The sequence below is a fragment of the uncultured Paenibacillus sp. genome, assembly GCF_963515335.1.
Taxonomy (GTDB): Bacteria; Bacillota; Bacilli; order Paenibacillales; family Paenibacillaceae; genus Paenibacillus_I.
The window spans coordinates 1-42848 of the sequence record NZ_CAUPYC010000034.1; the positions used below are offsets into that span (position 1 = coordinate 1).

General features: G+C 59.7%; 46 protein-coding genes. 45 read left to right on the top strand and 1 reads right to left on the bottom strand.

Annotated features, from left to right (window positions below; translation table 11 throughout):
- From RWM61_RS12085 to RWM61_RS12205, 25 genes are all read left to right on the top strand, one after another.
- Positions 1 to 691, top strand: a 691-nt coding sequence (locus RWM61_RS12085; protein ID WP_314001034.1) for a protein-glutamate O-methyltransferase CheR, incomplete at its 5' end; no start/stop codon positions are given.
- Positions 692 to 750: 59 nt separating this feature from the next.
- Positions 751 to 918 carry a hypothetical protein gene (locus RWM61_RS12090; RefSeq protein ID WP_314001036.1) on the top strand — a complete coding sequence of 56 codons (168 nt, stop codon included), beginning with the start codon at positions 751 to 753 and terminating at the stop codon, positions 916 to 918.
- A gap of 203 nt (positions 919 to 1121) precedes the next feature.
- Entirely contained in the window at positions 1122 to 2291 is a 1170-nt protein-coding gene (gene aroC / locus RWM61_RS12095) for a chorismate synthase (RefSeq protein WP_314001038.1), read from the top strand.
- The gene (aroB, locus tag RWM61_RS12100) at positions 2291 to 3391 is read left to right on the top strand and encodes a 3-dehydroquinate synthase (protein ID WP_314001040.1); all 1101 of its coding nucleotides are present in this window, start codon (positions 2291 to 2293) and stop codon (positions 3389 to 3391) included. Before aroC ends, aroB begins: the two co-directional genes overlap by 1 nt.
- Positions 3391 to 3759: a chorismate mutase gene (aroH, locus tag RWM61_RS12105; protein ID WP_314001042.1), complete on the top strand. Its 369-nt coding sequence runs from the start codon at positions 3391 to 3393 to the stop codon at positions 3757 to 3759. Before aroB ends, aroH begins: the two co-directional genes overlap by 1 nt.
- A 418-nt stretch (positions 3760 to 4177) precedes the next feature.
- Positions 4178 to 5731, top strand: a complete 1554-nt coding sequence (gene trpE / locus RWM61_RS12110; RefSeq protein ID WP_314001044.1) for an anthranilate synthase component I — start codon at positions 4178 to 4180, stop codon at positions 5729 to 5731.
- A 19-nt stretch (positions 5732 to 5750) separates the two neighbouring features.
- Positions 5751 to 6794 (top strand): anthranilate phosphoribosyltransferase, encoded by a 1044-nt coding sequence (trpD, locus tag RWM61_RS12115; RefSeq protein ID WP_314001046.1) that lies wholly within the window; start codon positions 5751 to 5753, stop codon positions 6792 to 6794.
- Positions 6784 to 7590: an indole-3-glycerol phosphate synthase TrpC gene (gene trpC / locus RWM61_RS12120; protein ID WP_314001048.1), complete on the top strand. Its 807-nt coding sequence runs from the start codon at positions 6784 to 6786 to the stop codon at positions 7588 to 7590. Before trpD ends, trpC begins: the two co-directional genes overlap by 11 nt.
- The gene (locus RWM61_RS12125; protein WP_314001050.1) at positions 7587 to 8246 is read left to right on the top strand and encodes a phosphoribosylanthranilate isomerase; all 660 of its coding nucleotides are present in this window, start codon (positions 7587 to 7589) and stop codon (positions 8244 to 8246) included. The genes trpC and RWM61_RS12125 overlap by 4 nt, the downstream gene beginning before the upstream one ends.
- Positions 8243 to 9448 carry a tryptophan synthase subunit beta gene (gene trpB / locus RWM61_RS12130; RefSeq protein WP_314001052.1) on the top strand — a complete coding sequence of 402 codons (1206 nt, stop codon included), beginning with the start codon at positions 8243 to 8245 and terminating at the stop codon, positions 9446 to 9448. The genes RWM61_RS12125 and trpB overlap by 4 nt, the downstream gene beginning before the upstream one ends.
- Positions 9435 to 10241, top strand: coding sequence for a tryptophan synthase subunit alpha (gene trpA / locus RWM61_RS12135; RefSeq protein WP_314001054.1), 807 nt, complete (start codon positions 9435 to 9437; stop codon positions 10239 to 10241). The genes trpB and trpA overlap by 14 nt, the downstream gene beginning before the upstream one ends.
- Before the next feature lie 165 nt (positions 10242 to 10406).
- Positions 10407 to 11504 carry a histidinol-phosphate transaminase gene (hisC, locus tag RWM61_RS12140; RefSeq protein ID WP_314001056.1) on the top strand — a complete coding sequence of 366 codons (1098 nt, stop codon included), beginning with the start codon at positions 10407 to 10409 and terminating at the stop codon, positions 11502 to 11504.
- 5 nt (positions 11505 to 11509) lie between these two features.
- Positions 11510 to 12601 carry a prephenate dehydrogenase gene (locus RWM61_RS12145; protein WP_314001058.1) on the top strand — a complete coding sequence of 364 codons (1092 nt, stop codon included), beginning with the start codon at positions 11510 to 11512 and terminating at the stop codon, positions 12599 to 12601.
- A 517-nt stretch (positions 12602 to 13118) separates the two neighbouring features.
- Complete coding sequence (locus RWM61_RS12150; RefSeq protein WP_314001060.1) at positions 13119 to 13715, top strand: sigma-70 family RNA polymerase sigma factor; 597 nt, start codon at positions 13119 to 13121, stop codon at positions 13713 to 13715.
- Positions 13712 to 14317 (top strand): zf-HC2 domain-containing protein, encoded by a 606-nt coding sequence (locus RWM61_RS12155; protein WP_314001062.1) that lies wholly within the window; start codon positions 13712 to 13714, stop codon positions 14315 to 14317. The genes RWM61_RS12150 and RWM61_RS12155 overlap by 4 nt, the downstream gene beginning before the upstream one ends.
- A 26-nt stretch (positions 14318 to 14343) precedes the next feature.
- Complete coding sequence (locus RWM61_RS12160; protein WP_314001064.1) at positions 14344 to 14943, top strand: histidine phosphatase family protein; 600 nt, start codon at positions 14344 to 14346, stop codon at positions 14941 to 14943.
- 292 nt (positions 14944 to 15235) lie between these two features.
- Positions 15236 to 16480, top strand: a complete 1245-nt coding sequence (locus RWM61_RS12165; RefSeq protein ID WP_314001066.1) for a hypothetical protein — start codon at positions 15236 to 15238, stop codon at positions 16478 to 16480.
- A 55-nt stretch (positions 16481 to 16535) separates the two neighbouring features.
- Complete coding sequence (locus RWM61_RS12170) at positions 16536 to 17042, top strand: gamma carbonic anhydrase family protein (RefSeq protein WP_314001068.1); 507 nt, start codon at positions 16536 to 16538, stop codon at positions 17040 to 17042.
- Between the two features lie 23 nt (positions 17043 to 17065).
- A complete protein-coding gene (locus RWM61_RS12175; protein WP_314001070.1) occupies positions 17066 to 17248 on the top strand; it encodes an IDEAL domain-containing protein in 183 nt (60 codons plus the stop codon).
- A 194-nt stretch (positions 17249 to 17442) separates the two neighbouring features.
- Complete coding sequence (locus RWM61_RS12180) at positions 17443 to 17874, top strand: DUF2487 family protein (protein WP_314001072.1); 432 nt, start codon at positions 17443 to 17445, stop codon at positions 17872 to 17874.
- Between the two features lie 215 nt (positions 17875 to 18089).
- On the top strand, positions 18090 to 18629 hold the full coding sequence (locus RWM61_RS12185) for a ubiquinol-cytochrome c reductase iron-sulfur subunit (protein WP_314001074.1): 540 nt from the start codon (positions 18090 to 18092) through the stop codon (positions 18627 to 18629).
- Positions 18630 to 18635: 6 nt separating this feature from the next.
- Positions 18636 to 19307, top strand: a complete 672-nt coding sequence (gene qcrB, locus RWM61_RS12190) for a menaquinol-cytochrome c reductase cytochrome b subunit (RefSeq protein WP_314001076.1) — start codon at positions 18636 to 18638, stop codon at positions 19305 to 19307.
- Between the two features lie 19 nt (positions 19308 to 19326).
- Positions 19327 to 20196: a c-type cytochrome gene (locus RWM61_RS12195; RefSeq protein WP_314001078.1), complete on the top strand. Its 870-nt coding sequence runs from the start codon at positions 19327 to 19329 to the stop codon at positions 20194 to 20196.
- Between the two features lie 77 nt (positions 20197 to 20273).
- Positions 20274 to 20942, top strand: a complete 669-nt coding sequence (locus tag RWM61_RS12200; protein ID WP_314001080.1) for a DUF1405 domain-containing protein — start codon at positions 20274 to 20276, stop codon at positions 20940 to 20942.
- 41 nt (positions 20943 to 20983) lie between these two features.
- A complete protein-coding gene (locus RWM61_RS12205) occupies positions 20984 to 21844 on the top strand; it encodes a sporulation protein YpjB (protein WP_314001082.1) in 861 nt (286 codons plus the stop codon).
- 8 nt (positions 21845 to 21852) lie between these two features.
- Here RWM61_RS12205 and RWM61_RS12210 read toward each other — a convergent pair whose 3' ends face one another.
- On the bottom strand, positions 21853 to 22743 hold the full coding sequence (locus RWM61_RS12210; RefSeq protein WP_314001084.1) for a YitT family protein: 891 nt from the start codon (positions 22741 to 22743) through the stop codon (positions 21853 to 21855).
- Positions 22744 to 22914: 171 nt separating this feature from the next.
- On the opposite strand from RWM61_RS12210, the gene RWM61_RS12215 reads away from it, so the two are divergent.
- The 20 genes from RWM61_RS12215 (at position 22915) to RWM61_RS12310 (ending at position 42689) form a co-directional block, all read left to right on the top strand.
- A complete protein-coding gene (locus RWM61_RS12215; protein ID WP_314001086.1) occupies positions 22915 to 23247 on the top strand; it encodes a nucleotide pyrophosphohydrolase in 333 nt (110 codons plus the stop codon).
- Positions 23248 to 23316: 69 nt separating this feature from the next.
- On the top strand, positions 23317 to 23853 hold the full coding sequence (locus RWM61_RS12220; protein WP_314001088.1) for a tetratricopeptide repeat protein: 537 nt from the start codon (positions 23317 to 23319) through the stop codon (positions 23851 to 23853).
- Between the two features lie 38 nt (positions 23854 to 23891).
- Positions 23892 to 24695 carry a 4-hydroxy-tetrahydrodipicolinate reductase gene (gene dapB / locus RWM61_RS12225; RefSeq protein WP_314001090.1) on the top strand — a complete coding sequence of 268 codons (804 nt, stop codon included), beginning with the start codon at positions 23892 to 23894 and terminating at the stop codon, positions 24693 to 24695.
- Between the two features lie 75 nt (positions 24696 to 24770).
- Positions 24771 to 25193: a methylglyoxal synthase gene (gene mgsA, locus RWM61_RS12230; protein WP_314001122.1), complete on the top strand. Its 423-nt coding sequence runs from the start codon at positions 24771 to 24773 to the stop codon at positions 25191 to 25193.
- A complete protein-coding gene (gene bshB1, locus RWM61_RS12235) occupies positions 25190 to 25885 on the top strand; it encodes a bacillithiol biosynthesis deacetylase BshB1 (RefSeq protein WP_314001092.1) in 696 nt (231 codons plus the stop codon). Before mgsA ends, bshB1 begins: the two co-directional genes overlap by 4 nt.
- Before the next feature lie 54 nt (positions 25886 to 25939).
- On the top strand, positions 25940 to 27100 hold the full coding sequence (gene bshA, locus RWM61_RS12240) for an N-acetyl-alpha-D-glucosaminyl L-malate synthase BshA (protein WP_314001094.1): 1161 nt from the start codon (positions 25940 to 25942) through the stop codon (positions 27098 to 27100).
- Positions 27101 to 27137: 37 nt separating this feature from the next.
- Positions 27138 to 28397, top strand: a complete 1260-nt coding sequence (locus RWM61_RS12245; protein ID WP_314001124.1) for a CCA tRNA nucleotidyltransferase — start codon at positions 27138 to 27140, stop codon at positions 28395 to 28397.
- Positions 28394 to 29398 (top strand): biotin--[acetyl-CoA-carboxylase] ligase, encoded by a 1005-nt coding sequence (locus RWM61_RS12250; protein ID WP_314001096.1) that lies wholly within the window; start codon positions 28394 to 28396, stop codon positions 29396 to 29398. Before RWM61_RS12245 ends, RWM61_RS12250 begins: the two co-directional genes overlap by 4 nt.
- A 398-nt stretch (positions 29399 to 29796) precedes the next feature.
- Positions 29797 to 30702 (top strand): 3-methyl-2-oxobutanoate hydroxymethyltransferase, encoded by a 906-nt coding sequence (panB, locus tag RWM61_RS12255; RefSeq protein WP_314001098.1) that lies wholly within the window; start codon positions 29797 to 29799, stop codon positions 30700 to 30702.
- Positions 30677 to 31546: a pantoate--beta-alanine ligase gene (gene panC / locus RWM61_RS12260; RefSeq protein ID WP_314001100.1), complete on the top strand. Its 870-nt coding sequence runs from the start codon at positions 30677 to 30679 to the stop codon at positions 31544 to 31546. The genes panB and panC overlap by 26 nt, the downstream gene beginning before the upstream one ends.
- Positions 31547 to 31565: 19 nt before the next feature.
- Positions 31566 to 31949 (top strand): aspartate 1-decarboxylase, encoded by a 384-nt coding sequence (gene panD, locus RWM61_RS12265; protein ID WP_314001102.1) that lies wholly within the window; start codon positions 31566 to 31568, stop codon positions 31947 to 31949.
- Positions 31950 to 32109: 160 nt separating this feature from the next.
- Positions 32110 to 32820, top strand: coding sequence for a hypothetical protein (locus tag RWM61_RS12270; RefSeq protein ID WP_314001104.1), 711 nt, complete (start codon positions 32110 to 32112; stop codon positions 32818 to 32820).
- Between the two features lie 14 nt (positions 32821 to 32834).
- Positions 32835 to 35717 carry an ATP-dependent DNA helicase DinG gene (dinG, locus tag RWM61_RS12275; RefSeq protein ID WP_314001106.1) on the top strand — a complete coding sequence of 961 codons (2883 nt, stop codon included), beginning with the start codon at positions 32835 to 32837 and terminating at the stop codon, positions 35715 to 35717.
- Positions 35714 to 36367, top strand: a complete 654-nt coding sequence (locus RWM61_RS12280; protein ID WP_314001108.1) for a redox-sensing transcriptional repressor Rex — start codon at positions 35714 to 35716, stop codon at positions 36365 to 36367. Before dinG ends, RWM61_RS12280 begins: the two co-directional genes overlap by 4 nt.
- On the top strand, positions 36342 to 37652 hold the full coding sequence (locus tag RWM61_RS12285; protein WP_314001110.1) for an amidohydrolase: 1311 nt from the start codon (positions 36342 to 36344) through the stop codon (positions 37650 to 37652). The genes RWM61_RS12280 and RWM61_RS12285 overlap by 26 nt, the downstream gene beginning before the upstream one ends.
- On the top strand, positions 37649 to 38173 hold the full coding sequence (locus tag RWM61_RS12290; RefSeq protein ID WP_314001112.1) for a DUF5590 domain-containing protein: 525 nt from the start codon (positions 37649 to 37651) through the stop codon (positions 38171 to 38173). The genes RWM61_RS12285 and RWM61_RS12290 overlap by 4 nt, the downstream gene beginning before the upstream one ends.
- Before the next feature lie 214 nt (positions 38174 to 38387).
- Positions 38388 to 38924 carry a hypothetical protein gene (locus RWM61_RS12295; RefSeq protein WP_314001114.1) on the top strand — a complete coding sequence of 179 codons (537 nt, stop codon included), beginning with the start codon at positions 38388 to 38390 and terminating at the stop codon, positions 38922 to 38924.
- Positions 38917 to 40422 (top strand): AAA family ATPase, encoded by a 1506-nt coding sequence (locus RWM61_RS12300; RefSeq protein ID WP_314001116.1) that lies wholly within the window; start codon positions 38917 to 38919, stop codon positions 40420 to 40422. Before RWM61_RS12295 ends, RWM61_RS12300 begins: the two co-directional genes overlap by 8 nt.
- A gap of 165 nt (positions 40423 to 40587) precedes the next feature.
- On the top strand, positions 40588 to 41460 hold the full coding sequence (locus tag RWM61_RS12305) for a 3-hydroxyacyl-CoA dehydrogenase NAD-binding domain-containing protein (RefSeq protein WP_314001118.1): 873 nt from the start codon (positions 40588 to 40590) through the stop codon (positions 41458 to 41460).
- A complete protein-coding gene (locus RWM61_RS12310; protein ID WP_314001120.1) occupies positions 41457 to 42689 on the top strand; it encodes an acetate kinase in 1233 nt (410 codons plus the stop codon). The genes RWM61_RS12305 and RWM61_RS12310 overlap by 4 nt, the downstream gene beginning before the upstream one ends.
- Positions 42690 to 42848: the final 159 nt, after the last annotated feature.

Genomic DNA, 42848 nt, shown 5'->3' on the forward strand with positions numbered 1-42848 from the left:
CCGGCTGACCACGCTGCGCAACAAATACGGTTATATGACGTTCGCCGCCTACCTGGATGCGCTGGTCAAGGACGGCAAGCTGATGAATGAGTTTCTCGACCGCATGACGATCAACGTTTCGGAGTTTTGGCGCAATCCTGCCCGTTGGGCTGCGCTGGAGCAGCGCTTTTTTCCCGAAATGCTGAAAACGAACGCCCGCCTGAAAGCATGGAGCGCCGCTTGCTCCACCGGCGAGGAACCGTATACGATCGCGATGATTCTGGACAAGCTCGGCGTGCTCGACCGCTCCGGCGTACTCGCCACGGACCTTGACGCCAAGGTGATCGAGAAGGCGATGCAGGGCGTCTATCCGGAGCGCGCGCTGAAGGACGTCCCGCCGGAGTACCGCAACGCTTATTTCCGGAAGCACGGCGACGATTATGCCGTTTCGGACAAGCTGATCCGTTCGGTCCGCTTTCAGCAGCACAATCTGCTTCACAGCCCGTTCGACAAAGGCTTCGACCTGATCGTGTGCCGCAACGTCATGATCTATTTTACCGAGGAAGCGAAGCATGAGCTGTATCATAAATTTTCGGACGCGCTGCGTCCCGGAGGCCTGCTGTTCGTCGGCAGCACCGAGCAGATTTTCTCGCCCGCCCAGTACGGGCTGGAAACCGCGGAGACTTTTTTCTACCGCCGCAAGCAGGTCTGATGTATAGCCGTTCCCGATCTCTCCAATACTATCAATAACCATTAAGTTGGAGGTATGGGATGGATAAGCGAAAAGTGATCGCGGCCTACCGGCGCGGGATCATCACGATTCAGGAATGCGCGCAAATACTCGGCATGGACGTCGTGCAAATCGCCGGATTGCTCGACGATCCCCAGATGGCCGTCGAACCGAAAGCGATCCGGACCAAACAGCCGGTGGGCGGCTGACGGCGGCATCCGGCACAAAGGCAATCCTCCAAGCGTTTTTCCACGCTTGACGGGATTGCCTTTTTGCGGCATGGCAGCACTTTTTCGGAGCCGGGGGCCGATCGTTTCGGGCCTTCCCGTTTCCTTGTCAAACCGTGTGCGCTATACTATAATGAGCAAAGAATGCGAGCGGATTTTACATAGCCGTTTAGGAGGACAACAGATTGAGTTTGCGTTATTTGACGGCCGGCGAGACCCACGGTCCCCAGCTGACTGCCATTATTGAGGGACTTCCCAGCAATCTTACCCTCGACTTCGAGGAATTGAACTTTCAGCTTCACCGCCGCCAGAAGGGTCACGGGCGCGGAAGAAGAATGCAGATCGAGAAGGATGCCGCGCAAATCGTCGGCGGCGTCCGGCACGGCCGCACGACCGGCGCGCCGGTCGCGCTCGTCGTGGAGAACAATGACTGGAAGCACTGGACGACCGTCATGAATATAGAGCCGATCGAAGGCGGCGACGAGGAGAAACGGCGCGTTCACCGTCCGCGGCCGGGTCATGCCGACCTGAACGGCGGCCTGAAATATAACCTGAAGGATTTGCGCAACGTGCTTGAGCGCTCCAGCGCCCGTGAAACGGCTGCGCGCGTTGCCGTCGGCGCGGTAGCCCGGCAATTGCTGGCCGAATTCGGCATTCGGGTCGGCGGCCAGGTGATCCGAATCGGGGAAGTCGAAGCGCCGCCGAACGACCTGCCGCTCGAGGAGCTCGTCCGCTTGACGGAGGAATCTCCCGTTAGGGTAGTCGATAAAGAGACGGAAGCCAGGATGATGGCCCATATCGACCAGATCAAGGCCGAAGGCGATTCGATCGGCGGCATTGTCGAATGCATCGTGGAAGGCGTGCCGGTCGGTCTCGGCAGCCATGTGCAGTACGACCGCAAGCTTGACGGCCGCATTGCGGGCGCGGTCGTCTCGATCAACGCGTTCAAGGGCTGCGAGATCGGGATCGGCTTCGAGGCGGCCAAGCTGCGCGGCTCGCTGGTGCACGACGAGATCATGTACAGCGAGGAGCGCGGCTATCACCGGGCGTCCAACCGTCTGGGCGGTTTCGAGGGCGGGATGACGAACGGGGAGCCGATCGTCGTGCGAGGCGTCATGAAGCCGATTCCGACGCTTTACAAGCCGCTGCGCAGCGTCGACATCGACACGAAGGAGCCGTTCACCGCGCAGGTGGAGCGGTCCGACAGCTGCGCCGTCCCCGCGGCGAGCGTCGTTATGGAGCATGTCGTGGCATGGGAAGTGGCGCGGGCGTTCCTGGAGAAGTTCGGCGGCGATTCGATCGAAGAAATCCGCGCGAACCTGAACAACTACTTGCAGCAAGTGGGGCAATATTGATGCGCGAGCTGACGGTCGATCTGGGCGAGCGTTCGTATCCCATCTATATCGGGGAAGGCCTCCTGCGCGAGGCCGCCTCTTATTTCGAGAAGCATGGCCTGAGCAAAAAGTCGCCGATGCTGATCGTGACCGACGAGCACGTGGGGCCTCGTTATTTGCCGGCGCTCGAAGCGGCGCTGCGGGAGGCGGGCTTTCAGCCGGCCGCACTCACGCTGCCGTCCGGCGAAGGCTCCAAGTCGCTTGCCGTCTTCGAGTCGGTCATCACGACGGCCCTGCAGGCGGGGCTTGACCGGGATTCGGCGGTCGTCGCGCTCGGCGGCGGCGTTGTGGGCGATTTGGCGGGCTACGTCGCCGCGGCATATATGCGCGGCATTCGTTTTGTGCAAATCCCGACGACCATCCTCGCGCACGACAGCAGCGTCGGCGGCAAAGTGGCGATCAACCATCCGCTGGCCAAAAATATGATCGGCGCTTTCCATCAGCCCGAGATGGTGCTATACGACCTGGAGACGCTGCAGACGCTGCCGCCGCGCGACGTGAGCGCAGGCTTGGCCGAGGTTGTGAAGCACGGCCTCATTTGGGATGCGTCTTTCGTCGATTGGATCGACGGGAACGCCGATAAGCTGAGGGCGCTCGATCCGGAAGCGCTCGGTTATGCGCTGCATAAGGGCTGCTCCGTGAAAGCGGCGGTGGTCTCGCAGGACGAGCGGGAGAACGGCCTGCGCGCGATCCTGAATCTCGGGCATACGATCGGCCATGCCTTGGAAGCGGTCGCCGGCTATGGAGAGCTGCTGCACGGCGAAGCGATTTCCATCGGCATGGTGGGCGCGGCCCGAATCGGCGTGGAGCTCGGAGCTCCGCAGGAGGTATACGAGGTCACGAAGCGGGTGCTGGCCAAATGCGGATTGCCCGTCCGCCTGCCGTCCCATTTCGATACGGACGCGGTGATGGACGCCATGATGCATGACAAGAAGTTCAGGGAAGGCCGCATGGTCTACATTGTTCCTACGGCGATCGGCCGGGTGGAAATCGACAAGCATATGTCCGTCGAACGGGTGGGCCGGACGTTAGAGCAGCTGAAGGAGGAGACCGAGGTCTGATGAGTGTAAGGGGAATTCGCGGGGCCATTACGGTCGATGTGAACGAGGAGCAGCCGATTCTGCAGGCGACGGTCGAGCTTTTGAACGGGATCGTGGCCGATAACGGCATCGTGCCGGAAGACATTTGCAGCGTGATGGTGACGGTCACGGGCGATCTTGACGCCACCTTCCCGGCCCGGGCCATCCGTCAGATGCCCGAATGGGAGCTTGTGCCGCTGATGTGCGCGCTGGAGGTACCGGTCAAAGGCAGCCTGGAGCGGTGCATCCGGCTGATGGTGCTTGTCAATACGGAGAAGAAGCAGCATGAAATCCGCCATGTATACCTGGAAGGGGCGCAGGTGCTGCGTCCGGATTTGACGAAGGCGTAAGCCCGGCGGCGTACAACGGGTTGACGGCGGTCGCCGGCCTGCGGTATAGTGGATACAGGATTTTGTTGAGACCGGGCCGGTAAGAGACGGCCGGTAAGCCGAGAGCAGCGTTAGATGCGTTCTAGATGAGATGAGCCGAGCTGAGCTTAGTAGGAAATTAGACCGCCGAGGTCGCCGCAGCGGCATTCGGGTCGCCGGGACGGAATGAACCGTGCCTTGCGCCATGTGCCGTCCTATACGGGGTCAGTCCGTAGGAAGCGGTCACACGGGCGTTCGATTATCCTGCAATCATCCAACGCATTTATCGCTCCTGCGGCAGCAGGAGCTTTTTTAATGCTTATATCGGGGTCCCGAAGCAGCCGGAGTATGCCGCAAAGCATCCCGCCGCTTATCAGGGAGAAGAAAAAGGGGTGCGCGCATGTCCAACGAATTGAAGGAAGTCGTCCGTTTGGCCTCGCAGTATAATTTGATTCCGATCGTCCGGCACGTCATGGCGGATACCGAGACGCCGATCCGGCTGTTCCAGCACGTATGCCGCGAGGATCGCGCATTTTTGCTCGAAAGCGTGGAGGGCGGCGTCAAATGGGCCCGCTATTCCTTTATCGGAACCGATCCGTTTATGATCGTCCGAGGAAAGAACGGCAGGATGACGGTCGAACGCGGCGGAGAGGTAACGGAGCTGGGCGAAAAGCCTCTGGATCTGCTCAAGGCGCATCTGCGCGCCTACCGCAGCCCTGCGATCCCCGGGCTTCCGCCGTTTACGGGCGGGGCGATCGGCTTTTTCGGCTACGATCTGCTGCAATATTACGAGAAGCTGCCGGCTCACCGGATCGACGACCTGCAGATGGACGACCTCCATTTCATGTTCTGCGATCAGGTCGTCGTGTTCGACCATTTCAAACAGCAGATTCAGGTGATCGGCAACGTGCACGTGCCCGAAGGGGCGACGGATGCGGTCATCGAAGCGGCTTACGAACGGACGTGCCGTAAAATCGAAGCGATGATCGAACGGCTTCAACAGCCGCTCCCGTATCCGCTGATGGCCGGCGGGGCGCCGCCGGCCGATCCGGAGCTCGGCGAGGTGCGCTCGAACGTAACGAAGGCGCAGTTCATTTCCAATGTGGAGAAGGCCAAGGAATACATCCGCGCCGGCGACATTTTCCAGGTGGTGCTGTCCCAACGGTTCAGCATCGACACGGACGTCGATCCGCTCCATGTATACCGGGTGCTGCGGACGATGAACCCGTCGCCTTATATGTATTATCTGAAGCTGGACGACGAGATCATCGTCGGCGCCTCGCCGGAGGCGCTCGTGAAGGTGGACGGCGGCCGCGTGGAGACGCGCCCGATCGCCGGCACGCGGCCGAGAGGCGAGACGCCGGAGGAGGATCTGGCGCTGGAACGCGAGCTGCTGGCCGACGAGAAGGAACGCGCCGAGCACTTGATGCTGGTCGATCTCGGGCGCAACGACATCGGACGCGTCGCGGAGTACGGCACCGTCAAATGCGATGCGTATATGGAGATCGAACGATATTCGCACGTCATGCATATCGTCTCCAACGTTTCGGGCAAGCTCCGGGAAGATAAGGATTTCTTCGATGCTTTCGTCTCCTGCATGCCGGCCGGCACCGTGTCGGGAGCGCCGAAGCTGAGGGCGATGGAGATCATCGCCGAGCTGGAGAACGAGGCGCGGGGCGCGTACGCGGGCGCGATCGGCTATCTCGGATTTTCCGGCAGCCTGAATACCTGCATCACGATCCGCACGATCGTCTTCAAGAACGGCAAAGCCTATGTGCAGTCCGGCGCGGGCATCGTCTGGGATTCGGTGCCGGAGAGCGAATATCGGGAAACCGTCAATAAAGCGAAGGCGTCGCTCAAGGCGATCCGGGCGGCGGAAGCGATGTTTCCGGCACGCGAGCCGCGCGCCTCGGCCGGCAACGTAACGAATATGGATTATTACCATCGCGTATAGGAAGAGGGGGAACGGAGATATGGCGGAGTTAAGCACGATGCAGATGGCTTTGAACCGGCTGATCGGCGGCGGCGATCTGTCGCGGGAGCAGGCCAGGAACGTTATGGAGACGATTATGAGCGGGGAAGCGACGCCCGCCCAGATCGCGGGTGTCATAACGGCGCTGAGGATGAAGGGTGAAACGATGGACGAAATCGCCGGCTTCGCCGAGGTGATGCGCGCTTTTTCAAACCGGGTCGTGACCGAACAGAATGGGCTGCTCGATACGTGCGGCACGGGCGGCTCCGGCATTCATAAATTCAACATCTCGACCGCTTCGGCGATCATCGCGGCATCGGCGGGCGTTCGCGTGGCGAAGCACGGCAACCGCGCCATGTCGGGCAAGGCCGGCAGCGCGGATGTGCTCGAAGCGCTCGGCGTCAACATCAATTTGACCGCGGCGCAGGCGGGAGACTGCCTGAATTCGATCGGCATCTGCTTCATGTTTGCGCAGCTGTTCCATCCGTCGATGAAATATGCCGCGGGGCCGCGCCGCGAGCTGGGCGTGCGGACGATTTTCAACATGCTCGGCCCGCTGACCAATCCGGCCGGCGCCGACCGCCAGCTGCTCGGGCTGTACGACCGTTCCAGGACATCGACGGTTGCGGCGGTGCTCGGAGAGCTGGGCCTGAAGCGGGCGCTTGTCGTAAGCAGCCATGACGGCCTCGACGAGATCAGCATTTCAGATGCGACGCAAATCTCGGAGCTGAAGGACGGAGAGGTGCATACGTTCGATATCGCGCCGGAGGATTTGGGGCTTGCGCGGCGGTCTTTGGGCGAGGTGGCAGGCGGCGACGCGGCGGAGAATGCCGCCATTATCCGGCGCGTTTTCCGCGGCGAGGAGAAGGGCGCCTACCGTGATATCGTACTGGCCAATGCCGGCGCCTGCATCTATGTCGGCGGCCTGGCGGATTCCCTTCCGGAGGGCGTTCGCGCAGCGGCGGAGACGATCGATTCCGGCGCGGCGGGCGGCAAGCTCGAGGCGCTTATTCGCAGAACGGGAGAGTTGAGTCATGTTTCTTGATAAAATCGTGGCGGTAAAACGCAAGGAAGCGGACGCGCTTGCGGCGGCGTTCTCGCTGGCCGAGGCTGAAAAGCAAATCGCGCGGATGCCCGCGACGAAAGGATTCGAGCGCGCCCTGACGGCAGGACGGAAGCGCGAGCTCGGGCTGATTGCCGAGGTGAAAAAAGCGTCGCCTTCCAAAGGGCTCATCCGGCCGGATTTCCATCCGGTCGAGCTTGCCTTGGCCTACGAGCGGGCGGGCGCGGATTGCATATCCGTGCTGACGGACCGGGATTTTTTCCAGGGCTCGAACGATTATTTGACGGAAGTTCGCGCGAATGTCGGCGTGCCGCTGCTGCGCAAGGACTTTACGATCGATTACCGTCAGGTTTACGAAGCGAGGCTGATCGGAGCGGACGCGATTCTGCTGATCGCCGCCATTCTGACCTCCCGGCAAATGGCCGAGTATCACGACCTGGCGAAGTCGCTCGGTATGGACGTGCTGGTGGAAGTGCATGACCGCGAGGAACTGGAGACCGTGCTGGAGTTGGACAAGGCCACGTTGATCGGCATCAACAACCGCAACCTGAAGACGTTCGTGACCGATCTGCGAACGACGGAGGAGCTTATCGGTCTCGTGCCGGAGAACGCTACGCTGATCAGCGAAAGCGGCATCGCCGGACCCGGCGATATTGAGCGCCTGCGCGGGTTGCGCGCAGACGGCGTGCTGATCGGCGAGCACTTCATGCGCAAGCCGGATGTCGGAGAGGCGGTTCTGGAGCTGATGGGACCGGAAGCGCCGGCGGCCGAGCGATGAGCGCGCGCGTCAAAATATGCGGGCTGCGCGACGCGGCGACGCTTCGGCAAATGGACGGCTTGCCGGTCCATGAGATCGGCTTCGTCTTTGCGAAAAGCCGCCGCCAGGTAACGCCCGGGCAGGCGGCGGAGCTGATTGCCGAAGCTGCCCGTCTGCGCTGCGCGGACGGGCGGCCGCCCCGCACCGTCGGGGTGTTCGTCGACCACGGGCCGGAGGAGCTGCGTGCGCTGCTCCGGACCGCTCCGCTCGACATGCTGCAGCTGCACGGCTCGGAATCGCCCGAAGCATGCCGCGCCATTCGCGAGGCGACGGGCAAGGACGTCTGGAAGGTGTTCCCGATCCGCGGGGACGAGAAGGAATCGGCCGCGGGCCGGATCGCGCCGTATGCCGGCGCGGTCGACGGGATCATGATCGATACGGCCGGCGGCGGAACGGGGACGGCGTTCGATTGGTCCGTCATCGGCGACTACAAAAAGGCGGCCGAAGCGATCGGCGTACCGCTCTATGTGGCGGGCGGCCTGCACGCCGATAATGTGGCCGGGCTGACGTCGCTTTACGCGCCGGACGGCGTGGACGTATCGAGCGGCGTGGAGACGGACGGCGTCAAGGATATAACGAAAATCAGAACGTTTGTGGAAAGGGTGAGAGCGAGATGAACCAAGTGCCAGACCGGCACGGCCGGTTCGGCAAGTTCGGCGGGCGCTACGTTCCCGAGACGTTGATGAACGCGCTGATCGAGCTGGAGGAAGCTTATGACCATTACTCGAAGGATCCGGAATTTGTCGCCGAGGTTCGGCAGCTTTTGAAGCAATATTCCGGACGACCGACATCGCTCTATTATGCGGACAGACTAACAAAGCATTTGGGCGGCGCCAAAATTTATTTGAAGCGGGAAGACCTTAACCACACGGGAGCGCATAAAATCAACAACACGATCGGCCAAGGCGTGCTCGCGAAGCGGATGGGCAAGACGAAAATCATCGCCGAAACCGGCGCGGGCCAGCACGGCGTGGCGTCGGCTACCGTGGCCGCGCTGCTCGGGCTCGAATGCAAGGTGTTTATGGGCGAGGAGGATACGAAGCGGCAGCAGCTCAACGTGTTCCGGATGAAGCTGCTGGGCGCCGAGGTCGTTCCCGTCCTGTCCGGCACGCGGACGCTGAAGGATGCCTGCAACGAGACGCTCCGCTATTGGGTAAGCCATGTGGACGATACGTATTACATCCTCGGCTCGGTTACGGGGCCGCATCCGTATCCGATGATCGTGCGCGATTTTCAGCGCATCATCGGCGATGAGACGAAGGAGCAGATCGTTGCGGCCGAAGGAAGGCTGCCGGATTATATCGTCGCGGCCGTCGGCGGCGGCAGCAACGCGATGGGCATTTTCTATCCGTTCGTCGGGGACGAATCCGTTCGGCTGCTTGGCGTCGAAGCGGCGGGCAGAGGCGTGGACACGCTGGAGCACGCGGCTACGATGACGAAGGGCAAGCACGGCGTTTTCCAGGGCTCGCTCAGCTATGTGCTGCAGGACGAGTTCGGCCAGGTGCAGCCGGCGCACTCGATTTCCGCGGGACTGGATTATCCGGGCATCGGGCCGGAGCATTCCTATCTGAAGGACAGCGGCCGCGCGGAATATGTGCCGATTACCGACGCGGAGGCGCTGGAGGCGCTGCAGCTGCTGTCGCGCACGGAGGGCATCATCCCGGCGCTGGAATCGGCGCATGCGGTGGCGCACACGATGAAGCTCGCGCCGACGCTCGGCAAGGACAAGGTGATCGTCATCAGCTTGTCCGGACGCGGCGACAAGGACGTCGAGTCGATCATGCATTATTTGGGAGGTAACGGACTTGAATCGCATTGACGCCGCATTTGCACGTCTTCAGGCGGAGGGCCGCACAGCGCTCATTCCATTCATCACGGTCGGCGACCCGGATGTCGGCACGTCGGTCGACATTATCCGCAAGCTCGCGGAGGCCGGCGCGGACATGATCGAGCTCGGCGTGCCTTATTCGGATCCGCTGGCGGACGGACCGGTCATCCAGCGGGCCTCGGAGCGGGCGCTTATGCACCGGATCACGATTCTCGACTGCATCCAGGTCGCCGAGGATGCCCGCAAGGCCGGCGCGGATGTGCCGTTTATCCTTTTTACCTACTACAATCCTGTGCTGCAGCTCGGTTTGGAGCCGTTTTTCTCCCTGATCGAGAATAAAGGCATCAGCGGGCTCATCATTCCCGACCTCCCGATCGAGGAGGACGGGGAGGTGCGCAGCCTGGCGGAGGCGGCGAACATTCATCTGATCCCGCTGGTCGCGCCGACTTCCCATGACAGGGTGGCGCGCATCGCCGCCAAAGCGCGCGGCTTCGTGTATTGCGTATCGTCGCTCGGCGTCACCGGCGTACGTTCCGATTTTCACGCCGGCATCGACGAGTTTCTGCGCTCCGTGCGGGATGCCGCGACCGTTCCGATCGCCGTCGGGTTCGGCATTTCCCGCCGGGAACAGGTCGAACGCTTTGCGGGGCAGGCGGACGGCGTCATCGTGGGCAGCGCCATCGTCCGCCGCATCGAGGAATCGCTCCCGTTGTTGAACGATCCGGCTGCGAGGGAAGAGGGCTTGAACCGGATCCGCGACTACGTCGCGACTTTGAAAGTGTAACGTCCGGGCGATTCCGCCGGCGCAATCGTACGCGAAAGCAGCCTCTGCGGTGTTAACCGCAGGGGTTCTTTTGCTTGATGAATAGATACGGATATGAGACAATGGGTTCCATCGACATTGAATTTTGGCATTGAAATTTGGAATAATCCGATGAGGTGATCCGCAGTGCAGCCTAAAAGCAACATCGTTCATTTACCGGTTTATCAGCCCGGCAAGCCGATCGAAGACGTGAAGCGCGAGCTCGGCCTGACCGAGGTGATCAAGCTGGCCTCCAACGAGAACCCGTTCGGGTGCTCCGAACGGGCCAAGCAGGCGATTATGAATGAAATCGGCCATACGAGCCTGTATCCCGACGGCGCCGCCGTCGCCTTGACGGATGCGCTGGCCTCAGAGCTCGGCGTAGGGAAGGACCAGATCATTTTCGGAGCCGGTTCCGACGAAGTCATTCTGATGATCGCCCGCGCTTTTCTGGTAAAGGGCGACGAGACGATTATGGCGGACGAGACGTTCCCTCAATACAAGCACAATGCGGAAATCGAGAATGCGACGGTCATCGAGGTGCCGCTCAAGGACGGCAAGCACGATCTGCCCGCGATGTTGGCCAGTATCGGCGACCGCACCAAAATCGTCTGGATCTGCAATCCGAACAATCCGACGGGCACGATCGTGAAGAAGGATGAGCTCGATGCGTTCATGGCGAAAGTTCCGGCATCCGTGATGGTTGTGCTCGACGAGGCTTATTGCGAGTATATCGACGATCCTTCCTATCCGAACGGCGTCGATTACGTGAAAGCTTATCCGAACGTCATCGCTCTCCGCACTTTTTCGAAAATTTTCGGCCTTGCGTCGCTGCGCATCGGCTACGGCATCGGGCGCCCCGACATTATGCGGTTCGTCAATCAGGTGCGCGAGCCGTTCAATACGACCCGGTACGCGCAGGCGGCGGCCAAGGCGGCGCTCGCGGACCGGGCGTTTGTTCAGTCCTGCCGAGAGCGGAACGCGGAAGGCCTTCGCTACCTTCAGGAGCAGTTCGACCGGCTGGGACTGTCCTATTTTCCGGCATACGGCAACTTTGTGATGTTCGACGCTCGGCGTCCGTCGCAAACCGTCTTTGAAGAGCTGCTCAAGAAGGGCATCATCGCGCGGGCGCGGTGGACCTATTATCCGACGCATATCCGGGTAACGGTCGGAAGCCGGGAGCAGAACGAGAAGTTCGTGCAGGCGCTGGAGCAGGTGCTGCAGGAAGTGGCGGTGCAAGTATAACCCCCATGACGACAATCGCGATATTCGGCGTCGGCCTGATCGGCGGATCGCTGGCGCTCTGCTTCAAAGACAAGCCGGACCTGCGGGTGATCGGCCATTCGGTCCGGCAGTCCTCCGTGGATAAATATGTGAAACGCGGCGTCGTGGATGCCGCCACCACCTCGATGGAGGAGGCGGCGGAGAACGCGGATTTTATCTTTTTATGCGTGCCCGTCGGCAATCTGGACGAGTATGTGCGCAGGCTGAGCGGGATGAAGCTCAAGCCGGGCTGCATTATCACGGATGTCGGCAGTACGAAGGCATCGGTAGCCGCGTGCGCTTTATCGCTGACGCTGAACGGGGCGGTGTTCATCGGCGGCCATCCGATGGCCGGCTCCGAACGTTCGGGCGTGGAAGCGGCCAGCTCGCACCTGTTCGAGAACGCATACTATGTGCTGACGCCGGGCAAAGACACGCCGCGGGAAGCGCTTGAGCGGCTGACCGACCTGCTCCAGCATACGAAGGCCCATATCATGTCCGTCGACGCGGAGGAGCATGACGAGATCGTCGGCGCGATCAGCCATCTGCCGCATATCATTGCGGTGGCCCTTGTCAACCAGATCCGCGGCTATAATGAGACGAACGGTTTGTATGAAGCGCTGGCCGCCGGCGGCTTCCGCGACATTACCCGAATCGCGTCAGGCGATCCCGTCATCTGGCGGGATATTCTGCTGCACAACAAGTCCGTGCTGCTTCGGCTGCTGCGCGACTGGCGGGAGGGGACGGACCGGTTCGCCGAGCTGATCCGGACGGACGATGCCGAGGGGATCGAAGAAGCTTTCCGTGCGGCGGGCCGGTTCCGCAGCCGGCTGCCCGAACGCCGCAAAGGCATGATACAGGCTTTGTACGAGTGCTATATCGATGTGCCCGACCATCCGGGCATCATCGGCCGGATCGCAACCGAGCTCGGCGACAACCGGATCAATTTGAGCAACCTGCAGATCATCGAGAGCAGGGAAGACGTACCGGGCGTACTCCGGCTTTCGTTCCGCAAGCAGGAGGAGCTTGACCGGGCGGTCCGGCTTCTCGAATCGCTCGGCTTTCGGGTCCATTATTAAGCCGCCGTTTCGGCGAACCGCATAGGCAGTGCCGAAAACGCGCCGAGCAGGCGCGTTTTCGGTTTTACGGCAGCACTGAAAAATAATAATCAATAAAATGTAAACGGATACTTGACAGAATGAAAACGGATACATATAATAAAGGTACAGTATGGTTTCTCTCCACTCCTATCCAAATCATTCGCACTTTGTGCAGCCACCTTTCGGGGTGGTCTTTTTTTTTGGAAATTTTAATCTCCAACCGTCCTACTCATGTGATACAATACACCTAGCTTGTAAAAATATGGAGTCTTCCCGTTTTGTCGAAACGAGCAGGATTTTCGCCACAGGGCTCGAATTTTTTACAGATCGGTTATTTTGATGCACGGCGCCGTACCGCTTTCCCGCGCCTGAATCCGGTGTACATAGCCTTATAAACATTTATTCACGATTTCGCGAAACTTTTTCCTCCCTTTTCGGTACAATGAATATAACCGGACTGGGAGCCGACTCCGAAGGCCAAGGAGGGTCGAGTTGGATGACCGACTCCCAGTTGATAAGAGAAATAAAAGACGGCAACGTACAGCTTTATTCGGAATTGATGCGACGCTACCAACGCAAAATTTTAGCCTTCGTTTTTCATATGCTGAAGGGAGCGCAGCTCGAGCTTATGGCCGAGGACCTGTGCTCGGAATCGTTCTATAAAGCGTATCGCAGCTTGCATTCATTCCGTGAAGGAGATGCCTCCTTTTCCACTTGGCTGTACACGATTGCCCGCAATACGGTGCTAAGCGAGCTGCGTAAGCAGAGGGCCGGCAATGTATCGCTTGATGAGTCGGGCTTCACGCCGGTCGCTCCGCCGGAGTCCGTTCCGGAGCAGCGGCTTCTCCGACGTGAGCGCATGAGCCTTGTTCGCGACGCAATCAACAACTTGCCGGAGAAACAGCGATCCGCCCTTATTCTGAGGGAATACGACCAGATGGATTACCAGGAGATCGCCTCGATCCTCGGCCAGACGGTCAGTTCGGTAAAGTCGCTGTTGTTCCGGGCGAGAGCCAGCGTCAAGACGCAGCTGGAGCCGTATTTCGGAGAATCGCCGTTCATGGAAGAATATGAAGGGATGAATGTGCGATGAAATGCGAAGAAGCGCAGGAACTGCTCGGCGTTTATTGGGATCTGCCCGAGGACGACCGGGAACGGGCGGCTTTGGAGGAACATTTGCTTCACTGCGAACCCTGCGCGGAACAATTCCGTATATGGGAAAAAAGCGAATCGATGATCCGGAATCTGACGAAGGAACTGCCGTCCGACGGGCCGGTAGATCACGTCAATCGCGGAGTCATGGACCGGATTTATGCGGAGGACACCTGGTTTATGCCGGTGAAGGAGCGGACCTACCACTTTACGGCGGCGTTCCGGCGGAAAGTGGCGGCCATCGTCGCATGCTGCCTTGCCATGTTCACGAGCGCATTTTTTTATCTCGTCTTCGGCAGGCCGAGCGATCCTTCAGCGATTCAGGTCGAGAAGCTGACGGGATTGCTGGACACGGCCAACGCCTCCAACCAGACGGCCGCGATCAGCCTGGATTTCTATCAGGACGTTCCCGTGGCCAGCATCAGCGACCCGATTGTGCTGCAGGTCGTTCCGACCGTGCCCCAGTATTGGGTGGCTTTATCCTTGCTCGGCATGATTATGACATTACTGACGATCAACTGGATTTCCCGGACACGCGCATAACATTGAACCGAAGGAGCGGGTGCATTTTGATCATCGGCTTGATCCGCCACGGCAAGACGGAATGGAACGCCCTCGGAAGGATTCAAGGGCAGACGGACATCCCGCTGAATGAAGAAGGCAAACGCCAGGCGGAAGCGCTGGCGCTCAGGCTTTCGGGGGAAGAGCGGCGATGGGATGCGATCGTCTCCAGCGATTTGCGGCGCGCGGCGGATACGGCCTCCATTATCGCGGCCAGGCTGGGCATCCCCCATTTGCCGTCCGACACGCGGTTGAGAGAACGGTTTTTCGGCGAAGTCGAAGGCACGACGGAAGAAGAGCGTCTTCATCGCTGGGGGCCGGACTGGCGCATGGCGGATGCGGGACAGGAAAGCGACGAGTCCGTTCAGGCCAGAGGTCTCGCTTTCGTGGAGGAATGGAGGGCCAAAGGCGCCGGCACCCGGCTGCTCGTCGTATCGCACGGCAGCTTTCTTGCGCAGCTTCTGCGGGTGATGTGCGACTGTCTGGACGACGGCCATCTGGTGAATATGTCGTTCTCGGTGCTGCAATACGAGGCGGAAGCGAAACGGTGGAATCCCGTTCTGCATAATTGCACGAACCATTTGAAACAACTCGCTCTGAAGAGCTGAGAACCGGGTGATCCGGTTCCCGGCTCTTTTTCTATTATAAGGATTTATTTTCTACGGGGTCCCCGAAAAGTAATATCGAAAGTTACATTGATGCAAGTCGAAGATGAGCGACCACGATTAGCGGTAACTTTCGATGCGAGCGGACTTGACAGTCCGGTCGTCGGCATACGCACTAGAGCTTCGCTTCATTTTTTAGGGATTATTTTCTATTGCACCGCACATCGTATGAACGGGTTTAAAATCTTCCAATCGTCCCATAATGGTAGTAAACCGACGGAACGGAGGAGATTTCATGAACCTGGCCGATATGCTCGGCTATGCGGATATCGCGCAGCTGACGCGGATCGCGGCCGCGTACGGTTGCGACTGCAACGGACACTCGAAGCACGAGCTGATCCAATCGATCCTGACCGCCGCCGGGCGCAAGGAGCTTGTCGATGCGCAAATCGACGCCATGCCGATCGAGGATCTGCGGTTTCTGAACTCTCTGCTGTTCGATGCGCGCGAGGCGTTCAGCCTGGAGGAGCTGCTTGCCCGCGTTCGCCTCAGCCGTTTCGACCGGACCGATTCCGTCGAAGCCAAGGCAGCGGAGCCCAAGCAGGCGGCAGCCGCGAAAGCCGGGCGGTCCCCGGCGCAGGGGAAGCCGAAGCGCGGGAAGGAAGGCGCGAAAGGCACGAAGAAAGAGGCTGCGCAGGCCGCCTCGCCGGAAGCCGGCTTGCGGGAGACAATCGCGCGTTTCAAGCAGTCGGGCTGGCTGTTTAACGGTTATTCCGGAACGAACCGCTATCTGTTTCATGTGCCGAACGATTTGAAGGAGCGTTTTCGCGAAGCGCTCGGTCGCCGGTTTGAGGCGAGGCTGCGCTACGGGGAGGAGCCGGCCGCGTACCGCGACGAGCAGACGCTGATGGCGGAAGATGCGCTGCTGCTGCTCGGGCATATCGACAAGCACGATATTCCGCTCACGGCCGATGGAGCGATGTACAAGCGGAATGCGACCCAGCTTCTGGAGCTGCTCTCCGTGCGCGAGGAGCTTCCGCCCAAAGGTCCCTGGCGGTTCGGATACGGCCGGCGCTTCAAGGATTTTCCCGACCGGCTGGCATTGCTGTACGACTATTGCCATTACCGGAGATGGATCTCGGAGGCCGATATGCGATTAACGCTGACGGCTTCGGGTAAAGAAAAACTAGAAGGACGGATCAGGGACGAACCCGAGGAGCTGTACCGGTTCTGGCTTCGTCTGTACAAGGGAGCCGTACCCAACATTCTGTCTCTGGTCAACTGGATCGACAGGCTTGCCGCTCGATGGGTATCGGCCGATTCGCTTCAAGCCGTTTTGCTCCCTTACGTCCGGCCGTTTTATTATGACGATGCCGCTTCCGTACTCAACAAACGCGTGCTGGGCATGATGGTTCATCTCGGCTTGCTGCGGCTGGGCCGGGACGATGCGCTCGAAGTCGTGTACAAAATGACGAACGCGGGCCGCGCGGCGGTAAAAGGAAACCGGATAGACGACAGGGAGGGCATTACGCTTCATTGACAAGGGGCAAGTCGCCCTGCTAGAATCTCTCCTATTATAAAGGAGGGTACGGACGATGTTATTACCTTACGCGGGCAAGCTGCCCAATGTGCACGGCACCGTCTTTACGGCTGAGGGGGCAAAGCTGGTCGGAGACGTCACGGTCGGCGAGGAAAGCACGATCTGGTACAATGCGGTGCTTAGGGGAGATTTGGCGCCGATCGTCATCGGCAGCCGCTGCAATCTTCAGGACGGCGTAATCGGACATGTCAACACGGATCAGCCGCTTGTCGTCGAAGATGAAGTGTCGGTCGGTCACGGCGCCATCATCCACGGATGCCGGATGGGCAAAGGCACATTAATCGGCATGGGGGCCATCGTACTTAACGGGGCCGAAATCGGTGAATATGCTTTAGTAGGGGCCGGTTCGATCGTTACGGAAAACAAAACGATCCCACCTTATACGCTTTCCTTGGGTTCGCCTGCCAGAGTCGTCAGAGAATTGAACGAGCACGATCTTCAGCGGATGAAAAGGACAATGGAGAGTTACGTGGCGAAAGGAATCGAATATAGGATGGGATAAACACCGGTACGGAGGTGGATCCTATGGATAAAATGAAAGTAACGTACGAAGCAATGCTGGGGCTTGCGGCCGAAATGGTGCTGGATGAAGCGGTAAATGCCTTCCGTAGGAAAAAAATTTATGACGAGATCGACAGAGCGTTGGCGGACGGCGATGAGGACGGCTTCAGGCGGTTGACCGACGAGTTGAAGACGTTGTGCAAATAGGACGCGGCGGAAACGCAAGCCGTCGCAGTCCAGAAGCGGCTCCGGCCGCCCGCGGGAGATGTCCGTTCGGGCGGTAGAGCCGTTTTTTCCTGTCGGCGCTTCGCTCCGCGCTGCAAATGACGCTTCTTTTTCCAAGCTTATATGATAAGATTAGGGACGAAAGGTTACGATAGGATCGGAGGCATCGGGTACCTATGAAGTTCAGTGATTTCGACGCGCAAAAATGGGGGGAGCTGCAGCTTTATTTCGATACGTGCCTGCTGCCGGTCACGGGTCTTGCGGGCGGAGAGAGCCCCGACGAGGCGACGGACCGGCTGGAGCGGCTGCGCGATTTGCTCGCGCTGGTCGAAGGGCCGTATACGGGAAGGGTCGTCACCTACCCGGCGCTGCATTACCTGCCTGAAGGGGAGGCCGCTGCAAATATGCTGTCCGGCGTCATTGCCGGGCTCAGGTCGGTCGGCTTCAAATACGTCATCGTCGCTTCGCTGTCGGATCGGTTGAACCGTTCGGCGGAAGGGAGAATTGCCGATATGTGGCTCGTTCCCAAGGAAGGCGATGCGCTGCCGGAAGCGCGGGAAGCGTCGGCAGCCGTTCAGTCGATGTGGAAGCGGCAGCCCGCGGTGTAAGTCCTCTACGTTGCGCCGCTGTGATCGGACTCACATAAATGTGACAAAACGGCAACAAATTTTCGAACCTCAAAAGATGGAACTTTCAATTTGATTCAACCCTTCTTGACGCTCCAAACCGCCTAGGCTATTATAAATTATGTCTTGGTTTCGATAACGTTTCCGTCTTGTGGACAAGACCGGCAATACGATTGGCAAAGGGGGTAGAACAGTAGATGAGCAACCACGATCAGCATGATTCCTCGCATAAATCCGTGCAACGCAAAGAGATGTCCCGGCGTCAATTTTTGTCGTATACACTTGGAGGTGCGGGCGCTTTCATGGGTGCCGGCATGATTTTGCCGATGGTTCGATTTGCGGTCGATCCGTTACTCGTCAAGAAAACGGAAAGCGCGTTCGTGAAGGTCGTTGCGGAAAGCGAAATCGGAAGCGAGCCCAAAGAATTTAAATTTCAGATCAGCCAGGTGGACGGCTGGTACGAAAGCGAACCGCAGCTCGCGGCATGGATTACGAAGGGGCAGGATGGAGAGATTTATGCGCTGTCTCCGATATGCAAGCATCTCGGATGCACGGTAAATTGGAACACCCAGCAAGATAATCACTATTTTTGCCCTTGTCATGGAGCGGAGTATACCATTGACGGCAAACAGCTGAAAGTCGCGCCGTTGCCGCTCGACGAATATGATCTGAAGATTCAGGAAGGCTACATTTATCTCGGGCCGATCAAACCGAATACACGCGTAAAGGAGGCGTAAAGACAGATGTTAAAGACGGTTTACAACTGGATCGACGAGCGTCTCGACATTACGCCGATGTGGAGGGACGTGGCGGACCATGAGGTGCCGGAGCACGTCAACCCCGCCCACCATTTCTCCGCATTCGTGTATTGCTTCGGCGGTCTGACATTCTTCATCACGGTCATCCAGATCCTTTCCGGTATGTTCCTGACGATGTACTACGTGCCGGATATCATCAATGCTTACGCAAGCGTCGATTACCTCCAGAGCAAGGTGGCTTTCGGCGGCATCGTGCGCGGTATGCACCATTGGGGCGCAAGCCTCGTTATCGTTATGATGTTTCTACATACGCTCCGCGTCTTTTTTACCGGCTCTTACAAGGCGCCGCGCGAAATGAACTGGGTCGTCGGGATGCTGATTTTCTTCATCATGCTGGGACTCGGATTCACCGGCTACCTTCTGCCTTGGGATAACAAAGCGTATTATGCAACGAAAGTAGGCATTCAAATCGCTCAGTCCGTGCCGGTTGCCGGTCCGTACATCAAACAATTACTGCAGGGCGGCGACATCGTAGGGGCTCAAACGCTGACCCGCTTCTTCGCGATTCACGTGTTCTTCCTGCCCGGCGCGCTGCTCTCTCTGCTTGCCGCCCACTTTATTATGATCCGCAAACAAGGCATTTCCGGACCACTCTAATCGAAGGGAGGCCTGACCCATGGCCGCAAGCTCCAACGGCAAGGAAAAAGTCGTGTACGTGGGCGACTCCCGGATTCGCAAAGGGACCTCGCCCAACATACCGGCCGACTATACCGCCTTTCCCGGCAAATCGGAAGCGTTTATTCCGAATTTCCTGCTCAAGGAATGGATGGTAGGCGTCGTCGTGCTCGTCGGCTTTCTGGTGTTGACGATTACTGAACCGGCCCCGCTCGGCTATCCGGCGGATCCGACGAATACCGCGTTCATACCGATGCCCGACTGGTATTTCTTGTTTTTGTACCAGTTATTGAAATATCCTTACGTATCCCAGGATTATCTCGTGCTCGGCACGGTCGGCGTGCCGGGCATCGCGTTCGGTGCGCTGATGCTGGCTCCGTTTCTCGACACCGGCAAGGAAAGGCGGTTCTACCGCCGTCCGATCGCTTCGTCGCTGATGATTCTGTCTTTGATCGCTATCGTATATTTAACGAAGACATCGTGGGATTTTTACACCCACGAGCTGGAGATTACGAATACGGTTCCAGAGCATATCGAACGGGAAGAGAAAGCGCGGGAGGCCGCGTTGAAGGGGCAGGAGCGGCCTAATCCTGCCAAGAAGGAGGAGCCGGCGGCGCTTGTGTCTCCCGATGATCCGGCATTCGAGATGGTGAGGCAAGCGCAATGTATTGCATGCCATGCCGGCAACCTTCAAGGTCAAGGCAGCTTCCCGGCGTTGACGGGCGTCGGCGACCGTCGTACGAAAGAGGAAATCGCGGACATCATCACGAACGGCACCGATGGCGGTATGCCCGCTTTCAAGGACCAATTGACCGCCGAACAGATTGACCAAGTGGCGACATGGCTCGCCAAGCAGAAGAAAGCCGAATGACAATTAAGACAATGCATGCAAAAAACCTGACCGTTCCGGAACGGTCAGGTTTTTTGCAAGGAAAGGGGCACCCTGGAATGCCGGTTTCATGGTTGTGGAGCGAGTCGGTTCTGATGAACCGTTCGTTTCTGTGGTTATTGTTTATCAGCAACTTGGCGGGCACGATCTACGGCTATATCTGGTACGGCGATCAACTTGCCTATACGCTGGACAATCATCCTTTATGGAGAATCGTTTTCGTGCCGGACAGTCCGACGGCAAGCCTGTTTTTTACGTTTGTTCTGTTATTTTTTCTGTTTCCGCCGAAGGTGGAGACAAGGGGCTATTTGCTGCTGCGATCGATCGTCGAAGCGCTTGCCGTGGTGACGCTTGTGAAATACGGCGTCTGGGCCGTGACGATGAATGCCGCGCAAGGCGCGCAGGGAGATCCGCTTAACTGGCAGAACTGGATGCTTATCGCCTCGCATACGGCTATGGCCGTCGAGGGACTGCTGTACGTTCGCTTCATGCGTTTCGGGCGGACGGCCGCGGCGTTGGCTTTCGGCTGGATTCTGCTCAACGATACGATCGATTATACGTTTGAGGTGTATCCTTGGCTGCCCCGCGTGCTTAGCGATAACATTGAGGCTGTCCGCAACTTCACGGTCGGCCTGTCGGCGGCAAGCTTTCTGGTGACCCTGCTCGCGCTCGTGCACAAGAGAAGCCTGCCGCTCGGTACGTACCGACACCCGAACGCCAAGGTATAAGCGGGACACCCTTCTCATAGGATGAAGGAGGAGGGATGTCCGTGAAACATCGAAAACGGCTGTTGGTCGTACTGACGGCTTTGCTGATCGCCTCCGGGTTGGGAACGGCATGGCGGACGGAAGCGTCGGAGGACGCCGGCGCCGGTCCGCAATCGAAATGGGATGCGCTGGCGTCCTGGACGGAGGGCTTCTATCAAGCCTCTGTGGAGGAGAACCGCCAATTGGCATATGGGTATGTATTGAAAATGAAAGCGGCGGCCGCGGATCGCGAGCTCCGATCCTACGGCACGCCGGAAGGATGGGCGGTGCTCGATGAACGGCTGAATGCGGCCCAAGCCCTTATCGAGCGGGGAGCGTTCGCGTACACCTGGCGCGAGGAAGCCGCAAGGCTCAAGCTGGCCGTCGACGCGCTCTCCCGGGAACGGAAGGCGTTGTGGCGGCAATATGAACGGCTGCTGCGCGAGGATATGAGCCGCCTGCACAAAGCCTGGCTGCAGGGCGGGGAAAAGGGGAACGAGGCCGCCGCTGCGGCGCTGCGTCAGCTGGAGGGCCATGTGCTGCGGCTGGAGGCCGCCGCGGCTTTCGGGAAGGAGCCGGCGCACGTCTCGGTGCTGAAGGAAAGGATTCGCTATACGGAGAAGCTGCTTGAAGCGGCGCCCGGCGGGCGCACGGAGGCGAACCGCACGTTGACGGAGGGCTCGCTCGTGCTGCTCGGGGACGCCGTCGACCGTTTGTTCGCCTCGGGCGCGCAACCGGCGGCGGTGAAGCCGGCAGGCGGCCCCTCTTGGCAATGGACGGCGATGCTCGCGGTTATCGTGCTGGCGGGCCTTTTTTACACGGGCTGGCACAAGTTCCGCATCGACCGGGACGAAATCACGGTGCCGAAACGGCCGCTCCGCTGAAGCCTTAATCAGGATTCGCGGAAGCCTTCTCCGATGACGTCATGCGCTTCGCTGATGACGATGAATGCCTTGGGGTCGTGTCTTCGGACGATTTGCTTGAGCAGCCGCACCTCCTGGCGCCCGACGACACAATAGACGACCTGCTTCTCTGTGCCGGAATAACCGCCGACGGCCGGCATGATCGTGACGCCGCGTTCGAGTTCGCGCATGACGCCATCGGCGACCGCCTGTCCGTTCGTCGTAATAATGGAGAAGGCTTTGCCGGAATAGACGCCCTCCTGTATGAAATCGATCAGCTTGGTGGCGATGAAGACGACGACCAGCGTGTACAGCACCCGCTCCACGGGAATGAACAGCAGCGAAAGGCCGATCACGACCGCGTCCAGCGTCAGAATGATCTGGCCCATGCTCCAGCCGCGCCCTTTGGACACGATTCTGGCGATGATATCCACGCCGCCGGTCGTAGCCCCGAAGCGGAAGACGATGCCGAGACCGGCGCCCAGGGTGACGCCGGCGTAGAGCGCGGACAGCAGCAGGTCGCGGTCCGTCGAGAACGGGACGATCTGACCGCCCTCGATCAGCCGCTCCATGACCCACAAGAAAAAGGATAGCGAGACGGTGCCGTAGCCGGCCATTACCATCTGGTTCAAGCCGAGCAGCCGCCAGCCGAGTATAAATATCGGGATGTTCAGCAGCAGCGTCGTAAGCGAGAGCTTGAAGCCGAACGCGTAGTTCAGCAAAATGCCGATGCCCGTAACGCCGCCTTCCATGAACTGGTTGGGAAGCACAAAGTAATGCAGCCCGAACGCGTAGACCGCCGTACCGGCGGCCACCGATACGGCTGGGCGCCATTTTCCGGCGAGGCTTGTCCGAAATTTGCCCCTATGTGCGATTTGCATGATCCGTCCTCCTTGCTCCGCGATGAACTCCACGCATGCTGTGCGTTCTAGTATGCGTTTTTTTGTCGTTTCGCACTAAGAATAACAGCGTTTGCAGCGGAGGGCAAAGGATTGTTTTCATTTTCGCTTTGCGATAACATAGGATGAGATAACCGGAAAGGATGTCGGACATTGGCAGATAAAACGTTAGCCGACGTTCAGCGCGAGGTGGACGCTTACATATCGCAGTACAAGGAAGGCTATTTCAGTCCGCTTGCGATGCTTGCCCGGCTTAGTGAAGAGGTAGGAGAGCTCGCGCGGGAGATTAACCACAACTTCGGCCCGAAGCCGAAAAAACCGGACGAAGCCGACAATTCGATCGAATTGGAGCTCGGCGACATTCTTTTTATTATAACGTGCTTCGCCAATTCGCTCGGAATCGATCTGGCCGAAGCGCACGACAAGGTCATGCACAAATTCAATACGCGCGATTCGGGCCGTTGGACCAAAAAAGACGGACCGTGAAGCCCGCCCTTAACACTCGCTGTACCCCGGACATATGCTGTAGCATTAGGGTACAAGGAGGTTAGGCGGATGAACGGGGATGAGCATGTCAAACAGGCGTACGAATCGATTCTGCAGGGAGATTACGAGCAGGCGATCCGCTGCTTTGAGCAGGCGATCGACGCGCATCCGGATAATCCGGCGTACCATTACAAGTGCTCGATCACCTGCGCGCGCAGCGCGAAATGGGCGAAGGCCATGGTCCACGCAGAGGAGGCGGAACGCCTCGATCCGGACAACGCCGTCTACGGATACCATCTGCGAACGGTGAAGGCCCGTATGCTCATTGCGGAGGCCGAAGCGACGCTTGCGTCGGACTCGCCCGATTTTCTCGCCGCGATTGAAGCGCTTCGCGAGGCGACGGGGCTCGATCCGCTGTCGGAAGCGGCCTTCCTGATGCTTTCCGCCGCATACGGCGCGCTCGGCCGCTACGGCGAAGCGGCGGCCAGCGCGGAGGAAGCGCTCAAGCTGAATCCGCAGCATGCGGAAGCCGCCCGGCTGCTGGCGGGCGTGCGCCGCAAATGGCGCAAGGAACGGCGGCACAGCGGCGGCAAATCGCGCGGTTGACGCGGTTCATTATTGAAATCGGAACAGGAGATGCGAACATGTCGGAGAAAATACGCGTAGCCGTAGCGGGAGCAACCGGCCGGATGGGCCGTGAAGTGGTGAAAATGGTGCTGCAGGACGAGACGCTGTCCTTATCGGCCGCCGTTGCCCGGTCCGCCGAGCCGGTGGATGCGGGGGCGATGGTCGGCCTTCCCGCCAGCGGCGTCACGGTCGGCCGCAATCTGGAGGAGGCGCTGCGGGGAGGCGGCACGGACGTGCTCGTCGACTTCACTGTTCCCCAAACGGTCTATGACAATACCAGGACCGCTATCATGCACGGCGTCAGGCCGGTCGTCGGCGCGACGGGCTTCACATCCGGGCAGATCGACGAATTGGACAAGCTGTGCGTCAGCCGGGGCATCGGCGGGCTGATCGCGCCGAACTTCTCGATCGGCGCCATTCTGATGATGAGGTTCGCGGCGGAGGCGTCGAAATATTTTCCGGATCTTGAAATTATCGAATATCACGGCGACCAGAAACTGGACGCGCCGTCCGGCACGTCGATCAAGACGGCGGAGCTGATTTCCAAGGCTCGCAAGGAGCACAGACAGGGGAATCCGCTGGAAGAGGAGACGATCGAAGGCGCGCGCGGCGGCTATTACGACGGCTTCCGCATTCACAGCGTCAGGCTGCCCGGCGTCTTCGCGCAGCAGGAGGTTATTTTCGGCGCTTTCGGGCAATCGCTCAAGATCCGCCACGATTCCTATGACCGTGCCGGTTATATGCCGGGCGTCAATACGGCGGTGAAGAAGGTAATGGGCTATACCGGACTTATTTACGGTTTCGAGCATTTGATGGACTAACCTCGCGGGCTTCGGCCGCGCAAGCCGTTCTGGCAGGCAACAGCAGCGACAGGGGGAGTACGGATGAGCAAACAAATGAAAATCGCGTTTATCGCGCATGACCGCAAAAAGGATGAGATGGTGAATTTCGTCATCGCGTACGAGCATGTGTTCAAGGACCACAAGCTGTATTCGACCGGCACGACCGGTCAGCGGATCATGGACCAGACCGGGCTCAAGATTCACCGGTTCATGTCCGGCCCGCTCGGCGGCGACCAGCAGATCGGCGCGCTCGTCGCGCAGAACGAGCTGGATCTGATTATTTTCCTCCGCGACCCGCTTATGGCGCAGCCCCATGAGCCGGATATCATCGCTTTGCTCCGGCTTTGCGACGTGCAGGGAATTCCGGTCGCGACGAACGTCGCCACGGCGGAGCTGCTGACGAACTCGCTCGGGCGCGGGGAATTCGCATGGCGCGAGCTGGTACATAAATACAAGCCCGAGGATTGGCAGCCATGAACGGCTTGGATATGCTCTGCTTCGGCGCCCACCCCGACGATGTCGAAATCGGCATGGGAGGCACGGTCGCCAAGCATGCCTCGGCCGGATTGCGGGTCGGCATATGCGACCTTACCCGTGCGGAGATGTCCTCGAACGGGACGGTGGAGGAGAGGCAAGCCGAGGCGGCGGAGGCATCGGCCGCCCTCGGGCTCGCGTCCCGCTCCTGTCTTGGGCTGCCCGACCGCGGGCTGAGCGGAACGGCCGGGCAGATCGAAGCGGTCGTCCGCGAAATCCGGGCGCACCGGCCGCGCATCGTCTTTGCGCCTTATTGGGACGATCGGCACCCGGACCATAACAGCTGCAGCCGAATCGTCGAGGAGGCGGTGTTCAATGCCAAGCTTCGCCGGTATTTGCCAGATGCTCCGCCGGTACAGGTGGAGCAGCTTGTCTTTTATTACATCAACGACGTGAAGGACGTGGGCCTGGTGGTGGACGTCACCGGCTGCTACGAGCGCAAGCGCAGGGCCCTAGCGGCGTACCGGTCGCAATTCGAGCCGGTTGCGCAAGGCTCGGACCGGGTGGCGACGCCGCTTAACCGGCGGTATGTCGAGAACGTCGAAGCGCGCGACCGTCTGCTCGGCGCTTCGCGGCAGTGGACCTATGCCGAAGGATTCATCCTGAAGCGGCCCTTCGCCGTGGAGCGGTTCTGACAAACAGGCTTCATTCCGGCATGATCAATCACTTGGACCTTTGGGGGTGCGGGCATGGCAAGACCGCTGAAAATCGGCATCACCTGCTATCCGACGCTGGGCGGTTCCGGCGTCGTGGCGACGGAGCTTGGCAAGCTGCTCGCGGAGAAAGGGCACGAAATTCATTTTATTACGCATAGCATCCCTTTCCGCCTCGGCAAATTCCAGCGCAATATTTTTTATCACGAGGTTGAAATCAACGACTATTACGTCTTTCGATATCCGCCCTATGATTTGTCGCTGGCCAGCAAAATGGCGCAGGTCGCCAAAATGCAAAATCTCGACCTGCTTCACGTCCACTATGCCGTCCCTCACGCGATTTGCGCCTATCTGGCTAAGCAGATGGTGGGCGAAGGCCTGAAGACGGTCACCACGCTGCACGGTACCGATATTACGGTGCTGGCCCAAGACGAATCGCTCAAGGATCTGATTCGGCTCGGCATTCATCAGAGCGACGCGGTTACCGCCGTCTCTCGCGATCTGATCCGGGAGACGCAGGAGCTGCTGGACATCGAGCGGCCGATCGATTTGACCTATAATTTCGTCGACAAGCGGATCTATTACCCGCGCGAGTGCACGGGGCTGAGGAGCGAATTCGCGGCGCCCGACGAGAAAATATTGATGCACATCTCCAATTTCCGTCCGGTGAAGCGGGTCGGCGACGTGGTCGATGTGTTCGCCAAGGTGAGCGAGCGGATGCCGGCCAAGCTGCTGCTGGTCGGCGAAGGGCCGGAGCTGTCGCGCATCCAGTGGAAAATCCAGGCGATGGGGTTGCAGGACCGGGTGCATTTTCTCGGCAAGCAGGATGACGTCGCCCAGGTCATTTCGGTCGCAGACCTGATGCTGCTGCCTTCGGAGAAGGAAAGCTTCGGCCTTGTCGCATTGGAAGCGATGGCTTGCGGCGTACCGACGATCGGCTCGCAGGCCGGCGGCATACCGGAGCTCGTTGCGCACGGCGAGACCGGTTACCTGGCACCGATCGGGGATACGGCGCTTATGGCCGATTACGCCATCCGTCTGCTGCGCGATCCCGTTCTTTACGGAGTCGTGAGCAAAGCCTGCCTGCAGCGGGCCAGGACGATGTTCTGCAACGATCTGATCACAACGGAGTATGAGCGCATCTATTATCGCGTCATGGGAGTCGACGCGGATATTCCGCTCCCCGTGTGTGAATAGATAGGAAACGGGAAAGGGGACGGGCGGTTTGCAGGATATGATGCGGCAGGCGGCACCCGTCCTGGGAAGATTGAACGAAGCGGGCTTCGAGGCCTATTATGTAGGCGGTTGCGTCCGCGACGCGGCCCTCGGACGTCCGGTCTCCGACGTCGACATCGCCACCTCGGCCCAGCCGGAACAGGTGGCGGCTTTGTTCGCCAGGACGCTGCCGACCGGACTTCAGCACGGCACGGTAACGGTGCTTGAGGGGGGACGCGCCTACGAGGTGACGACCTTTCGCAAGGAATCGGTTTACGAGCGGCATCGGCGCCCTTCAGAGGTGGCGTTCATCGCCGATTTGCGGGGCGATCTGCAGCGCCGGGATTTTACGATCAACGCGATGGCGATGGACATCTCCGGCGATATCGTCGACCCGTTCGGCGGCAGGGCCGATTTGCAGGACGGCATCATTCGCTGCGTCGGCGATGCGGACCTCCGCTTGCAGGAGGACGCGCTCCGTTTGCTGAGGGGCGTCCGGTTCGCTTCCGTGCTCGGTTACCGCATCGCCAAATCGACCTGGCGCGCCATCGTCCGCCACCGCAAGCTGCTCCGCCATATTGCGATGGAGCGGGTCGGCGTCGAGCTCGACAAAATGCTGGGCGGGCCTTTCCCGAATCGCGCGCTTGAGCTGCTTGAACGGAGCGGCTTATGGCGGGAGACGAAGCTCTCGCCGGTCGGGGAACGGTTCAACGTCCGCTGCCGGCGGGACGCCCAGGATTGGTCCGGGGTCGCGGACACGGATAACCGGTGGGCCGGGGTGCTGCTGGCCGCCGGCATCGCGCCCGATGCGGCGCGCTCGTGGCTCGGCGCCTTCGGGTTCGGCAAGGCGCGGGTCGGCGCCATTATGAACCGGATGGGCCTGCACAAGGAGGCCGTCGAATCGGACGAAACGGGCGAAGCTTTGCGAAGCCGCCCGTTGTGGACGGCGCTCGTCCTGCGCTATGGACGGGACGACGCCGAAGCCTGGCTGTCGCTTATCGGACAGGCTCCGGGGCTTGCAGAGGGCCTTCTGGACGAAGCAGGCGCCGCGCGTCTGGCGGAATGGACGCGCGCGATGCCCGCCGCAACGCTCAAAGAGCTGGCCGTAAACGGCCGTGACTTGAAGGCGTTGGCGGGAACCGGCAAGCAGGGGCCATGGATCAGTGCGCTGCTGAACGAGCTTCTCGCGGCGTGCGCGCGCGGCGACGTTCCGAACGAGAAACAGGCGCTGTTGTCTTCGGCCCGGACACTTCTGCGCAATGCAAAGGAGCTATCATGAGAGAGCGGTTGCTTGGATTATTGGAGGACAGCGACGACCGGTTCGTATCCGGCGAGCTGCTCAGCCGGCAGCTCGGCGTCAGCCGGACGGCGGTATGGAAGCAGATCCGCAAGCTGGAAGACGAAGGTTACACGATCGAGGCTTCAAGAAAACTCGGCTACCGGCTCAGGGGCCGGCCGGACCAGTTAACGCTGCCCGGCCTGCTCACGAAGCTGCGCACCGAAACGTTCGGGAAGCGGATCAAGCTGCTCGACGCCGTCGATTCCACACAGAACGTTGCTCAGCAGCTTGCCGAGGAGGGAGCGCCCGAGGGCACCCTCGTCATTGCCGAGCAGCAGCTGCACGGACGGGGCCGGATGGGACGTTCCTGGATTTCGCCGAAAGGCAAGGGCGTGTGGATGAGCTTCATTCTGCGTCCGTCGATCCCGCTGCCGTTCACGCCGCAGCTTACGCTGTTGGCTGCGGTGGCGCTATGCCGTTCCTTGCGCCGGTTGACCGGACTCGACATCGGCATCAAATGGCCGAACGATCTGCTCGTCGGCGGCAAAAAAATAAGCGGCATCCTGTTGGAATCGAGCGCGGAAGAGGAACGGCTCAAATATGTGATTGCAGGTGTAGGCATCAGCCTGAATCTCGATGCGTCCGATTATTCGCCGGACATGCTCGCGAAAGCCGTTTCGTTGAAGTTGGCCGCGGGCAGGCCGTTCGACAGGTCCGAAACGATCGCGGAGTTCCTGCACGAATTCGAAGAACTGTACCGCTTGTACGGACAGGCGGGCTTCGATCCGATCCGGACGCTGTGGGAGGCGCTGTCGGTATCGATCGGCAAGCCGTGCGTGCTGACGACCCCGCAGGGACTCGTCATCGAGGGAAGCCCGGTGGGCCTGGCCGAGACGGGCGCGCTTCTGGTGAAGCGCGAGGGAGGGAAGGTCGTTCCGGTGTTCTCCGCCGACATGGGGATGACGCAGGAAAGGGACCAGCCGGCCGATCGGGTACAGTGATGCACGGTCAGGACGGTTCGGGCCTGTCCGCCGGACACCTTCCTTTTTATCATACGGTTTGATATACTGAAGGAGCAATGAGGCGGTATCCGAGCGGAACCGCACTCCGTCGCCATCTTTGTCAAAGGCAATCGAATCGAATACTGCGAACGTTCGCTTGAGAAAGCGCACTCTGCTCTGAGCCGTCAAGGACCGAGACAGAAGGAAGCTTCGCATGTTGCGGAATGTTTCTTTTTGCTGATCGGAAACCTTACAGCGGCGGCTGGGAAGGTTTTTTCTGCTTTCCGCGGACAGTTGCGTTTTCCTTATGGGGTCCCCGAAAAGTAATCGAATTGAGCTACAGAGCTTCGCGTCACTTTTTGGGGATTATTTCGCGGACCACTTGGGAGGGACCATGCATGAAGCAGGCGCTTACCGTAACTAAGCTCAAAAAAATGAAACGGGACGGGGAACCGATATCCGTTCTTACCGCATATGATTACCCTTCCGCGAAGCTGGCGGAGGAGGCCGGCATCGACGTCATTCTTGTCGGCGATTCGCTGGGCAATGTGGTTCTCGGCTACGATACGACGATTCCGGTCAAGCTGGAGGACATGATCTATCATTCCCGTGCCGTCCGGCGCGGGGCGCAGGACACGTTCATCGTCACCGACCTGCCGTTCATGACGTACCGGCTGGGTGCCGACAATACGGTCCGCAACGCGGGCCGCATTATGCAGGAGGCCGGCGTGCAGGCGGTTAAGCTGGAGGGCGGCGCCGACATTGCGCACGAAGTGGAAGCGTGCGTGCGCGCAGGCATACCGGTGATGGGCCACATCGGCCTTACCCCGCAATCCGTCCATCAGATCGGCGGCTATAAGGTGCAGGGCAAGGATGATGCCGATGTCCGGCGATTGATCGATGATGCGAAGGCGCTTGAACAGGCGGGAGCGTTCGCGGTCGTCCTGGAGCTCGTTACCGACCGAGCCGCCAAGGCGGTGTCCGAGCAGCTGGCCGTACCGACAATCGGCATCGGGGCCGGAACGGGCTGCGACGGCCAGGTGCTCGTATATCATGATATTTTGCAATATGCTTCGCCTTACCGGGAGAAGCGGTTCGTCAAAACGTACGCCGATCTCGGCACGACGGTTCGCGACGCGATCGGCCGATACGTGCGGGATGTGAAGGGCCGCGAATTTCCGGAGCCCAAACATGGCTTCTCCGAGCCCGGCCAGGAGCGGCAGGGCGCGGTATACGGCGGCGGTACGGGATCGGATGCGCGAAAGGAGAACGAACGGCATGCTGACTTACACCAGCATTCGTGAGCTGCGCGAGCGGCTTCGCGAATGGCGCGAGGCCAACCCGAAAGGCAAGGTCGGGTTCGTCCCGACGATGGGCTTTCTCCACGAAGGGCATGCAAGCCTGATTGAGCGATCTCGAGGCGAGAACGGCTTGACGGTCGTCAGCGTGTTCGTCAATCCGCTGCAATTCGGGCCGAATGAAGATTTTGAACGGTATCCGCGCGATCCCGAACGGGACGCCGCCATATGCGGGCGGGCGGGCGCGGATCTGCTTTTTGCACCGGATGTGCGGGAGATGTACCCGAAGAAAACCATCACCAAAGTGCTGGTCGAGCAGCTGACCGACCGGCTGTGCGGCGCTTCGCGTCCGGGCCATTTCGACGGGGTCGGAACGGTCGTCAGCAAGCTTTTTCACATCGTGCAGCCCGACCGCGCCTATTTCGGCCTGAAGGACGCGCAGCAGGTGGCGGTCATCGAACGGATGGCGGAGGATCTGAACCTGCCGGTTGAGATCGTGCCTTGTCCGACCGTGCGCGAGCCGGACGGGCTCGCGCTCAGCTCGCGCAACGTCTACCTGACGGCGGAGCAGCGGGAGCAGGCGGTTGTGCTGAACGAGGCGCTCGGCAAAGCCGAGGAGTGGCTGGCCGAGCCCGGGATCGACGCAGCCGGGCTGCGTGAGCGGATCGTTGCCTATATCGGCCGGGCGCCTTTGGCCGTGATCGACTATGTCGAGGTATTGACTTATCCGGATTTGCAGCCGCCCGACTCCGTCGCCGCGCTGCACATCGGCCGGGGCAGCCGGATCATCGTCGCCTTGGCCGTCAAATTCGGCGGCACCCGGTTGATCGACAACCGGATTTTCGGATAAAGTAAGGGGAGGGAAACCTGTGTTCAGAACGATGATGAAATCGAAAATACACCGCGCAACCGTCACGGAAGCGAATTTGAATTATGTGGGCAGCATCACGATCGACGAGGATCTGATGGAGCTGACCGATATCTGGGCGAACGAGAAGGTGCAGGTCGTCAACAATAATAACGGCTCGCGCCTGGAGACGTACGTCATACCGGGACCGCGCGGTTCAGGCGTCATCTGCCTCAACGGCGCGGCAGCCCGTCATGCGCAGCCGGGAGATCAGGTCATCATCATTTCCTACGGCTTGATGACGGAGGAGGAGGCGCGCGGCTACAAGCCTAAGGTGGCCATTATGGACGCCGCCAACCGCCCTGTCCGGACGATGACGGAGGAGAAGCACGCGACCATCCTATAACAAGCAGCGCCGCCGGAATACGGGACGGCTTGCTTGATGTGACGCGCCGCGCCGAGTATGAAACGGCCCCGCTTGACAAAGAATGAGCATAACTCGGGCGATGGCCGCGAACGTCCCGGCCGCGCCGTGCGAGTACATTCGTGAAGGTGGGGTGCGTGCTATGCTCCAGCATGTGTTTGCCGTCTTGAACGAACTGCTTGACGACATTATGATCCGTTATCCCGGCGCCACCGACGAGCAGCGAGCACAGATGGAGGAGCAGCTCGCCGTCCTGCAATCGATGAGCGATTCGATGATCGACGGCTGGCTGCAATTGGAGGAGAAGCTGGCGGGCGCGCGGCAGTTCCGAGCGCCCGCAGATTCAGGGGAGGATCCCCTCGCCCCGGCGGCCGATTCGGAAGCGAACGCTTCAATAGGACCGCCGGACGCAAGCCATGCGATGAGCGGCGCAGATGACGGCGAAGAGGCGGAACGCAGCCTGGCCGCCGGCCAAGGTTATTTCAACCTGCTGATGTTCCGGGAGGCTGCCGCGCATTTTCGGCAAACGGTCCGTTTTTGCCCCGATTCCGTCGTTGCCCGTTTATTTTTGGCGATGTCGCACCTGCACCTGCGCGAGTGGGAGGAGGCGCAGCGCCATTTTCAGCTGATTGTCCGTTGGACCAGCCATCCGAAATGGAAGGCGCTCGGCTTGAATGCGCTCGGCTGCATTCAGGCGGTACGGGCGAACATGGAACAGGCCGAGAAATATTTCGCGCAAGCGTTCGAGGCCGACCCGACATTCGACGGGGCCGCCCGCAACCTGACGAGCTGCAGGTCGAGCGCCGGCAAGCTGTCGCTTTACTTCGGCAGCGCCGAACTCAGTTGTATGTGAGAGGATCGAACCGAATGAAATTTGCAGTATTGGATTTGGAAACGACCGGCAACAGCGGGGCCGTTGACGATATTATCCAGGTCGGAATCGTGATGCTGGACGAGGCGCTGAACGTGACGGGAACGTACGCGTCCTTCGTGCGTCCGCGCGTCCCGATTCCCCCTTTTATCACCCAATTGACCGGCATTGCGGACGGCGATGTACAGGATGCGCCCGAGCTGGATGACGTCCTTCTGGACGTTATTCCGTTGCTCGACGACGCCTTGCTTGTCGCCCATAATGTCGGTTTTGACGCGGGTTTTTTGAACAGTGCGCTCGACCGGTGCGGTTATGTGCCGTTTACCGGCCGCCGGCTCGATACGCTCGATTTGCTGCGTATCCTGTACCCTTCGCTCACATCGTATCAGCTCGGGGCCGTATCCGAAGCGTTCGCCATCGCGCACGACCGGCATCACCGGGCGGACAGCGACGCGATGGCGACCGCGATCATTTTCCGGATGTGCGTCGAGAAGCTGCGGGCACTCCCGCTTCTCACGCTTCAGCGGCTCGCCCGTTTCTTTGAAGAAGGGCAAGAGGACCTGGCATGGATCGTCAAGGACGCGCTCACGCGCAAGGAGCGGGAAACGTCGATCGACGAGGACGCATTCGCTTACTTCCGCCAATTCACGCTTAAGGTCGGCGACTGGACGGAGGAAACGCCGCCGCGCTATGACGATGCCGAAGCGGAGGAACTGCTGCTGCGAGTCGACTTCGATACGTTTCTGGAACAAGTGAAAAGCTCGTTCGAGCAGCATGTCCAGGGCTATGAAGCGCGCGAGCCGCAGAACCGGATGTTCCGGGAAGTATACGGCGCACTGGAGGACGACAAGCATTTGCTGATCGAGGCGGGCACCGGCACCGGCAAGTCTCTCGGCTATTTGATCCCCGCTCTCTACTATGGTATCCAACAAGGCAAGAAGATAGTCGTCAGCACGCATACGATCAATCTGCAGGAGCAGCTGAGGGAGCGGGACGTGCCGCTGCTTCAACGGGTGCTCCCGGTGCCGTTTAAGGCCGCCGTTTTCAAGGGCAGGGGCCATTATTTATGCCTCCGCAAGTTTGAAGGCAAAGTGAATATGCACGATTTCGCATCGCCTGGTGAGGACCGGATTACCGCCGCCCAAATGATCGTTTGGCTGGGAGAGACGGAACACGGCGATCAGGAGGAGTTGAATCTCGGCAACAGGGGCGGCGATTTCTGGGATACGGTGGCAAGCGACGCCGACTCCTGCCTGAACCGGCAATGTCCGTGGTTCAAGCGGTGCTTTTACCATCGGGCGAAGCAGGAGGCGAATCTGGCGGATGTGGTCATCACGAACCATTCGATGCTGTTCACCGACATCCGCGCCGACCATCGGTTGCTGCCCTCTTACGATCACCTGATCGTCGACGAGGCGCATCATTTGGAGGAAGTGGCCGGCAAGCATCTGGGGATGCAGCTGTCCTACTTCGGCCTTCCGCACCCGCTGCAGCGATTGTGCAAGGATGCGAGAACCGGCATGATTCATCAGCTCAAGCTGCTGCTGCTTGCCGAAGGGGACGAACGCGCGCAGGCATGGGCGGAGGCGATCGACGCGGCGGCGCCCGTGTTCGGCGAAGTTCGCGAGCATTGGGATCAGCTGTTCGATCTGTTCTTCGGGCTGACCGCCGCCGTCAAAGACGGAGCCGAACCCGGGCAGTCGGTCGTGCGGATGAAAAGCGACAAGCTGCCGGAAGGCTGGTCGTACGTGCGGACCGCGGAGGCGAACGTGTATGCGGGCCTAAACGAAATCGTAAAGGCGCTCGACAAGCTGTCCGCGGATGTGAAAGACCGGATAGACGACACCGCGATCCAGGGCCTGCTGACGGACATGAACGGAAGCGTCAAGGATCTGGCGCGAATCCGGGATGAGCTGCGGACTTTCGTCAGGCTCGATGACGGCGGTACGGTATACTGGATGGAGGCAAGCCCCGCTTACAAGGCCAAATCAGTGCATTTGTTCGCGGTGCCGGCCGACGTGAGCGGCCAATTGAAACAGTATTTCTTCGACGTCAAGCGCAGCGTCGTCATGACGTCGGCAACGTTGTCGGTGCAAAAATCGTTCCAGTATGCCTGCGAGCAGCTCGGCCTGGAAGAAGCGGGCAAAAGCGGCCGGCTCGCAACGGTGCAGCTGGAGTCGCCGTTCAATTACCGTGACCAGGCGCTCGTCGTCATTCCGCGCAACTTCCCGGGGCTGAAGGGGGCCTCGGGCGATCCGGAGTTCGTCGGCGCGCTTGTCCGCTCGCTGGCGGAAACGGCGCTCGAAACGAACGGCCGGATGCTTGTGCTGTTCACCTCATACCGCATGCTGAGGCAGGTATACGACCCGCTCAAGGAAGCGCTGGCCGCTGCCGGCATTCAGGTAATCGGCCAAGGCGTCGACAGCGGCAGCCGCAGCAAGCTGACCCGTCGGTTTCAGCAGCAGCAGTCGTCAGTTCTGCTCGGAACGAGCAGCTTCTGGGAAGGGGTGGACATTCCGGGCGACGCGCTCACCTGTCTGGCGATCGTCAGGCTTCCGTTTCAGCCTCCGAACCATCCGCTGCTTGAGGCGAAGGCGGAAATGCTGCAGCAGGAAAAGCAAAATCCGTTCATGAAGCTGTCCGTGCCGCAAGCGGTCATCCGCTTCAAGCAAGGCTTCGGACGATTGGTTAGAACCGCGCAGGACCGCGGTATCGTCCTTATTTACGATACCCGTGTTATTGAAACGTATTACGGCAAATACTTCTTGTATTCGCTGCCGGGTCCGAAGATCGAGCACATGCATCTGGACCAGATCGTGCCTCGGATCAGAGAATGGCTGGAGCCGGCGGTACAAATCGGCGAGGGGGCAGAGCGGTGAAACAGATCAAGATTTCAGAGGCGGTCGTAAGACGGCTGCCGATTTATTTGCATGTGCTGAACGAGCTGCTGCGCAGCGAGGTGCAGACGGTATCGTCGCAGGAACTCGGACAGAAGCTTGACTTGAACCCGGCGCAAATCCGCAAGGATCTCGCTTATTTCGGCGAATTCGGCCGCAAGGGAATCGGGTACGACGTTTCTTACCTGATCGAGAAAATCCGCCAGATTCTCAAGCTCGATCAACCGCTTAACGTCGGCTTGGTCGGAGCGGGCAATCTCGGGCATGCGCTGTGCAATTATAATACGTATATCAAGGACAACATGAAAATCGTCGCCGTATTCGACGCGCATCCGTCCAAGGTGGGCACCCGGATCAACTGCATGACCGTCCAGCCGATGGACGAGCTGAGGCGGACGGTCGACGAGCTGCAAATCCGCATCGGCATCATAACCGTTCCGGCCGCCGAGGCGCAGAACGTGGCGGATCGGCTGGTGCAGGCGGGCGTGGAAGGCATCTTGAACTTCGCGCCCGCGATCCTGAAGGTGCAGGGGGATGTGCGGATCCACCACGCGGATTTTACGACGGAGCTGTTGAGCTTGGCCTATTACCTGGAAAACGGAGCGGATGGCGATGAAGAAGTGGTGGATTGAGAACGGAACGTTCGTCACGATGGACGAGGCGAGCCGGGTCGTGCAGGGGCATCTGGTCGTCGAAGGCGACCGGATCGCGTATATCGGCGAAGCGCACCCGGGGAGTCTTGTCGACGGCGCCCATAAGGTGAACGGCGGCGGCCTGTTGTTCATGCCGGGTTTGATCAATACCCACGGGCATGCGGCCATGACGCTGCTGCGCGGCGTGGCGGACGACATGGTGCTGCAGGAATGGCTGGCGGCGAAAATTTGGCCGATGGAAGGCCGCTATACGGCCGAGGACGTACGTTGGGGCGCGTCGCTGGCGGCGCTCGAAATGCTGAAAAGCGGCACAACCGCCTTCGTCGACATGTACGACCATATGGATGAGGTGGCGCAGGTCGTCGAAGCGTCGGGCATGCGCGGCGTGCTGATGCGCGGTGTGATCGGGCTCTGTCCGGAGGATGTGCAGCGGGAAAAGCTGGCCGAGGCGGTGCGGTTCGCGCGCAATTGGCACGGCAAGGCAAACGGGCGAATAACGGCCGTCATGTCGCCTCACTCGCCTTATACTTGCCCGCCGGCCCTTATCGAGCAGTTCGTGCAGGCGGCCCACGACCTGGATCTGCCGCTGCATACTCACATGTCGGAAACGGCGGCCGAGGTGGAGCAAAATGTCCGCGAGTACGGTCTGCGGCCCGCCCTGCATCTCGACAAGCTCGGCTTCTTCTCCCGTCCGTCGCTGGTCGCGCATGCCGTCCACCTGACCGATGACGAGATCGTGCTTCTGGCCGAGCGGGGAGTCGGCGTCGCCCACAACCCGGCCAGCAACCTGAAGCTGGCGAGCGGCGTGGCGCGCGTGCCGGCGATGCTGGCGGCCGGCATTACGGTAGGGCTTGCCACGGACGGCGCGGCAAGCAACAACAATCTGGATATGTTCGATGAGATCCGCCTCGCGGCGCTCATCCATAAAGGCGTGTCCGGCGACCCGACCGCCGTGCCGGCGCTTGAGGCGCTTCGGATGGGCACCGTCTGCGGGGCCAAGGCGATCTGGCAGCAGGGTCGTGTCGGTATGCTGAAGGCCGGCATGAAGGCCGATTTCATCGCGCTTGATTTTGAGCAGCCGCATTTCTATCCCCACACCGATCCGGTATCCCATCTCGTATACGCCGGCAACGGGCGGGACGTCCGCCACGTCTGGGTCGACGGCGTCCAGGTGGTGGACAACCGGCGCTGCACGGGGCTCGATGAGGAGAAAATCCGGGTCGAAGCGCAGCGCTGCTACGAAAGGCTGAGCTCGGCGATATGAGGGCGAGAACCAGACGACCGGGCTTCATGACGCCGAGGCGATGGACGGTGCTGGGTATTTTGGCTCTTGTCCTCATCCTGCTGCTGCTGAATTTGTATATGCAGTGGGTTCAATCCGGTTATCGGCAGGAAGAGCAGGCAGCCGAACGGACCGCGAAAGCCGAAACCGGGCTCGCCGAAGTGACCAAGGCCGACAAATTCGTATGGGAGGAAACGGCCTGGGTGTTTCAAGGCACGGATCAAGCCGGCGAGCGCTTGTTCGTTTGGGTAACCGGGAAAGGCGCCGAGGCCGTAAAAGCCGATGACGGCTACCCGCGCGCGCAATTGAAAGCGGATGTGCTGAGGGAATTGCCCGACGCGAAATTGATTCGCATCCGACCGGGACTCGTGGACGGAAAGAAGGTTTGGGAAGTGTACTACAGCCGGGAGTTGAATGTGAAGCGGCATTATTATGCGTTTTACGGCTTTGAGGACGGCCGGAACATCGTAACTTATACGCTTCCGGTGAGAACGTCGGGGTAAAGCTGCCGACTAACTAACAGGTATCAACGGATAGGCGTCCGTCGAAACCTGTTTTTTTCTAATTACATATTCATTACAGTGTTCATACTCTGTCCAAATATGATATACTCTGATATAGCAAAAATGATGTATAATAGTTGTACACATGAAAGGATAACGGCCGTGTCCTGTTTGCGGGATGCGGTTGATCTTTGGAAAGGGGCTTACTACTGCTATGAAAAACTTGCGTCCGTTGCCCATCGTTCTGACTGCGGCCATTTCCGGTGCCGTATTGTTCGGCGGATGGTTCGCCTACGCCGAGCTTGCCGTGGAAAAGCCGCTTAAACAAACCATTGCGGCCGTCGAAGGCGTCGCGTATGCCAAGCCTGTCGTCTCGAACGACAAGGTGACGGTCGAGCTTCAGCTTGACCGCGAAGCCGATCTGAGATCGGTTTACGATCAAATTCGCAAAGAAGGCGCCTCCGCGATCGGAAGCCGTGAACTTATACTGGATATCAAGCAACAAGACGATGCCGGGCTGGAGCGGATCTGGTCCTCGGTGCTGTTCGATCTGGCACAGGCGATGGAAAACCGTCAATATGCCGAAATACCGGCGGCGGCGGACAAGCTGATGAAGGCCAATAAAGGGCTGTCCGTCGATACTGAAATGGATGAGACGAATGTCTATTTGACGCTGCGTTTGAACGATTCGGTAAAATACGTCATCCTGCCGAGAATTCCCGACAGCATGGGGGTGTGGCCGAATGCTTAAATACGCCAGGGAAATCGCCATCGGCTTCGCTCCCGTCGTTTTTGCCTTTCTGTTTTTCCGCGGGGTCAATATCGCACCGCTGCTGTTCGCAGCGGCTGTTGCCGGCTTGCTGCTGTACGCCTTGCGAGCGAAGGGCGGAAGCCTGGCGAAGGCGGCCGGCGGCCGCAAAACGGTCAGCCGTCCTCCCGCGCCGCTGTCCTTCGATGAGATCGGCGGCCAGGAGCGGGCCAAGCAGGAATTGATTGAAGCGCTCGATTTTATCGTCAAGCCGGAGGAAATCGCCAAATTCGGCATCCGTCCGTTGAAAGGGATTTTGCTAACGGGGCCTCCGGGAACCGGCAAGACGCTGCTGGCCAAAGCGGCCGCGACTTACTCGGATTCGGTGTATGTGGCGGCTTCGGGCAGCGAGTTCGTTGAGATGTATGTCGGCGTCGGCGCGAGCCGCATCCGGGAGCTGTTCAACGAAGCGCGGCAGAAAGCGCTGAAAAGCGGCAAAAACAGCGCCGTCATTTTCATCGATGAAATCGATGTGATCGGCGGTAAACGGGACGGCGGACAGCATCGGGAATACGATCAGACGTTGAACCAGCTGCTTACCGAAATGGACGGCATTCACACAAACGAAACGCCTCGCGTGCTGCTGATCGCGGCGACCAACCGGAAGGATACGCTCGACAGCGCGCTGCTGCGTCCCGGACGTTTTGACCGCCATATTGCGGTCGATCTGCCGGACAAAAAGGGACGCAGCCACATTTTATCGATCCATGCCCGCAACAAGCCGCTGGACGACCTTGTCGACTTGAACAAAATCGCCGAGGAATCGTTCAACTTCTCCGGCGCCCAGCTGGAGAGCGTCATGAATGAAGCGGCTATCTATGCGATGCGCGAGCAGAGCGAACGGATCGGGCAGCGGCATTTGTCGATGGCGATCGACAAGGTGATGATGGGCGAGAAAACGGACCGCGAGTCGACCCGGGAAGAGCGGGAGCGGATCGCGCTGCACGAGCTTGGCCATGCCATCGCCGCCGAGCGCGTCCGCCCGGGCAGCGTATCCACCGTGGCGTTGTCGCCGCGCGGACAAGCGCTCGGTTATGTTCGCCACAATCCGCAGCAGGAGCAATATTTGTATACGCGCGAGTATTTGGAAGCCCAGATTATGATCTGCCTCGGCGGAGCGGCGGCTGAAGAGCTGTTCTACGGCTCCCGCAGCACCGGCTCTCGCGGCGATTTCGACCAGGCGATGAACATCGTCCGCACGATGGCCGAATCCGGCTTGACCGAGCTCGGGATCGTCGACAACAGCATGATTACGCCCGAAGGCTGGGCGGCGGTCATGCGCAGCACGCTCGATGTGCTGATGGAACGCACGAAGGCGCTGTTGGATGAGAACCGTCCGGTATTCGAGCGCTCGCTGGATATTCTGATGAAGGAAGAGACGCTCAGCGGCGACCGTTTCCGTACGTTCCTGCAAGACGGAGAGCGCGCCCAAAGCGCTTGACGCTTTGCATTCGCTCGGTTCCGGCTCCAAGCCATTCGTTACAGAATTATGACAAGAGAAGGTTGTCCTTTCGGACGCCTTCTTTTTTGTATTCAGGGTAAGGTATAATGTAGAGGACTTTACAGCTCGTTCATACCGAATAAATGGCAAAGCAGGTGAACATCCATGACGATCCGCAAAGTCGGAGTCGTAGGCGCGGGAACAATGGGACAAGGAATCGCAGAAATGCTGGCATTCAAAGGGCTGGATGTCGAATTGGTGGAGCGCTCGCCGGAACAGGCGCAGCTGTCCTTGCAGCATATAGCGCACAGCCTTGACAAGCAGATTGAGAAATGGGCATTGACGCAGGCCGAGAAAAAGCTCGTTCTCAGCCGCATCAAGTCTGTCGATACGCTGTCCGGTCTGGAAGATTGCGAAATCGTAATCGAGACGATTACCGAGGACCTGGACATGAAAAAGGCGATTTTCGCGGAGCTTGACCGTTACTGCGGTCCGGAGGTTATTTTGGCAAGCAACACCTCCACGCTCAGCTTGACGGAGCTGGCCGGCGTCACCGGGCACCCGGAACGCGTCATCGGCATGCATTTCGTATATCCCGTCATCAAGACCAATCTGGTCGAAATCGTTCGCGGACTCAAGACTTCGGACACGACGTTCGGCAGAACGAAGCATTTCATCGAGCAGGTGATCGAGAAAAAGGGCGTCATGGTATTCGAATCGCCCGGCTTCGTCACCACGCGTCTCATTTGCTTGTTTATCAATGAGGCGCTGCACGTACTGGAGGAAGGGGTCGCTTCGGCCGAGGATATCGACAGCGCGATGCGGATCGGTTATTCGTTCCAGCACGGGCCGTTCGAGATGGCCGACCGCTTCGGGCTCGACGCGGTTCTCGCCGCACTCGAGCGCATGTTCCGAGAATACGGGGAGCTGAAATACAGGCCGTCGATCGTGCTGAAAAAGATGGTCCGCGCCGGCCATTTGGGCGTCAAGTCGGGCGTCGGCTTTTTCAAATACGATAAGGATGGGGACAGGGCATGAAAATACTCGTCATCAACGCGGGCAGTTCTTCGCTTAAATATCAGTTGTACGACATGTCGGACGAATCCGTGCTGGCCAGCGGCAGGGTGGAGCGGATCGGAATGGACTCGTCGATCGTCACCCACGAGCCGGCGGACAAGCCCGAGGTGCGGGACGTCCAGGAAATTCTCGACCACGTGACCGCCGTCAAGCGGGTCATCGACCTGCTCGTTTCGCCGCGGCACGGCGTGATCGGCTCGATGGAAGAGATCGACGCAGTCGGGCATCGCGTCGTGCACGGCGGCGAGTCATTCAAGGAATCCGTGCTGGTGACTCCGGACGTCAAGCTGGAAATCCGCAATTTGTTCGATCTCGCGCCGCTTCACAATCCGGCCCATATGATGGGGATCAACGCGGTTGAGTCGAACCTGCCGGGCGTGCCGCAGGCGGTCGTATTCGATACCGCTTTTCACCAGACGATGCCGAATGTCGCTTACTTATACCCGATTCCGATGGTGCTGTATCGCAGGCATAAGATCCGCCGCTACGGCTTTCACGGCACATCGCACAACTATGTGAGCGAGCAGGCGGCCAAGGTGCTCGGGCAGCCGCTCGAATCGTTGAAAATGATCACCTGCCATATCGGCAACGGCGCGAGCTGCACGGCCATTCTGGACGGCAAATCGGTCGATACGAGCATGGGGATGACGCCGCTCGAAGGGCTCATGATGGGGACGCGCAGCGGCGATCTCGATCCGGCTATCGTGCCGTTCACGATGAACAAGGAGGACCTGACGCTGAGCGAGGTCAACTCCATGCTGAACAAACATTCGGGTCTTCTGGCCATTTCCGGCGTCAGCAGCGACATGCGTGAAATCGTCGAAGGGATGGAGGAAGGCGATAAAAATGCGAAGCTGGCGTTCGATATGTACACGTATCGGCTTCGCAAATATATCGGGGCTTACGCGGCGGCAATGAACGGGGTGGATACGATCGTGTTCACGGCCGGCGCAGGCGAGAATTCGGTCGCTCTCCGCAAGGCGGTGTGCGACGGGCTGACGTTCCTCGGCCTCCGGCTGGATGACGAGCTCAATGCGCAGCGCTCGAAGCAGCCGCGCGTCATTTCGGCGCCGGGCTCGGCCGTTCGCGTGCTGGTCGTACCGACGAACGAGGAGCTGATCATCGCCCGGGACACGTTCCGGCTGGCGATGGCCGCGGCCGAAGTCTCGGAGTCAGCCGCCGCCGAGTGATTTCGTCCGTTATTTAGTTGTTGTTTTTATAATGGGGTTATGGCGAAGGTTGTTCGGAGAGAAGCACACTTATTCGATCCGGTTTCGCGCTGTTTTTTGGGGTGTAATCCCCAAATTGCAGCGGAGGTTGTTCGGGGGAAGAGCGACTTGTTTGTGGCC

Bases quoted from the DNA above. Each gene is read 5' to 3' on its own strand.
- RWM61_RS12090 (WP_314001036.1), top strand. From the start codon at position 751: ATGGATAAGCGAAAAGTGATCGCGGCCTACCGGCGCGGGATCATCACG.
- aroB (WP_314001040.1), top strand. From the start codon at position 2,291: ATGCGCGAGCTGACGGTCGATCTGGGCGAGCGTTCGTATCCCATCTAT.
- aroH (WP_314001042.1), top strand. From the start codon at position 3,391: ATGAGTGTAAGGGGAATTCGCGGGGCCATTACGGTCGATGTGAACGAG.
- trpE (WP_314001044.1), top strand. From the start codon at position 4,178: ATGTCCAACGAATTGAAGGAAGTCGTCCGTTTGGCCTCGCAGTATAAT.
- trpD (WP_314001046.1), top strand. From the start codon at position 5,751: ATGGCGGAGTTAAGCACGATGCAGATGGCTTTGAACCGGCTGATCGGC.
- trpC (WP_314001048.1), top strand. From the start codon at position 6,784: ATGTTTCTTGATAAAATCGTGGCGGTAAAACGCAAGGAAGCGGACGCG.
- RWM61_RS12125 (WP_314001050.1), top strand. From the start codon at position 7,587: ATGAGCGCGCGCGTCAAAATATGCGGGCTGCGCGACGCGGCGACGCTT.
- trpB (WP_314001052.1), top strand. From the start codon at position 8,243: ATGAACCAAGTGCCAGACCGGCACGGCCGGTTCGGCAAGTTCGGCGGG.
- RWM61_RS12145 (WP_314001058.1), top strand. From the start codon at position 11,510: ATGACGACAATCGCGATATTCGGCGTCGGCCTGATCGGCGGATCGCTG.
- RWM61_RS12150 (WP_314001060.1), top strand. From the start codon at position 13,119: ATGACCGACTCCCAGTTGATAAGAGAAATAAAAGACGGCAACGTACAG.
- RWM61_RS12155 (WP_314001062.1), top strand. From the start codon at position 13,712: ATGAAATGCGAAGAAGCGCAGGAACTGCTCGGCGTTTATTGGGATCTG.
- RWM61_RS12165 (WP_314001066.1), top strand. From the start codon at position 15,236: ATGAACCTGGCCGATATGCTCGGCTATGCGGATATCGCGCAGCTGACG.
- RWM61_RS12170 (WP_314001068.1), top strand. From the start codon at position 16,536: ATGTTATTACCTTACGCGGGCAAGCTGCCCAATGTGCACGGCACCGTC.
- RWM61_RS12175 (WP_314001070.1), top strand. From the start codon at position 17,066: ATGGATAAAATGAAAGTAACGTACGAAGCAATGCTGGGGCTTGCGGCC.
- RWM61_RS12180 (WP_314001072.1), top strand. From the start codon at position 17,443: ATGAAGTTCAGTGATTTCGACGCGCAAAAATGGGGGGAGCTGCAGCTT.
- RWM61_RS12185 (WP_314001074.1), top strand. From the start codon at position 18,090: ATGAGCAACCACGATCAGCATGATTCCTCGCATAAATCCGTGCAACGC.
- qcrB (WP_314001076.1), top strand. From the start codon at position 18,636: ATGTTAAAGACGGTTTACAACTGGATCGACGAGCGTCTCGACATTACG.
- RWM61_RS12195 (WP_314001078.1), top strand. From the start codon at position 19,327: ATGGCCGCAAGCTCCAACGGCAAGGAAAAAGTCGTGTACGTGGGCGAC.
- RWM61_RS12200 (WP_314001080.1), top strand. From the start codon at position 20,274: ATGCCGGTTTCATGGTTGTGGAGCGAGTCGGTTCTGATGAACCGTTCG.
- RWM61_RS12210 (WP_314001084.1), bottom strand. From the start codon at position 22,743: ATGCAAATCGCACATAGGGGCAAATTTCGGACAAGCCTCGCCGGAAAA.
- RWM61_RS12220 (WP_314001088.1), top strand. From the start codon at position 23,317: ATGAACGGGGATGAGCATGTCAAACAGGCGTACGAATCGATTCTGCAG.
- dapB (WP_314001090.1), top strand. From the start codon at position 23,892: ATGTCGGAGAAAATACGCGTAGCCGTAGCGGGAGCAACCGGCCGGATG.
- mgsA (WP_314001122.1), top strand. From the start codon at position 24,771: ATGAAAATCGCGTTTATCGCGCATGACCGCAAAAAGGATGAGATGGTG.
- bshB1 (WP_314001092.1), top strand. From the start codon at position 25,190: ATGAACGGCTTGGATATGCTCTGCTTCGGCGCCCACCCCGACGATGTC.
- bshA (WP_314001094.1), top strand. From the start codon at position 25,940: ATGGCAAGACCGCTGAAAATCGGCATCACCTGCTATCCGACGCTGGGC.
- RWM61_RS12245 (WP_314001124.1), top strand. From the start codon at position 27,138: ATGATGCGGCAGGCGGCACCCGTCCTGGGAAGATTGAACGAAGCGGGC.
- RWM61_RS12250 (WP_314001096.1), top strand. From the start codon at position 28,394: ATGAGAGAGCGGTTGCTTGGATTATTGGAGGACAGCGACGACCGGTTC.
- panB (WP_314001098.1), top strand. From the start codon at position 29,797: ATGAAGCAGGCGCTTACCGTAACTAAGCTCAAAAAAATGAAACGGGAC.
- panC (WP_314001100.1), top strand. From the start codon at position 30,677: ATGCTGACTTACACCAGCATTCGTGAGCTGCGCGAGCGGCTTCGCGAA.
- RWM61_RS12270 (WP_314001104.1), top strand. From the start codon at position 32,110: ATGCTCCAGCATGTGTTTGCCGTCTTGAACGAACTGCTTGACGACATT.
- dinG (WP_314001106.1), top strand. From the start codon at position 32,835: ATGAAATTTGCAGTATTGGATTTGGAAACGACCGGCAACAGCGGGGCC.
- RWM61_RS12285 (WP_314001110.1), top strand. From the start codon at position 36,342: ATGGCGATGAAGAAGTGGTGGATTGAGAACGGAACGTTCGTCACGATG.
- RWM61_RS12290 (WP_314001112.1), top strand. From the start codon at position 37,649: ATGAGGGCGAGAACCAGACGACCGGGCTTCATGACGCCGAGGCGATGG.
- RWM61_RS12295 (WP_314001114.1), top strand. From the start codon at position 38,388: ATGAAAAACTTGCGTCCGTTGCCCATCGTTCTGACTGCGGCCATTTCC.
- RWM61_RS12300 (WP_314001116.1), top strand. From the start codon at position 38,917: ATGCTTAAATACGCCAGGGAAATCGCCATCGGCTTCGCTCCCGTCGTT.
- RWM61_RS12305 (WP_314001118.1), top strand. From the start codon at position 40,588: ATGACGATCCGCAAAGTCGGAGTCGTAGGCGCGGGAACAATGGGACAA.
- RWM61_RS12310 (WP_314001120.1), top strand. From the start codon at position 41,457: ATGAAAATACTCGTCATCAACGCGGGCAGTTCTTCGCTTAAATATCAG.